This is a genomic window from Gordonia sp. ABSL11-1, assembly GCF_030315685.1.
In the GTDB taxonomy this organism is placed as follows: domain Bacteria; phylum Actinomycetota; class Actinomycetes; order Mycobacteriales; family Mycobacteriaceae; genus Gordonia.
Genome location: NZ_JASXSI010000033.1, coordinates 1 through 44,566, shown reverse-complemented (window position 1 = coordinate 44,566; position 44,566 = coordinate 1). Strand labels below are relative to the sequence as shown.

The window sequence follows — 44,566 nt, the reverse complement described above, 5'->3', positions numbered from 1 at the left end:
GAGGCTTATGAGTCGTACCGCAGATCTCAGCTGCGGCACGGTAGCTTCCGACTTCGCGGTAAGCAGAAATGATGTCCATTCGGTCCCTCGCGGTTTTCAATGAAACTCCCAGGCGGTGATGGTGATCGGTTGGCACCTTCACCGTCACCGTCTGGGCCTTCCATTCCAGGTTCGACACGACGAACACAAGGCGGGGACTTTCATCTGGCCACCACCGGGGACCTCGACCTGGCCACCAGTGGGGACTTTCTCATGGCCATTCACAGCGCAAGGTGAAAGTAGTTGCCTCGATGCTCCTTCTCGCACGCGCAGCGTTCAGTACCGAGCTGCGAACTTGGTACCCGGCCCGCTGAGCGGGTATCAGCCGCGAAGCCTGGCGAGCGCGAGAAGTCTGGCTGAGACTCTGGGAGCGACGGCGACTCGCTGTACCGTCGGTCAGGACAAGCTTTCACTTTCGTCCCTGCCGGAGACGCCTGCCACCGACGCTCGGCCACATATTCACGGCCTCGGCCCGCAATCCGAGGCTCAGACCACCCCCACCGGACCTGGCAGGTCCTCGGTAACCGATCCAGTCAGTTGTAGCCTCGGCCTTTCGTGCGTCCAGCAGAACAGGAGGGTTGTTATTGGTTCTTGTGTTCGTAAGCTCGTCGTCGCTTGCCGGTGTGAGTCCGGTCCGGGTAGCTGCCAGGTGGCCCGGTAGCAGACTGGCGGCCTCGTCTGGAAACGGGTGGGGTCGGAGCCCAGTGTCGAAAGCCCTGTGAGGGGGAGCGAGGATGCGGTCCGCAGCATGAAGCGAAGCCTGCGGCGTCGTTAGAGGTCTCTGCCCGTTGGGTGGGGTGAAGAGAGAGTCGAGCCGCCGAAATCACGGTGAAGGCCTATGGAAGGCACTGAAGACCTGGATGTGCAGGTGCTGAGGAACTCTCCGGCGTATGGGGCGTGGAACGTATCGATAGTGGCGGCGGGAACTGGAGAGGCCCTCCCCGGCCCGGTCATCTGCGAGGTGCTCGTTGCGGTGACGTGGTGGGCATGGTGGTCGGAAGCGGTGGCGCTCTATAACCAGTGATCCTGGGAAGTGAGTGGCCGGTCGGGAGGGAGTCGGAGGCGGCTGTAGTACCGATTGAGCCTGCGGGACAACATAACCCGGGGTGAGGGAAGGGCCGCTACGTGTGTCGATGCGTGGTGATGTGAAGGAGGTGCCCGGTGAGTGCCACGAGTGTGGCTAGTCCCGCCGCTGGCGGTGTTGTGCCGTCTGATTCGGTGCGTGCCTTGCAGCACACGCTGTACCGGGCAGCCAAGGCTGATTCTGGTAGGCGATTTCACTCGTTGGGGGACAAGATCATGCGCAGTGATGTTCTTCGGCGGGCGTGGGTTCAGGTGCACCGTAATCAGGGTGCATCTGGTGTTGACCGCATCACTGTGGACCAGGTCAACGAGTACGGGGTGACCCGGCTACTCGATGAGCTGGCCACCGAACTGCGGGAAGGACGTTATCGTCCGCTACCGGCGCGTCGGGTGTGGATTCCGAAACCGGGAACGAGCGAGCAGCGTCCGTTGTCGATTCCCGCGGTTCGTGACCGTATCGTGCAGGCTGCGACCAAGATCGTGCTCGAGCCGATCTTCGAGGCAGACATGTGCGACTGCTCGTTCGGGTTCCGGCCCAAGAGGTCGGCCCATGACGGGCTGCAGGTCCTCGTCGATGAAGCATGGCGAGGGCGACGGTGGGTGGTGGAGACGGATATCGCGAATTGTTTCGAGGCGATTCCGCATGACCGGTTGATGCAGGTGATCGAGGAACGGGTCTGTGACCAGTCGGTGCTCAAGCTCCTGCGCGTGATGCTCCGTGCCGGGGTGATGACTGATGGCGTGGTGCGCAGACAGGTGACCGGAACGCCGCAGGGCGGTGTCCTTTCTCCGATGCTGGCCAATGTGTATCTGCACCAGGTTGATCGGGTGTGGGACATGCGTCGGTACGGGGTGCTGGTCCGCTACGCCGACGATGTGGTGGTCATGTGCCGGTCTCGGCAACAGGCCGAGGATGCCCTCGCGTATCTGCGGGTTGTGCTTGCCGAGCTCGGTGTGACGCCCAAGGCCAGCAAGACCAGGATCGTGCATCTCGTCGAAGGCGGTGAGGGTTTGGATTTCCTGGGCTTTCACCATCGGTGGGTGCGCAGTCAGCGACGTTCGGTCACCAAAGGTATTACGTTCCTTGCTCGGTGGCCCTCGGACAAGGCGATGGCACATGCCCGGGAGGTGATCCGTGGTGTGACGGTTCGGTCTCGGATGTTGTTGCCGGTGAGCGCGATTGTGGAATCGGTGAACCGATTCCTGCGTGGGTGGGCGGGATATTTCCGTTTTGGGAACTCCTCCGCCCGGTTCGCCACGATCAGGGATTATGCGTTGATGCGGTTGGCAGGTGTGATCGCCAAGCGGCATAAACGTAGCCGAGGTTATGGGCGGTCGGTGGTGTTCTATTCCTCCGACAACCAACTCGGCCTGATCAGCCTTGAGGGAATCATATATGCGCCCAGGCCATTCCGTGCCTGGCAGAAGAAACCGAATGCTGGTGGTGAACGGCCTCGGTGAGCCGTGTGCGGGAGAACCGCACGCACGGTTCGACGGGCGGGGACTGGAAACGGAGCACCTTGATCACGGACGTGAAGAAGAACAACCAGAGGGGAAACCCTCGGGTTCACGTGGCTTCACGACCTACCATCAAGCATTGCCACCGCGCCAGTCCCCGACCCTACACGCTGATTCCGTGTCGCAAATGAAGATTGGTGCTCTGACCTGGGATAATTCGACTTGCGAAGGTCCGAATTTCTCATGGTCGAGGAGCACCAATCTGGTGAGCAAGTCTACGTCGCCCTACCCGTGGTTGTCTGCAGATGGCTCCGGAACCGGGGTGGTGTCGCACGCCGGGGCGACGGTCCTGCTGCGGTGCGCCGAGAAAACCGGTCTGATCAGCGGATTGTCGACGGTGTTGGCGCCGTGGCGCAGGCCGCTGGCCACTCACGATCCGGGCAAGATCCTGCTCGACCTCGCCATCTCGGTCGCCCTGGGCGGCGATTGTTTGGCTGATATCAACCAGGTGTGTGCCGATCCGGCGGTGTTCGGGCCGGTCGCCTCAGATCCGACGGTGTCGCGGCTGATCTCCACGCTGGCCGCCGATGCACCTGCAGCCTTGTCGGCGATCAACATCGCGCGGGCGGCCGCTCGTGCGCAGTGCTGGCAGCGCGCGGGTGACAGCGCGCCGAATCACGACCGTGATGCGGCATCCGTTGATCATCGATCTCGACGCCACCTTGGTGACCGCACACTCCGACAAAGAGCAGGCGACGCCAAACTGGAAGAAGGGCTTCGGGTTTCACCCGCTGTGCGCATTCGTCGATCACCAAGCCGCCGGCACCGGTGAACCACTTGCAATCCAGCTACGGCCCGGCAACGCCGGGTCGAACACCGCCGCCGATCACATCACCGTCGTCGAGCAGGCCCTGGCCCAAGTACCCGGCATCGATGGTTATCGGGTCGGGAAAGCCGTGTTGATCCGTACCGATTCGGCCGGCGGCACCCACGACTTCCTCGACTATCTGACCAGACGGCGGCTGGCCTACTCGGTCGGATTCGGACTCACCGAGGCCATCGCCGAGATCGTCGACCGACTACTACCCGAGGCGTGGACCCCGGCCTACGACGCCGACGGGGTCGAACGTGACGGGGCGTGGGTCGTGGAACTGACGGGCATGCCGGACCTTTCGGGCTGGCCCGAGGGCATGCGGGTGATCGTGCGGAAAGAGAAACCGCATCCGGGGGCGCAGTTGCGGTTCACCGACTCCGACGGGATGCGGCTGACCGCGTTCGCTACCAACACACCCCGCGGCCAGCTGGCCGAGCTCGAACTGCGCCATCGCCGGCGTGCGCGTTGCGAGGACCGCATCCGCACCGCCAAAGACTGCGGATTGACGAACCTTCCCCTGCACGGGTTCGATCAGAACCGTATCTGGTGTGCCATCATCGCGTTGGCGTGTGAGTTGATCGCCTGGACCCAGATACTCGCCTTCGACACCACCCCCGCCCGACAGTGGGAACCCAAAGGCTACGACTACAAGTCTTTTCGATCGCTGCCCGACTCACTCGCCACGCCAGGCGGGCCCGACTCAAACTCGCCGCCACCGCACCCCACCTCCAGTTGCTGCTCGACGGGATCGCCCGACTCGCAGCACTTCCCAACCCCGGCTGATCCTCCGGCCAGCCTGACCCACGACTGAAAGGACAACGCACTTCGGGGCCGTGAACCCCGACGCCCACCGACGCTCGGCCACACACTCACGGCCTCGGTCCGGAATCCGGTCCTCAGACCAACCACCCGGACCAACTCACGCGGCGAGCGTCACCCCGCGAAACATCGAGGGTAGAGCCAGTTCCTTCTTGCGAATGATCAGCTCAGTGTTGGCGCTGTTCGGCAAGTCGGCGCGAAATATATTTCCGAACTCACTCAGAACTCTCGTCGATCTTTACCTTCGCGAAACGAGAGTGGAACCATTTCGCGGCTTGGCGACCCGAGACTTGGCCGGTGACTCATGATCTTCCCGTTGCATCGGACATGCCCGAATCCAGCACGAAGACCCCATGGTACAAATCCATGTTCACGTGGCTGCTGGTCGCCATCGTGGCGGGCATCGTGATAGGTGCCTTGTGGCCATCGTTGGGTGCTGACCTCAAACCGATCGCTGATGGCTTCATCAAGCTGATCAAGATGCTGATCGCGCCGATCATCTTCTGCACCGTCGTCCTGGGCATCGCCCACGTCGGCGATCTGAAATCCGTGGGCCGCATCGGAGTCAAGGCGCTCATCTATTTCGAGGTGGTCACCACTTTCGCGCTTGTCTTCGGACTGGCCGTGGGCAATATCGTCAAGCCAGGCGCAGGGTTCAACATCGACCCACAGACTCTGGCCACCGGGGCCGAAGCCATCGCAGACAAGACCGACAACGGCGAACTGCCTCATACAGTCGACTTTCTCCTCAACATCATCCCGACTTCGGTCATCTCGGCGTTCGCAGAGAACGAGCTGCTGCAGGTGCTCTTCTTCGCCGTGCTGTTCGGTCTTGGTTTGGCCAAAGCGGGGGAGAAGGGGCCGCCGATCATTCTCGAGGTCATCGATCAACTCAGCCATGTCTTGTTCACCGTCATCGGCTGGATCATGAAGCTCGCCCCGCTCGGGGCGCTGGGCGCAATGGCTTACATCGTCGGTGAGTACGGGATCTCCTCATTGGCCAGCTACGGCAAACTGATCGCCTGCTGCTACCTGGCTGCCGTCTTGTTCATCCTGGTGCTTGCGGCGATCGTGCGCGTCTTCGCCGGAGTCAACTTGTGGCGGTTCGTCGTCTACATCAAGGACGAGCTGTTCATCGCGCTCGGAACGGCCTCCACCGAAGTGGTGCTTCCGCGCATCATGACGAAACTGTCGTACGCCGGATGCTCACGTACAACCACCGGCCTGGTCGTCCCCACCGGGTACTCCTTCAACCTCGACGGCGCCACTCTGTATCTGTCGATCTGCGTCCTGTTTCTTGCCCAAGCGCTCGGTGTCGACCTGAGTTTCGGCGAGCAGATCACCGCTGTTCTGGTGCTCATGCTGACGTCGAAGGGCATGGCCGGTGTGCCTGGGTCATCGTTTCTTGCGCTCTCGGCAACGGTGTCGGCGATCGGCCATGGGAGCATTCCCGTCGCCGCCGTGGCGCTCCTGCTGGGCGCCGACCGGCTGATGGACTCCATGCGCGTCTCAGTCAACCTTCTGGGCAACTGTGTCGCCACGTTCGTCGTCGCCAACTGGGAGGGACAACTCGACAAAGACCGAATGCGTATGGTGCTCAGCGGCAAACCCGTACCTCTGGTCGGTGACACCGATCCACTCACCGGACGACCTGAGATCGCCGCCGAACAGATGGGCTTGGCTGTTCAGACGCAGACCGGCGATCCCGACAAACCCTGATCGGGTGGGCCCGTTCGGTGGCACACCCCGATCCGTCCTGTTCTCGACCCGGAGTTCGAGGCCTGGGCGCCAGCGCAACATTTCGGACGTGCCTGGCTTCATCGCCGCTACCGTCTCAACTGCTCGACAATGAGTCGGCCCATGTTCGACGACCCGAGCGGTGTCGGATGCCGGACCTGGGTAGGCCACCGTGGGCTGTTGCCCTCGAACCAGCTGCGGTTGCCGGAGCAGGCGTCGTGTCCGGCGGCGGGGCCGGCGATGTCGACATAACGTGCTCCGAACGTGTCGGCGGATTCCCGTAGAACGCGGTTGAACCGGGTGAAGAACGTCTGGACGAATCCGGCGTCGGCGGGCGAGATGTTGGCTTGGGGGTTGCAGCCCACGGAGCCGTAATACCCACCGTGGCCGACGACGACAACGGTCGCGTCGGGTGAGCGACGCTCCACTTCTGCGACCACCGCATCGATTTTCGGCGGAAGTGTGGAGAAAGCCGCGTTGATCGCCGCAGACACCGATCCGCTGTCGCGACAACGGGTGTCGCGGCCCGGGATCTGCGAAAAGCATGACGAGATCAGCTCCCACCAGCCGATGTCGTTACCGCCGATGGACAAAGTGACGAGTTGGGTACTGCGCGAGAGAGCGTCTACCTGCGGCGGGATGTAGCGCCAGAGCACACGTTTACCGTGCAGCAGTTCAGTCGAGGTGATACCGGTGCATGCGACGGACCGGTAGGTCACCCCGAGTGCGGCGGCAACCTTGCCGGGATAGGCGTCGCGAGTGCGGCCGCAGTTGTCGTCGTACAGCACCGACGTCCAGGTGGGAGCGGTCGCGCGGGAATCGCCGAGTGCGACGTAGTACGGCCCTGAGTCGGCCGACGCGAAAGGCGCACCGACGCCGGTGGCGGCGAGCAGTACGGCGAGGGTGACGACGACGATTCGACGCAGCAGCCGCAGCGATGGACGACGGATCTCTGGGGTGCGCACGCACAACTATCGTTGAGTTCTCGCCGAGCGTGACGCCCCGGACGAGGATTCATCAATTCGGACCAGTCCGCAGGGTACGGAGCGGATCGTGGCCGATGCCGTCGCCCGTGCGGAGAATCGCTTTCGAACGCCGGAAAGTTGTGATCCGCGGACACAGATATCGTCGAATTCGGCCGTTCCGTTACGGCATTTGTCGCATCGTCCGCAATATGGCACAAACGGATCACCACTGCATTCACCCGAAGATATGAATCCGCCCTCTGATCGGTGACCCGTCTTGTGCGCCTGGATATCGAGTGCTTCGATCAGCGCATACATCGTCGAGGCGGTTTCCTCACGAGCGCGATCTTGGGGTATCGCACTCGGTTTCGGCGACTGCTGTTCCAATCGTGTTCCGGTGTCCACTCGTGCAGTAAGAAAGTCGAGCGATGACCTTCCCCGACAATTCCGCTCCGTATCCGACCCTGCCGACTGCGCCCGATTCTGCGGGCGCCAAACGCAACAAGACCTTGATCCTGGGAGCCGTCGTCGCGGTGCTGGCCTTGGTTGTGGCCAGCATCGTCGTGCTGACGGTGAAGTCCGACGGGAATCCGTTGACTCCAGCGCTGCGGCTGCTGGGTATCGGTGACACCCAGCAGGATCCGTTCACGCCATCGGTCGCGCTCACCAACCGCGCACTTCCCGAAGGTATCCAGCTCGCCTCCACCCGAGGCGCGCAGGACCGGGGAGTGCGCGTGGTCAACGGGACGGAGCAGGGATTGTACGGCGCTGGAGGCACTGCGAGTTGCGACGTGGCAGCGTTGGGCAACTCGCTGGCCAATGACCCGTCGTCGGCGCGTGCGTGGGCGAGTGTGTTCGGCATCAATCCGAGCGACATTCCCTACTACCTGAATACGTTGACGCCGGTGGTGTTGACTGCCGACACCTGGGTCACCAATCACACCTACCACGGCGGCAGCGCGAACGCGTTCCAGTCGGTGCTGCAGGCCGGCACACCCGTCCTGGTCGACGGCGCCGGCGTGCCCCGGGCGGTCTGCAGCTGCGGCAACCCTCTCGCGCCGCCGGCAGCGACACCGGTCGGTGGTTATCGCGTCGCCGGTACCACCTGGCCCGGCTACCAGACGAACCGTGTCGTGCGGGTGGCCTACCACACCGAGAACGTCACGGTCGTGAACAACACGACAGTCGTTGCGCCCGCGCCGAATCCGGCGGCGAGCTTGGCTGCGGCCGCGCTGTCGCTGATCAACGTCGACAACGCGCAGCTGTTCACCCGGCAGGTCGGCAATGTCCTCGACCTCGATGGGGTGCCGCCGTTGACGGCTCCGTTGCCCACCCCGGCGGACCTGAACGTCCCGTTCGCCGCCGGCAGTGACGAGGAAGCCGAGCGCAACGGCCTCGCCGGCGCCGGCAGCACCCAGGCCGCCGCAGCGGTCGAAGAACGTGCGGCTGCCGACGGTGACAACCCGCAGATGAGCAGTGCCACCGGAGAATCTGCGCCCGCTGTCGCGACGAGGAGATCGACCTCAGAGGGGACCTCCGCAGCGGCACCGTCCGAGCGTCCGCGTCCCACCGCGTTCACCGGGTCCGGTGGGCAGGTCGGCAGCCTCAGCTTCGACGACGGCGGCACGACCGTCACCTGCACTGTCCCGATCGAACCGAGCACCGACGCATCGCTGACGTTGCGGTGCAGCGATTCCGTCGACCGCGGCGTGTACGCCTTGTCGCTGTTGAGCGCCGCCGTCCGCTCGGCTACCGATTCCGACGGAGTGTGGAGCATTTCGCTGACGCCGGTCGGTCGGACCGCAGCCGACGTGGATGTCGCCAGCGCAGTGTGGCGAGAGTTGCCCGAGACCACCACGTCGACAACCAGTCCGACCCCGGCTGAGACCACCACCGAGACGACCGCGCCGGAGGTGACCGAGACTCCCACGGTCGAGACCACCACACCGGAAGTCGAGACCTCCACAGCGGAGCCGACCGTCGAAGCGACCACCGAGGAGACGACCACCGAGGAGACGACGACCACGACACCGCCGGTCTCATGATGGGTGTCGACACTTGCGTGGCGGAGCAACGATCAGTGAAATCGTCGAGTAGGTAACGGCCGATGCCGCGCACCGATGGCTCAGACACCGATGGCTCAGATACTCCACTGCACGGTCACAGCCTGGATCTCGACTGGATGACGTGGCGGTCGGGCACCCAAAGCGCGACCGCGCGACACACGACGCCCACGGTCGGTGTCGACGACTCTCCGGATGCTGCCCCGACCGCCGCCACGATCGTGGTCGATGACCCAACTACCCGCCATGCCGCGACGACACGATCTTCCTCAGCACCGACCATCGAGCCGCCAGGGTTCGCCCCGACAACCATTATCCCGACAACCGTTTCGGCGCGGCCGACTCTGCCGCCACCGTCACGACAGCTCGGCGAGGGGTCGCATTCGGCAGGCCTGTCGTCGGGCGTGCTGATGGTCATCGGCGCACTGAGCACCATCGCGGTGCTCGCGGTCGGCGTGGCAGCCTGGGGGCTTGCGTCCGGTGCTTTCCGGGGATGGGGACTGCCGGACGCGGCGAACACGGCTGGGGACAACTCGTCGTCGACGACTGTATCTGCTTGTGCTACATCACCGTCGATGACTCCCACCGGTGTGGCGATGACGTCGGCCGGCTTGGCGGTCACAGTGGCGGTGACCGCGTCGTGCTCCAGTGGCGACGTCCTGTCGAACTCGGAGACCCAGATAGTCGTGTCGTCGCCGTCGCTGGTGTTGGCGTCGGGAGTCTTCGATCTGTCGTCGAACCCGATTGCCATACCTGCGGGATCGACCGGCCGGCAGGTCAGCATGATCTACCCGACGGGAAGTTTCTTCGGGTTGCCGGGACTCGTTGCCGGCACCGGCGTGTCGGGCATGTCTGTCAGCGTTCACGATGTGGGAAGCCCCAGTGCACAACAACTTCCGGCGGAATCGACCCCAGCCTCGGTGGTGTCGTCGCGCACGTACCTGCCACCCGGCACCGACATCGGTCAGACGGTCGCCCAGTCGCTGCGTGCACAGGCTGAGTCGGATCGGTCAGAGATACTGTCCTCCAGCAACAATCAGTGGGTCGCTCAGCTGAGTTCCAAGCAACCCGGCCTCGTCGCCGACGGGAAGACGTGGACGAATGAGGATATCCTCGACGAGTTCGCGTCGTTCTATCAACGTTTCTCGGGTACGCGGTTGCTGTGGAGCGACGAGTGGCCGGTGTTCAGCGCATCAGGGTGGTGGGTAACCATCACCTCGCGGACATTCCCATCCCCGCAGGATGCCGTATCATGGTGTGCGCAGCAGGGTTTCGATCGCGACCACTGTCTCGGAAAGCTGATCAGCACGACCGCTGAGCCGGCGGGAACAACGGCTTACCTCCCGTGACCACCCACCGCCTCCGTCGACCAACCCGTACAACCAGAAAGGAATCCGATGACCGCAGCCGCGCCATCAACCGGAATCGTCGCCGGTGAGATCATCCGATACCAGGGACAGTTCACGCCGCATTTCATCCTCACTCACATCAAGTCGACGGTCACGATCACCGACCGCCGAGTCATCGTGCATCATCCGCACCTGTTGTTCGGATTCATTCGACACGGCTACATCCAGCACGAGGCTCCGCTCCGGCATGTCAGCCAGATCTCGACCGGCAACGCCACATCGACCCGGCGCATCGTGTACGGGGTGGCCGCGCTGTTCGTTGCGCTGTGGGCATTGGCCGCCGGTGGGGCCTACAGCCCTGCGCTCGGCGTTCTTGTGGGACTGCTCTTCCTGGGTATTGCCGTCGTCATGTTCCTGACCGCCAACACCACGGGGATCTTCTTTCACAGTACGGGCGGAGGCCGTCTCACGGCCGCCGGAGCCAGATCCGAGCTGCCTGAAATCCAACGGGCCGCCAATGAGATCGGCCAGATCTTGTTCAGCTGATGACTGATCGCGTCGGGTGGTCCCGCCGACGCGCGAGCAGATGACGCGAAACGTATCGCCCACGGTTACGTTCGCCGTCATCTGCGAGTTGGATTGTGGGTGAGCCCGCGATGTTCGATCGATCGACGGATGGTCTGGCCTGTGTCAGGTCTCTACAATGCGTCACAGAACGAGGTCGATCATCGGCGCCGCCGAGCTGAGGGAGTGCTCATGACTGAGGTTCCGGATGCGGGACACCACACGCCCGATGCGAACGCCTTCGTCGCCTTGTTGGAGACGATCAGCAACGACGCGCTGGCGGACGAGTGGATCGGTCTCTACGCGCCCGATGCGACGGTGGAGTGGATCGTCGACGGATCGGTCGCGCGGTATCACGGCATCGACGAGATCGGGCCCGCGGTCGAGGAACTCACCACGTTATGGCGTGCACTACACCTACGTGTGCGTACCACCGTTGCCTGCAGCGACGCGACGACCGTCGCGCTGACCTACACCGGCGGATTCGACGGCAAGGTCAATCAGCGGGGAGCCGAGATCTGGACGTTCCGCGATCAGCGCGTCGTTCGACACCAGATGTTCGCCTATCTCAATGTGTTGCCTGAAGATTCGTTCCTCGGGCGGCTCCGTGTCGCTGCGATGTCGCCCCGTGTTGCCTTCACGGTTCTCACGCAGCGGACGATCTCGTCGTGACCAGCCGCCTCCGGTACACGCTGGGCCGCCACAGCAACGTCGAGGTACAACCCACTCGAAAGGGATCACATGGCACCGACTCGCGACCGGATGGGCCGCGATCAGTTGCACTACGCGGCGCTCGACGGTGATGTTGTACGGGTGGCAGAGCTGCTGGATGCCGGAACCGATCCCGACGTCCGTGACATCGCGGGCTGGGCTCCGCTGCATTTCGCCGCCCAGGACAACCGTTTGGATGCTGCGCAGACGATGCTCCGGGCGGGCGCTGACGTCAATGCGCGAAACGAGCACGGCAACGTTCCGCTGTGGATCGCCGTCATGAAGGGCGCTCGACGCGGAGACGATCATCTGCCGATGATCGAGCTACTGAAGACGTCGGGTACCGACCTCCACGCGCGCAACAATTCAGGAACCTCCATTCTGCGCATGCTCGGCAATGTGGCGTGGTGTAACGGCAGCATCATGTCGTTGTTTGCCGCAGATCTGTCAGCGCAACAAGGGAATTGAAGCAACAAGGGGACTGAACCCACCATTTCCTCTTGCCTGACGGATCCTGGATCGTGCGCAGATCGGACTCCGTCGACCGACTGATCTCTGATTAACACGTACCTTGAATGCGTAATTTGCGGTCGTTATTAGCCCATAGCCCAGCGATCATCAGATTCGACACACTTTCCCGCGGCTGCGAGGACGACGTCCTCAACGCCCCAACCGAATCGGAGTGGGGACCCCTTCGATGCGGGACTCTCGCTGCGGTCGGTCGAGAAACGGCTCGGGGAGATCCTGCCGGAGGCGCCAGTCACGATCACCGACGACAACCTGGGCCGGCGTGTGCTTGCCGCGATCGAGGCTGAAGAGGTCGACCCCCCGCCCTGGCGCGACGTCGACGAGACCTGGTGTCAACTGCTGCAGACCGACGACCCGCGCCCCGCACCGTCGGGCCCGACCGACTGTGTCGGCTGCGGACGACCCTTCACCTCAGCACTGCCCGCCGAGTCCCACCGCGGCAACGTCGTGGTTGACGACGATCCGGCGTCTGCGGACGGGGCCACGCTCGCCGGCAAGCACGTCGTGATCACGGGTGCGACCAGCGGAATCGGAAGATCCGGCGCACGTCGGCTGTCATCCGAAGGTGCGCGCCTGACTCTGACCGGAACCCGAACCGAGCGTCTCGACGCACTCAAGGCCGAGATCTCGGAGGCCACCGTTGTCGCCAACGACGCGTCGTCACGTGTGGCGGGAGCCGAACTGGTGAGTGCTGTCGACGGCGGAATCGACGGACTGTGGCTCAATGCCGGCCGCGCAACGATAGGTCCTGTGGACGCTCTGGACGCCGACGACTTCGCTCGCACTGGTCGCAGTCAATCTGCGCGGGCCCTTCCTGCAACTCGCCGCTCTTGCACCAAGCTCAACCGGGGGCGGCTGTGCCGGTCACATCATCGACGTCCGCTCACGAAGCGGCGGCAGGCACATCGCTCTATGCCGCAACGAAAGCCGCCATCACCGCTGCCGCACAGTGCTGGGCGGCTGAACTCGCCCCGCGGTCCGTACGCGTCAACGCACTGGTATCCGGTGCCACCGACACACGCTTCCGCGACTTCATGACCACCGACGCACGCACCACGTTCGAACACGCCGTCCTCGCCGACGTTCCACTCAGCCGCGCAGCAACCCCCGACGAAGTCGCCTCGCTCGCCGTCTTCCTGCTCTCCGACGACGCGAGCTACATCACCGGGAGCCAACACGTCGTCGACGGTGGACTGCTTCGCGGCTGAACGTCTGTTTCAGCGCGACTGTCGACGGCCTCGCTTGCGAAAGAGCGGTCGTCGAGAACGCTGCTCTGCCTTGGCTTCTCCACTCGCTTTGGTGCGTGCTTCCTCGGTTCGCGCCGCCTTGCGGCCGGCCCACGCGGCCACTGTGGCTTCGACGTCACGCGGCATGGTGATCAGCGGCGGCCCCGACGGCAGTTGGTGACGAGCGTGCATCACCTGCTCGTTGAACTGGGCGATCTCGTGTCGAACCGCCTTCTCGTTCGGTAGCTGATCGAGTTGCTCGTCGAGGGTGGCGTCGTCCTTGCGCAACTGAATGGAGGGCGGCAAGAAGGCCAGTCCCTCACGCTTCATGAATCTCTTGAGCCACCAGTCGGGGTCATGGGCATCGGACAGATCGAGGGGCTTACCGCTGCCGGGAAGGTCATCGAAATCGCCCCGTTCGATCGCCTTACGAATATGCCTGTCGGCGAGCAGCGCAATCGCTGTCTCGGCGTCAAACGCGAAAGCGGAGGGGTTGCAGAATGTGAGGGGCAGCTCGTGCTCCGGCGTCATCAGTACTCCATCTCGCGAACTATTTAGGTCATATGTATTATGTCACTTGTATTGTAAAAGAGGGGTCCAGGTGCCGAAGCAGGTTGATCATCACGAGCGACGTGAGTTGATCGCTCATGCGCTCTGGCGCGTCGTTGACCAGCACGGCTGGGCGCGAGCGACTATGCGCGAAGTTGCCCGCGAGGCGGGAGTCTCGCTGGGGCAGTTGCAGCACTACTTCTCCTCACGCGCAGAGATGTTGGCCTTCGCGATGGAGTTCGCTTCCGAACAGACATCTCGCCGAGTCGCACGAAGCCTGGAGTCACTCGACCAACCTCCGCATCCTCGCGACGTGCTGCGAGTGGTCCTCACAGAGATGCTTCCTCTCCGATCCGATTCCCGCGCCACCAGCCGTATGAACGCGGCGTACGTGCTCGAAGCCATGCACGACCCATCGTTGCGTCAACAGGTTGGCCTCGGACTGCGAGATGGACGCGCGATGGTCGAACGACTCATCCGAGAGGCGATGAGCCAGGGGCATATCCGTCACGACAGCGACCCGGTCATCGAAACGGACCTCGTCCTTGCGCTGACCGGCCTCGGTCCCCTTCTCGACCTCGGCGTCATCGAACCGCCGGCGGCACTCGCAGCCATTGAACAGCATCTCGATCGACTCTTCGGACCCGCGTCATGATCGAGGCATCAATCGGTTGTTCATCGGGGTCGAGGCGAAAGCACCCGCCAACGCCTCGCCGCCACGAAGGGGGTCGTCGTGACGCGGCTGCCAATAGCACGTGTGCCACGGTGGGATCAGCTCGTGGCGATGAGTTTTCCATCCGTGCGCGGTCAGCCCCAATGACAGAACACCAACTCGAGATTGAGGAGATGTCCACTGCCACAGTACTTCTTGACCCTGCCCCATGACACCGCCGAGGAACCGACGATGGACTCGATGCAGGACATGGGCCCCGCCGAACTCGAGAAGGTGATGGCTGCGGTGGGAAGATTCAACGACGATCTCGCTGCGGCTGATGCCTCTGTCACCGCGGGCGGGCTGCATCAATCCTCCCTCCACCGCTATCACCGTCGACGCGACCGGCGACGTTCCCACCCATACTCCGGGACCGTTCGTCGAAGCGACCGAATACGTCGGCGGATTCTGGATCATCAATGCAGACAACGACGCCGCCGCGCTCACCTGGGCCGAACAAGCCTCCGCCGCACTGGGATCACGTATCGAAGTCCGCGCCTTCCAGGAAGAACCCCAGTGACGCGAGTCAAGCCGCGCCAGACTCGCGTCACACCACAGGTCCTTTTGCAGCCGCAACCACGACCTTTCGATCCTCGTTCGACAGGGGCACCTGCGTCCCAGACAGGATCATCTCCTCGAATCCGCGGTCGCGTTCCATCACGGTGATCGCGTACATCTTGTGCGTGGGTGACGTGTTGACGATCTGGTGCACACTACCCGCAGCCATGACGATGACGGTCCCCGACGACAGCAACCGGGTGTGTTCGTCGGAGTGCCCCACGCCCTCGCCGCGAAGAACCACGAATGTCTCGGACGACTCCGGATGGCTGTTCGGCGGCTGCGTGCCGAGCGGATCCCAGATTTCCAGGCAGACAGTGGTTTCCGATCCGGACGTCGCCGGGCCGGACAGTAGGGCGAGCGTGACGGTGTCGTCCGGGCTGATCTTGTAGCCGACGAGATCGTCGACGTCGATCACGAACGGTGGGATGGTCACGTGGCTCCCTCGGGTGCCGGGGGGCGTTGAATCGCGTGTATGCCCGACCGGGCGGCCGACGCGATCATCCGTTCGGTGAGTTCGCGATCGGCGTTCTCGCGCAGTGGATCGGTCGTGTCACGACTCCACACGGGCGCCCCACCGACGAATACCTCCCGCAGGTTGCGCAGACCGCACCCGAGCACGTACGAGGCGACCGGGTCCCAGATCGGTCCGGTGTGCGGTGACCTCGGATCGACGACCACGAGATCGGCGAACTTGCCGACGTCGAGCGAACCGACGCGATCGGCTGCTCCGATCGCCGAGGCCGACCCGATGGTGTGTAAGGCGAGAACGTCCGAGGGCGTCAGGATGGCCGGATCGCTGTGCAGGCCGCGCTGCAGGAACAGCCCGGTCCGCATGTTCTCGAACGGATCGGAGACGTCGGTGCAGGACTGGTCGTCGACACCGATCCCGACGGTGATCGAGTTCCGGAGCAGCCGAGGTACATCTGCGATCCCTGAACCGAGCCGTCCGTTCGACATCGGTTGCCACACCATTGCCGTGTCGGTATCACGCACGCGGTGCACCATCTCGTCGGTCGGATGGACGAAGTGACCGAACGCGAAACCCGGACCGAGCACGCCGGCCGCGTCGTACCAGCCGAACTTCGCCTGCTGGATTTCGATCTGTTCGGCGGTCTCCACGAAGTGAGCCTGGTTGGTGATCGTGTACCGGTCCATCAGTGCCCGTTCGCGTTCGGCGGTCACGGGGGACGACGACCACTGCACTGCCCCGTACACTGAGCCGCCGAGGCTCTGACCAGTCGGCACGGTGTCGAGGTGCGTCATCACCGCATCGAAAGCGGCGAAAGCCTCGTCTTCGGCCAGCTGTTCGTCATCGAGTCGGACACTGGTGACGAATCGGATACCGGAATCGGCGAGTCCGTCCACCTGGCGGGTGACGAACTCGGGTGAATGCACACGGGCGGCCGCGAGGACGGACTTCTCGTAGTCGAACAACGAGATGACCCGGGACTGGGTGAAGTTGTACACGGACGTGATGCCGCACGAGAGGTGATCCAGACCGCCGGCCAACGTCATCCAGTAGAGGTCTTCGGCTTCGGCACCCAGTAGCATCTGTCCGTTGAGCGACACCCACTCGTACAACGGACTGTTCGGTGCCACGCCGCGCATTCCCCCGGTGTAGATGTGACTGTGTGCGGAGACGAAACCCGGTGCGAGAAAACACCCGTCGAGGTCTCGCCAGGGCTGCGGTGCATCCGCCGGCGGGGTGCCTTCGCCGACCCCGGTGATCCGTCCGGACTCATCGACCGACAGCCAGCCCCAGAACCAGGTGCGGTCGCCGGTCACCGGCAACACCAGCGCGTTGACGAAGGTTCCTGCTGTCATCCCGGCAACACCTGTGCCGTCCACCCGTCGTGGGTGCGCCGAAACCGGGACCGCTGAGAGGGGCCCTCGGGGTCACCGCGCCAGAACGTGACCTCGTGGAGTTCGATCGCGAACCCGGTCCACGTGCTCGGCGGGGACAACTCGCCGTGGGCTCTGTCGAACTCGGCCCAGACGCGCCTGCGTTCTGCGGCATCGAGCGCTGCCGTTTCCGCGTCGTTGACCCACGCGAGCAGTTGCAGATAGCGCGACCGCCGAGAATAGGTCCGCCGCAACTCGTCGTCGGAGGCACGCTGCACCTCCCCATGCGCGACAACCTGGCGGCCGACCTCCGGCCAAGCCAGCGCGATCGCGGCGCGCGGATGCCCGGACAGTTCAGCTACCTTCGACGACCGGCTGTCCGTGTGGAAGTACACCGCGGTGGCGTCGACCTCACTGAGCAGAACATGCCGGACACGTGGGTACCCGTCGCGGCCGACGGTGGCCAACGCCATGAGTGGCGGGGGACTCTCGTCGTCCGGCAACCATCGATGCAGAAGCGCAACCGGATCGGAGATCAAGTACTCCTCGACTGGGCAATCAGCGCCGAAGCCGGTGCCGCTGGTGATCACGCCCGAACCCGTCCAGGATCGAAGTCAGCGATCTCGTCCAATGCGGCGACGAGCGTGTCGACCCGCTCGTCGAACAGCTTTTCACCGATGTCCGGGCGGGCGCCGGTGGGATCCCCGATGACTCCTGACTCGGCGAAATCGGTGGAGAGCCAGCCGAATTTGACCGTCTTGGTGAATCCGACGTGGACGGAGTCGGCCACCGCGACGGCAACGGACGACTCGGCCCGGTCCATGTGGACCAGATCCGGGCGCAGATACAGCATCATCGACGTTTCGGCCCACCCGGCGTGGATGCCGAGACCGCGTTCGGTCGGGCCGGGCTGCGCAGGGCCAGAAGCAAAGAAGGTCTGCAGATCGAAGCGTCGCCGGAGTTCTCGGGCGGCGACCTCGATCAGCGCGGAATTGCCGCCATGGGCGTTGAGAAACAGCAGACGTCGCGCCGGGGTCTGGGCGACACACGCGCCGATGTCGACGATGGTCTCGAACAGGGTACTCGCCCGCAGCCACATCGTGCCCGGAAGCTTCGCGTGTTCATCGGATTTGGTGTATCCGAGGGCAGGTAGGAGCCAGACATCGTGCCCGGCGGCCATGCCGCGTTCGGCCACAGCGTTCGACACCGCCTCGGCCACGATGAGGTCGGTGGCGAGCGGCAGATGCGGGCCGTGCGGCTCGATCGCGCCCGTCGGCAGTATCAGTATGGAGTCCTCCGACAGCGCCGCGGCGATCTGCGCCGTGGTGAGCTCGGCGTAGCGGTGCGTGCGAATCGGCACGGTCACATCCACCTCCCCGGATTGAGAAGCCCTTTCGGATCGGTGATTTCGGCCAGTGCCCGCACCCGGTCCGCATCCAGATCGACATACCACTGGTGGGGCGAATGCACACCGACACCGAGTTCTTCCAACGCCGCGACGCCGTCGATCACCTGCTGAGGCGAGTGGTAGATGCCGTTGAGCATCCCGAACATCATCTCGTGGCCGACCTCGAGATGCAGCATGCCGCCCTCGTAGACGGACTCGACCTCGTCGAGCCGGGTCACCAACGCGTCGCCTCGGACTTCCATGTGAAACCACTTGTCGGGCTGCGCCTTCTGCAACCACCACGTCGGGTGGTTGTAGGAGAGCGTGGACAGTTTCACCGTCTCGGCGATGCCTTCGCGTACCGCCTCGATGCGACCACTCGCGGTGGTGAGTATGTCGGCGGCCTGGTCGAGCACGCGAGCGTCGATGATGCCGCGGACGTTGGCGCGGCCGGACACGAACGCAGGGTCGTCGGGCAGGGCGTCGACGATTGCAGGACCGTCCGCCGAGAGCAAGCGGGGTTTCGGCTCGAGTGCCGCAACGTCGTACGCCGCGTCGAAAGCCTCACGGTGGGAAGCGAAACTGGCGTACACGCAGCGCCATTCCTGCCGTGGCTCGACGCGGACCGAGGCGCCCACGATGATGCCGGCGACGCCGTAGGTATGGACGAACGGCTGGGCGTCGTCGCCCTCGAGATGGACGAGCTCGGCGTCGTCGGTCGCGTACACGATGTCGAGAGCCTCGACGTAGCCCTGGTGATTGCGTCCGTGCACGATGGTTCCGGTGCCGGCGGATCCACCTGCGAGGAACCCGCCCAGCGTCGACTGCACGGTCGACGGGTACATCCACAACTGGCTGCCCCGCCCCCACGCGGTCTGCTCCAGAGTGATCATCCGTGCGCCCGCCTGTGCGGTGATGCAACGATCTGTCAGGGAGTGGATCTCGGTCAACGAGGTCATATCGAGGACGAGCCCGCCGAACCGGGGGATCACCTGGCCGTAGTTGCCGGTGCCCTTCCCCCTGGTGGTGATCGGTACGCCGCGCGCGACCGCCGCCCGCACGATCGACGGGACCGCATCCGCGGTGCGCGGGAAGCAGACGAGGTCGGGTGCGCCGAGATCCTGCGCCGAGAGGATGGGACTCATCCCGGAGCCGTCCCGCGCCGCGCGCCGCAATGCGCGGGGGAGCATGCTCACACCACGGGGCCCGAGGATGGCGAGCAGGTCGTCGGCGAGCGCCTCGACGTCGTGGGAGTCGAAGTCGGGCCGTCCGTCGTCGGTGCCGACGGCGACCACCGGGGCGGTCATGACGGCAGTCCCAGCGAGGTGTCGATGAAGCGGTTCGTCGAAACGGCGTCCGGCGTCAGGCCGTCGGCGACGGGCGTGCCCTGCTTGGCAAAGATGGGTGTGGTCACGTCGATGACCCGCTGGACGCGTGTGGTGTCGAAGTCGCCGATCGTTCCGTTCGGCCCGTTGCCGACGAGCTTGCGGTCCCGCATGGTCCGCACGGCGAAGTCGGCGTTGCGCTGGGTGTAGACCCAGCCGGTGTTGTACTGCTGGGCCGCGTCGAGGATGACCGTGTTCGCGGTGCCGGGATCGGCGAGGTAGTCGACCGCGCCTCGCTGGAGGACCGGCACGAGCTGTTGGAGGCACGCGGCGTTCTTCTCGAGCTCGCCGGAACGAATGGCCATGGCCGACTTGTACGTCGGGAAGCCGACGTCGTGCACCAGCTGATAGGCGATGGGCTTCTTCCAGCCCTCGACCTCTTCCTGGTACAGCTGGGGTTCGGAGCTGGCGTAGCCCTGTTGCGCGGAGCGACCCTGGTCGGCGACGAAGTTGGCCGGGCTGCCGTCGTAGCTGCCGTCGACCTGATCGGCCGAGAGGATCCCGGCGCCGGTCAGGTAGCTCATGTAGGTCGAGCCCTCGAAGTACAGTACGCGCGCCTTGGTGGGTTTGAGGTCGGCGATCTGCTTGACCTGTGGATAGGTCGCCGGGTCCCACATGATGATCTGCGGACTGATGTCGAGCGGAGCCATCACCGCGGTCGTCGGATTGGACGCCGAGTTCTGGATCGCCTGATCGGTGTCGACGTAGCCGAGAGTGATCGCGGGATCGGCATACATCTGAGACGTCACCGACTGATTGCCGATCGCGGGACCGCCGGCGCGTATCTCGATGTCGACACCGGTGTACTGGCCGCGGTCGAACAGCGGACCGACGACGCGTTTGTTGCCGGCGTTGATCTTCGGGTCGGGTCCGAGCAGCTGGTAGAGGTGGCCGTGCTCTGCCTCCGGGTTCCAGTCGGTCTGGACGACGATGGTGGAAGGGCAGTTGTCACTGAGGTCGACCGGTCCGACCGCGCCCGTGTAGCCGGACCCTTCGCTGCTGCCGCCGGATCCGCATGCGGCGGTGAACGCGAGTGCTGCGGCCAGTGCGGCGATGCCGGTGGTCGTGTAGAGGCGGCGTCTGGCGTTGGTTCTCATGGGTTCCTTCTCTGTGTGGTGGTGGCGGAGATGGCGAGTCATGTTTCTCGGCAGGGGGTCACCGCTGATACCAGCGCCCGACCATCCGGTCGCCGAGCCAGCCGAAGAACCAGAAGACGGCCACTCCCAACAGCGAGGCCAACACGATCGATGCGAACAACTCGGGTGATTGGAGGCGGGAACGGTAGTTGTCGATCAGGATCCCGATACCGGGATTGCCCTGCTTGAAGAAGAAGTCACCGACGATCGCACCGACCACCGACAGGCCGGCGGAGATCCGCAGGCCGGCGAAGATGGCCGGGGTGGCGGCGGGGAACTCCAGCTTGCGCAGGATGGTGAGCCGCCCCGGATGATGGAGCGCGAAGAGATCACGCATCTGGCGGTCGACAGAGCGCAGGCCGAAGAGCGTGTTGGACACGATCGGGAACAGCGCGATCAGCACACAGACGAATACGCGTGCGCTGAAGCCGAATCCGAACCAGAACCCGACCAGCGGAACCAGCGCGAGTATGGGAATACATTGCAGAACAACCGCATACGGGAAGAGGGCGTTCTCCATCATGCGGGACTGTGACATGATCACCGCCCATGCGATGCCGATGACTGCCGCGATGGCCAGGCCGGTGAGGGCCACCGTGGCAGTCCGGCCGAGAGCTTCCCACATCTCCGGTGCGGCGTCGCCGAGCAGACCATCGGTGATCACCTCGTGCGGCGGCGGCATCAGAAAGCGTCGAGCCGGATCGAGGATGGCGTAGCTGACCATGTACCAGGCGGCGACGACGAGCAACAGTACGACCAGTGGTCCCACGATTGCGCTGACCTTCCGGCGTGGGCGCCTACGGCTCCGAGTGCGTGCAGCGACAGTCATCTCGGTCGTCGATCGTGTGTCGGTGGGGTCGGTCGTCGTCATGAGTGGGCCTCCCTCAGCGCATGCGAGATGCGGCCGGCGATCTCGCCGAACTCCGGCGCGAAGCGCAGGTCGGGTGACCGGGGATGGTCGAACGGGACCTCGATCTCGTCGACGATCGTTCCGGGGCGTCCGGACATGACCAACACCCGAGAGGACAAGAACGTCGCCTCGGCCACCGAGTGGGTGATGAACAGTCCGGCGAACCGCTGGGCCGCGAACAGTTCGCTCAGTTCCACGCCGAGCCGCTCCCGGGTGATCTCGTCGAGCGCGGCGAATGGTTCGTCGAACAGGAACAGGTCGGGGTCGAGGGTGAGTGACCGTGCCAGCGACACCCGCATCCGCATACCGCCGGAGAGCATGTGCGGCAGATGCTTGTCGAAGCCGTCGAGCCCGACCGTGCTCAGTGCGTCCTCGGCACGACGTTTGCGTTCGCCCCGGGAGACGCCGTCGAGCTCGCCGAACAGGGACACGTTGTCCTTGACCGAACGCCATGGCAGCAAGGTGGCATCCTGGAAGACGTATCCGATACGTTCTGCGCCGCACTGCAGGTAACCGCCGGTCACCGTCTCGAGGCCCGCGGACAGCCGAAGCAGTGTGGACTTACCGCAACCGGAAGGGCCTACGACACTGACGAACTCGCCCTCTCGGACACTGAGGCTGACATCGCGCAGCGCGTGGGTGCCGTCCGGATAGGTGAGGTCGATGCGTTCGAACCCGACGAGCGGGTGGCCGAGCGCCGACCGGGTGGTCGAACCAGGTGTACTCATCATCTCTCCATGACGCTGGGAACGGGGGTCGGTTCGGCGGCGATCTCGGTGACCGCGGTCCAGGAGGTGGTCTCGGAGCGAGCGACCGGGACACCGTTCACGATCACCACGCGGTCGGCCGGTGCGCTGGCGATGGTGTCGATGACGTCGGTCGAGCGGACGGCGAGGAAGTCGGCGCGCGCACCGATCTGGGGTCCCGCCGGCTCGAGACCCAAGGCCGCTCGGGCGCTGTTCGTGACGAGTTCTGCAGCCGCGTGGGGTGACTGGTGCGCGGCGGTGACGAGAAGCGAGGCCGTCTCCAGGGGGTCGGCACGTCCGACCGGATTGAAGGGGTCGCGGATGTTGTCGGCGCCGGCGGCCACCAACACCCCGGCGTCGCGGAGCACGTCGATGGTGGTGATGCCGCGATGCCCGCCCGACGGACCGGACCGCCCCTGCAGGTACAGGTTCGTGATGGGGAGGGCGACCACCGACACCGAGGCGCGGGCCAGCATGCGCGCGATACGGGCCAGATCGTCGGCCGGCAGTGTGGCGAGGCGACTGCAGTGTCCGGCCGTGCGGATACGATCGCGCGGCCAGTCGGCAACCCGGCCCGCATATGCCTCGATGGTCAGATGGTCACCGTCGAGGAACTCGTCGATGTGCAGATCGGCTCCGACTCCGCGCTTCTCGGCGATGTCCAGGAGTCTGGTCAGCTCGGTGAGTGGATCGTCGGCGAGATGCGGTGCGCCACCGACCAGGTCCGCACCGGTGTCCAGTGCGTCTTCGACGAGCGCCGCGGGAGTACGGTGATTCGCGAGTACGGCGATCTGGACCGTCATCACCCCGTCCAGCTGCGCCCGGACGTGATCGAGTGCGCGGATCGCCCGTAGCGGATCCTCGTCGCCGAGGATGTCCACATGGGTGCGGACCGCAGTTATCCCGTTGCGCAACATCGACGTTGCCGCGCGGAGTGCGCGACGTCGGAATGACTCCTCGTCGAGGTGGACGCTCCCGGTGCGCCACGAGGTGATCGCGTCGGTGAGGTCGCCCAGTGGCGGTTGGAGCTCGGCCCAGGACAACGCCTTGTCCAGATGGGCATGCGGCTCCGCGGCGGACGCGGTGAGGACGAATCCCCGGAGGTCGAGCCAGTCGGGGCCGCGTTCCTGCGAGCGCGCGGGAGTGACGCGCTCGACGCGGACAACGCCGTCCGCACCGGTGGTCACGTCCAGGTCGACGAGCGAGCCGTCGGGCAACGTCCCGGTGATGCCCCGAACAGGTCGGGGAGATGTGGCCGGCATGGTGGCTCCAGTGGACTGAACTGAGTGGTGCGCATCGTCGCGCAGGGCAGTGGTTTCACCGTGGGCTGGGACGGTGGCGTGAGGCATGTGCTAATTGTTGACCACGTCAACAGGGACGAATATAGGGACGCGGTGTTGCCGACGTGTTAACCACGGGGGCAAGCGTGTAACCAAAGCTGGCCGACTGGAGGTGATGGGAGATGGCGCTCGACGAGCAGGACGAGGCGCAGGCGTCGCTGGGCGCCGAGATTCGCCGACGACGCAAGCAGCGAGGGGTGACGCTGACGAGTCTTGCTGAGCAAGCAGAGATTTCGCACTCGTTTCTGTCCCAGCTCGAGCGTGGATACGCGCGTCCCAGCATGACGACACTGGAACGTATCGCTCGCGCGTTGGAGACCACGCAGGTGAGTCTGATGCTGGCCGCGGATCCGGCGCGTGTCCGCCGCTCCCCGACATCCCCGGCGGGGGCACATGTGGTGCGATCGGATGAGGGCGCACTCTTGCCGCAGGCGGGGGACAGCGCAGGGTATGCCCGGCTCCTGGTCCGCGGTGAGGCCGCGGCGTTCTACCCGCAGGAGCAGGTGATCGCCCGGCGCGACTACCGCGAGTACTTCCAGCACGAACAGGACGAGTGGGTGCACGTGGTCGCCGGAGCGATCGAGATCGACCTGGGTGACAACCACATCATCGAATTGCACACAGGGGACAGTCTTTATTACGCTGGCGGCATCCCTCATCGGTGGCGGCTCGTCGGCCCCGAGGTCGCCCATCTGCTGGTGGTGCAGGCGTCACTGTAGGGGGGTTCCTGTGGCTGGGAAACGCGGCGGCGACGATCGCTCAGGCGAGGAGATCCCGATGTCGTTGTCATCCAACAATGTTCAAAGCCAGATCCGTGTTCGCATATCGTCGCGTCGACGCGTCGCCGACCGGATCGACGAGTTCGAGCTCACTCCGGTCGACGTCGCTTCGTTGCCTGCGTGGTCGGCCGGCGCGCATATCGACCTCACGACGCCGGCCGGACCGACTCGCCAGTACTCGCTGTGCTCCTCGCCGGACGAGGCCGGTACCTACCGGATCGCTGTGGAACGTCGCTCGGACAGCCGTGGGGGTTCGGTGTCCGTCCACGACGACCTTGCCGTCGGTTCGGAGGTCTGGATCAGCGCACCGCGCAATCACTTCGAACTCACGCGTGCTCTGGAGTATGTCTTTGTCGCCGGCGGTATCGGCATCACTCCGATGTTGACGCTGATCGAACAGGCTCGACATTCCGGTAGGCCTTGGCGACTCATCTACATCGGGCGTACACGCGCCGAAATGGCCTTTGCCGATGATCTTCTCGCGTGCCACCCGCGCCACGTCACGGTGCACGAGTCGAGTCACGCCGGTCGTCTGAATCTGGGCGTTGCGCTTGCCGGGCTCGCCCGTGGAACCGCCGTCTACTCGTGTGGGCCGCCGTCGATGATGGATGCGGTCGCCGACGCCTGCGCCGTACAGCCCGCGGTGGACTCGTTCGTCGAACGGTTCACTGTGTCTGTGCATTCCGCAGCCCCGAACGAGGCGTTCGAGTTGTCGTTGGCGTTCTCGGGAGTGACTGTGACTGTCCCGGAGGATCGTACGATAATCGACGTTCTGGCGGACCGGGGAGTGGTAGCGCCCTCGTCGTGTCGCGAGGGGATGTGCGGGACGTGTGAGACCGGGGTGGTCAGCGGCGAGGTGGATCACCGGGACTCGGTCCTGTCGCCAGAGGAGCGGTCGGAGAACGAGTCCATGATGATCTGTGTGTCTCGTTGTACGAGTGGCCGTTTGGTACTCGAGCTATGAGACCTCTCATCCTCACCGGCGCCGATGCCGTGATGGTCGACGGCGACACCATCGGCGCAGGTCCCGTCGTCGTCGATGGCGGTGTGATCTCCGACCGATCGACACCGGCGGACCCCGAGGTCGTCGATGTCTCCGGCTGCGTCATCACGCCCGGTCTGGTGAACGCGCATCATCATCTTCTGCAGACCGCGTTCCGGTCGCGGCAGGACACGCGATTCCGGTCGATGCAGGAATGGCTGGCGGTGATGTCGACGCGGTATTCGACGACGGGTGTCGAGCCCGAACTGACCGCTGCCGCAGCGTCGGTGGGTCTTGCCGAATCGCTGCTGTGCGGTGTCACCACGGTGGCCGACCATCACCTCACCTGGCCGCGTGATCAGGACCCGGTGGCGCTGGCCGGAGCCACGATCACCGCCGCCCGACGCCTCGGTGCGCGTCTGGTGTTCGTCCGTGGGACTGCGCGGGACGATCCGGAGACTGCGGCCCAGTCCGTCGTCGACATCCACGATGCACATCTTCCTGACGCGACGGACGGTGTCTCGGCCGACGGCTTGGTGCAGCTTGCGGTCGGACCGTCCGGGGTCCATGCCGACGGGCCCGAGACGTTCGCGGCGCTGGCCGAGGTCGCCGCCACTCTGGGTCTGCGGCGTCGAACGCAGGCGAATGAGCAGATCGATGTCGCGGTGGCCGCGGAACGCTACGGTCGGCGGCCGCTGGAACTCCTCGCCGACTGGGGATGGTTGGCCGAGGACGTCACTGTCGCGCATCTGTGCGATATCACCGATGCCGAGGTCGATGTGCTCGCGCAGTCCGGTGCGGCCGCAACGCATGCGCCGGGCTGTGATGTGCCGATGGGATGGGGTGTCGCTCGGGTCGCGGCGTTGCGCGCGGTCGGGATCCGGGTGGGGTTGGGTACGAGCGGCGGTGGAAGTAACGACGCCGGGCATTTGCTTGCGGATGCGCGCCTGGCCATGCAGTTGTCCGGCCTCATCGGCGAGCCCGTGTCTGCCCGCGTGTGTCTGGCGATGGCCACCGAGGGGTCGGCCGCCGGGCTCGGCCGTTCCGAGCTCGGCCATCTCCGCGCCGGTGCCGCGGCCGACCTGTGCGTGTGGGACTGCGCCGACGTATTCGACAGCGGGGTACCGGATCCCGTCGACGGCCTGCTGTGGGCGGGGCCCGGTCGCCGGCCGCGGGATGTGATGGTCGGCGGACGGTGGGTGGTGCGGGGTGGAACGCTTGTGACGGCAGACTCCAGGACGCTGGCGGCGGAACTCCGTGCGTTGCTTGTCGGCGACCCGCTGCTCTAGCCGGGCAGCAGAATCGTCAGACCCGCTCACTCTGAGCCCCTGGCACTGCTGGAGAGGAAATCTGTACTGGCTGAACGATCCGGCCATCGCGGTTCAGAGAATGAGACCTGCCGGTGCCACGCTGGATCATGACCGAAAAGCTCGAACTCTACTCGCTATGCCGGGAGCTGGGCATCCGGCCGTCGAGCGGGATCACGAAGTCGGGATCGATCTGAGCAAACGAGTGAGGATCTCGTCCACGAGGTCGACCCGGCCATGCGCCCGGGCGATCGCCATCGCGCGACGATGAGCATCCCGTTCTGCGTCGAGTTGCCTCAGTTCCCGGTGCCAGTCCGAGATTCATCAGTGGCACAACGAGAGGGATGTGGCTGTGCCGAAGCTGCGACGACTTGTCTGTCGGCATCATCCGAACACGCTATGGCTGTAAGGAACTGGCAGCACGCAGGACTCAAAGAGAGGAATGGTCAGGTCTCCATGGCATTCACCTCAAGGAGCAGACCTGCCTCGTTGTGCTCGTCGTAGCTGATGCTCAGGATGTCGCCGCTTCTTGTGGTCGCCTTGTAGACCTGCTCACTTCGCTCGAGGTTCGGTCTGCGTACCACTTCATGGAACGGGCCGTCGTTGACGCTGATCGTCGAACGCTCGACCTCTTCGGTGACGCCCGAACGGTCGAGAAGGGCCTGGCGAGTGGCGGGCGACGCGGTGCGTACCACGACCTTTGCCGACGAGTCGGGAAAAGACGGATAGTTCGTGCAGGAGACGACGTGTTCGTCGTCGGACAGGCGCAACCCCATGTCGGCCGCGTACGGCAGCACGTCATGACACGGATCACGGTGAAGGATGCGCGGTAGGACGAATCCGGCTGCGATCAACAGCACCAGGGCGACCCAGCCCAGGAACCACCAGTGCAGACGCACATGCGGCCTGGTCGATGTCACGTGGTCGCGCATGAATCCACGGTACGGACGACGTCGTGGCCGGGGAGCATCTTCATCACCTTGCGCGCTGTTCGTGTTCGTCACTCCCGACGCACTTCGAGCATCTGAACAATGCCAGTGCCCGTGGGAGTGTCGGCGTCCACGACGCAACCGCACGGTCCGCCACGACTGGCGATACATGGATCTGTTTACGAGCCGTGAATTCGTCCTGTGGAAAGATATGTGAACCGAGGCTGAGGTCGTAGAACGAGACCGGCTCACGCCGGGAGGTGAGTACGCCGTTTGTGGTGGTGGCCATGAGCAAGAGCGATCCGGGCACCCGCTGACCCCGCCCGCCAGGACAACGGGTCCCTCGTCCGGTACTCGTCGGCATTGCGCGACGAGCCCGCAGATGACGACGAACGTCACGGTGGGCGGTACGTTTCGCGTCATCTCTGATTTCGGATCGACGTGGTCGGCGATTCGCTGCGGTCTGCCGCCGCGCTCAGAGTGTGACGGCACCGAACGCCCATCGCGCGGACGCAGGAATGAGCGGCACGCCGCCCTGGAACGCCATGACGGCACCGTCGTGCTCCCCGCGGACGGCGAGGATGAGCCGTCGATACACGGGCAGCCTCAGAAGTTGTCTGGTTCTGATCGCAGTGATTTCAACAGAGCCCGGTATCTGTATTCAGCTGTATACAGATACCCGGGGCCGACGACCGCTCCGGCCTGATCGCGAACCGCCCATGAGGGAGCACCATGACCGAGACCACCACGTTCGACGCAACGACCGTCGAGCGACGATCGTTCGACGACGCGCCTGTCGCTGACACCTTCCGGCGGGTCGCGGCATCCGCCCCTTTCGTCTACGGCCTCACCAACTACATCGCGGCGAACCTGAGCGCCAACGTCCTGCTGGCAGCGGGTGCGGGTCCTGCCATCGGCGCAGGAGTCGACTGGCCCAGCGTCTTCCCGGCCGGCGCCGGGGGCGTGTGGATCAACACCGCGACGGTGATGAGCAATGACGTCGACACCGTGGCCACGGTCGCACGCACCGCCCACGCCGCAGGCACCCCGTGGGTGCTGGACCCGGTGGCCAATGGTGCGGGCGCGACCGGATACGACGCGTTCGTGCGTTCGCTGCTCGATCATCGGCCGTCGATCATCCGCGGGAACGCCAGTGAGCTGATTGCCCTGGCCGGCGGGGATGCACTCGGCAAGGGTGTCGAGACGACGGCCGATTCGGCCGATGCCGTCCCGCACATCACCGATCTCGCCTCGCGCACCGGAGCAGTCGTCGCCGTCAGCGGGCCGGTCGACTACATCACCGACGGCCGGCGCGTCGTCGCGGTCGGGGGCGGTGACGCCCGCCTCACTCAGGTCACCGGTGCCGGCTGCAGTCTCGGCGCGCTCAACGCCGCGGTGGCGGCGGTGGCCGGCGATCCGTTCGATGCGGCGGTCGCGGCTCACGCCGCCTACGCGCGCGCGGCCGAGAACGCCGCCAACCGGCTCGGGCCGCGCGGCGGGAGCGGCTCGTTCGCCACCGCCCTCGTCGATGGACTCTGGGAGCTGGCCAACTGATGCATCTGGCAGCCTTCCTCAACGCCGGCCCTCAGGGCACCGTCGGCTGGCGCCACCCCGAGGCAGGAGACGGATTCCTCGACGCCGATCACTACGTGCGGATCGCGCGCGTCCTCGAGGACGCGTGCTTCGATCTGGCGTTCGTCCCGGATTCTCTCGCGGTACCACGCAGTCTCGGTGACACCTTCGATCCCGCGGTCCGATGGGGCACCGGCACACCGCGTCTCGACCCGTTGCCGGTCATCACGGTGATGGCCGCGGTCACCCGGCATCTGGGGCTGGCAGCGACCGTCTCGACCGGTTACCACGAGCCGTACAACCTCGCACGGACCTTCGCGACGCTCGACCACCTCACCGGTGGTCGCGCCGGGTGGAACGTGGTGACCAGCTTCCAGGACGCCGAGGCGCAGAATTTCGGCCAGGATGCACTGCCAGGACGGGCGGCACGGTACGACCGGGCCGAGGAGTTCCTGGAGGTGACCACCCGTCTGTGGGACAGCTGGTCCGATGACGCCTTGATCCGCGACAAGGAGTCCGGCACATTCGGCCGACCTGACGAGGTATCGGCGATCGACCACGACGGCACGCATTTCCGGGTGCGCGGGCCGCTGGGCGTGCCGCGCCCGCCGCAGGGATATCCGGTGGTCATCCAGGCCGGTGCGTCTCCCTCCGGCCGCGACTTCGCCGCCCGCTGGGCGGACGTCATCTTCTGCAGCCATGAGTCGCTGGAATCTGCAGTCGAATTCGCTCGCGACATCCGTGCACGGGTGGTAGCCCGCGGCCGAGATCCCGAGCAGGTCCGCATCCTGCCCGCCGCGACCACCGTCGTCGGGTCGGATGCGCGCGACGCTCGACGTCGGCACGAGGAGTTCGTCGACCTCGTCGCACCGGAGGCCGGCTTGTCACGGATGGCCTACCACGTGAACGTGGACCTCACCGCGTACGATCTCGACGGCCCGCTTCCCGAGCTCGACGAGGTCGGAGTGGAGGGCCACTACCGCGAGATCCTGGAGTTCGCGCGGCGCGAGAAGCTCACGATCCGGGAGATCGGGAAATGGTACGGAGCCCGCACCGAGGGCAACATGGTCGGCTCGCCGACCGAGATCGCCGACACGATGGAGCAGTGGTTGGATGCGGGTGCAGCCGACGGGTTCATGATCCAGGCGACTCACGTCCCCGCCGCGTTCGAGGATTTCGCCGGCGAGGTCGTCCCGGAACTGCGTCGCCGAGGTCTGGTCCGCACCGCATACAGCGGGACGACCCTGCGCGACCACCTCGGGCTCCGTCGACCGGACCCGGGCGAGTGGCGTGCGCGTGCGGAATCGGCACGCGCCGAGGCGCTCTCGTGACACCATCGGACAGGCACTTCGTCGATGCGGACTGGTTGGCCGAGCACCTGGACGACGTCGTCCTGCTGGACGCGACGGTGCAGCGCAACGACGATGAACCGCGGTACGGCGACGGACGTCCCCTCTTCGAGGCGGGCCATGTTCCCGGTGCACGCTTCGCCGACCTCTTCGCCGTGTTCTCCGACCCGGGCTCGTCGATTCCCTTCGCCCGGCCGACCCGTACACAGATCGTTTCTGCCGCAAGGGCTGTCGGCATCGGTCCGCACGCGACGGTGGTCACCTACGACCAGTCTGGCGGAGCGTGGGCGGCCCGGCTCTGGTGGGTCCTGCGCTCGTGGGGACATCAGGATGTCCGTGTGCTCGACGGCGGGCTCGCGGCATGGGAGGCATCCGGTCGTCACCTCGAGGTAGGACCGGGGCGGCCGACCGTATCCGATGAATCGCTGTTCACGCCGACCGACGTGCCGGACGTCATCGCCGACATCGACGAGACCGCCCGGGCGGCGGCGGGTGACGGTGGGGCGCCGGTGATCTGTGCGTTGCGTGCAGCAGATTTTGCCGGCGACCCGGCGATTCCGGGGACTGGGTCCATTCCGGGGTCGATCAACATCCCATACCCCGACACTCTCGACCCCGACGGTCGGCACGATCCGACCGCCACACGGCAGCTCATCGAGGCTGCCGGTCTGAACCCCGCGCAGTCGCCGATCCTGTACTGCGGTGGTGGAATCAACGCAGCAGGCCTCGCGCTGGCGCTGGCTGAGCACGGCATCGAGTCCGCCCGCGTCTTCGACGGATCGCTCGCCGAGTGGCGCGCCGACGACACGCGACCGTTGACGACCTCTCCCTGGCTCGGGGACGATTCATGAGTGCGCGCGGCACAGGGGGCGGCACGGCCCGTGACCACGTCTACACCGAACTTCGCCGACGCCTCACCACAGGTGTGTACGCCGCCGAGGTGGCACTGGTTCCCGGCGTTCTGAGCGCCGAGTTCGCAGTATCGAGAACACCGGTCCGCGAAGCTCTCGGTCTGTTGGAGCAGGAAGGCCTGCTCCGCGGAACCTCGCGCGGATTCGCACTGCGGATTCGATCGGAGTCGGAACTGTTGGAGATCTTCGAGATACGCGGGGAACTCGACGCCGCGGCGGCGGCCGCTGCGGCCGGTCGTCGAGATGACATCGATCTGCATCGGCTGCAGGACCTCACCGCCAGGGCCCGTGCTACGTCGGACCAGACGGAGGTGCGACAACTGTTCAACGCCTGGCACGATGCCGTCCGGCTCGCCGCTCGCAACGCCACCATCGCCGACCTCCTCCACACCCTCGACGCTCAGGCAAAGGTGTCCGCGCCGTGGCGCCCCGACGCCGTTGCCAGACCCTACGACGACAGAGACGCGGAGCACGAAGCGATCCTCGCGGCCATCGTTGCCCGTGACGCGGAGGCGGCGAGATCGCTGATGCTCGAGCACATGCGACACGATCAGAAGGTGCGGGTGCGAGGAGCGCGGGCACATTCACACGCCTGACCAACGACGCTCCGTGCAACGTCGGACGATCGAAGACTTAACTCGCGGAACACATCTCCACTGCGCTCAGCACTGGTCCGAGCGCACCCGCCGAAGCCTCACAATAGAACATGGCTCGGCGGCAGCGCCCGAAGTCCGGCGTCAGTTGCCTCCATCGATTTTCGCCTGCGCCGCCTGCTCATTCTGCTGCGCGAGTTGGGCATTCCACGGTTTGACTTCGGTCTTGCAACGGATGCCACCGAAATCGGGAAGGCCGAGACGTCGGAAAGTTATTGCAACGATGTATATCTGAGCCACCGACTCTTCGTCGGTCCCGGAGCAGATTGTGTCGACCAGCTGTTGAGCAGCGGCGCTGGCACTTGCCTCACTGGCGTCACTCAGATTGCCGGGGCCCTCACCGAACTGGCAGACCTTTGTGTACTCGGTCACCACGGAACGAACGTAGTCGTCTGACACCTCCGGGCCTCCGGCTGGAGGACGGGCAGTGAGGCCATCAGGTCCCGCAACATCGAAGCTGGTGCATTGTTCTTTCGACACGACAACTGCGGCAGATGTCGAATCCGCAACGTCCGAGGCACTGTTACCACCACTGTCCGATGAACCATCTCCGTCACTCGAGCACGCAACTAGCAGGACACATCCGACGAGCGTCGCCACCGCGGTGAGTGCTCGCTGAACTACACTCCATCGGTTCACGTTTGCGCTCCAAGCTGCCGTCCGAGGTTGCCCTTCGGCGCAGCTTAGCTGCCGCGAGTCCGAGAGCACCGTCCCGGCACATGGGTTCCGTCGTTCGCACTACACCCGGCGACCGGTCCAGCGGGACTCACCGGCGCCGGTGCTCGTGTGTCAGCGACCTGGTCGTACTCCGGCAACAACCCGAACTCCCGCGCCTCCGTCAACCCCGGCGCCGCCGTATCCTTCGCTGACAGAACGTACTCCAACGGCGATTCGTCCCGCGCCGTCGTCGGCCACTCGATCCCCAGCCCCGGTCGCGGCAAGACCTCGTTCGCCGCGGGCGGCAGCCGAGTTCCGTCAGTGGCCAGGGACGACACGCCGGCCTCGGCTCGCCGGGGCCCGTTGACTGTGTCGAGTGGTTGCCACCTTCTCGGTCGGCGTCGACATGAGAGTCACCCAGGAGCGGCGGTAAGTGGATTATCCACTCATCGGTCCGCTCTCGTGACTCTTATGTTGGGCATGCCGCACTGGTGAGGAGTCTGTGGCGCCGGTAGTGTCACGGAACTCCCGGGTCGTCGATGTTCTGTCCTTCGTTCGAAGGATGTTGGGATCGCACCGTAACGGACTCCTATGGCAGAACCGACTGTTCAGGGTGAGGGGGCGTGAAGGACTATCGCCTGAAGGCAGGAGGCGCGTGATGCGCCGAACGATCATCACCATCGGAACAACGTCGGCGGCGGCGTGACCTACCTACGGCACGATACCCCAGGAAATCAATGTGACTTTCGTCACCCACGTCTGCTGGCAAAGCGAACACAACAAGAACTTATGGTCCCGAACCAGCAAAAGAATCCGGGTTTCTGGCACTTGGGCCCCAACCGCACTCCAGGCGCAGCGCGATAGGGTCAGTCGCGCTCGCCGACAACCAGCCCCCAGACGCGCAGCACCTGCTCCGCGAGTTCGTCGGACAGCATGACGTCGTCGTCGGCCGCGAGCGCTGCATCGAACTCCTCGACGACGCCTGCGGACAGTTCGGAGGCAACTCGACTCGCTCGTCGGCCACGCTGGCGATGCTTGTGCCGCAGCAGTTGATACGCGCCGTCGGCCCGACCCGGTATGGGACGTCGAACATCGCCGAACACCACAGTCGGTTCGTGAATGTAGCCGTCCTCGTAGCGAAGTAGTACCGCATCGACCTGGTATCCGTCGGAATCGTCTCCGAGCTGGAACCCGAAGATCGGATACTCCGGTGTCTGCTCGACCTCTCCGGCCATGGCCTCTCGTTCACTCTCCGCCAGATCGTCGGCGACGACAGGTACGAGCAACACTCCTGCCACGTGATCGGGCAGCAGTCCCCATTCGGCGGAGCCGCCGTTCACGCCGGGTACTGGTGCGCGTGGGTGGTCGATCCACACCTGGTGGAGTTCGGCGAGCAGTTCGTCGTCGATGGTGTTCGCGTCGGCCGCGACGTCGATCACGAAGTCGCGGGCATTCTCGACCATGGCCGGATCATCAGTCACGACAACTGCTTCCAGCGATTGAGCGGAGTGCGCAGATGCATTGGCGGAGCCGATCACGGCCATCTCCGCGGTGACCATCACCTTCGCGTGCAATTTGGGCGATGACAGAACCTCGACACCTCGGCCGATGAGCGTTTCAATTGCATGCGGTGAGGTGGAGTGCGAGGCCACAGCCTCCTTGCTGGCATTGACGACGAGCGTGTCACCGTCACGGAGGTGTCGTAACAGATCGGGGCCGTCGGCTCCCAGGAATGCAATTGCTGCGACGCGAGGCCCGCGCGCATACAGCTTCTTGCCGATGACCGGCCATGGATGCGGTCCGATGAACTGTGTGGTCATGGTGTCTACCATCGTGCACCAGTCCCGGACGCGACAGAGTGTGTGACATCGCAGCCCCGAGAGCCGGCCCACCACCGCATCAGCGCGTTGCCCGACTAGAGTGCGCAGTGATGTCGAAGAAGCGATCGAAGCAACAGCAGAAGCGGGAACGACGCAAAGCCAAGCGTGCGCCGTCACGTGGCGACGACAACGTCGTGCCGCTGTTCCCGCAACGACTGGCGGCTGCGGTTCCGGACGGTTTCCGGGAGTGGGTCATCGCTGACGTCTATCCCGGCGACGATGAGGCCGCCGACAGTGTCGCCGATCAACTCCAGATCCTGCTGAGCGCTGTCGTCGCGGTGAGACCTGACTTCGATCCGGTGGCGTGGTCGACCGATGATGTCGACGCGATGGTGAGCTTCCTCGAGTTCATGCGGGACAGGGAGGCGATCGCCACCGATCAGCTGCGCGCGATCGGCTTCGCCGCACTGATGCTGTCTGACTTTCTCGTGTCGACCGGCCGCTGGAGCGGCTCTCCCGACGTACCTGAGCTCGCGCGCGAGCGGATCATGGCCGCGTTGGGGCTGTCGCTGCTCACTACGGAGATCGCATCTGCCGACGAGGAGCTCGAACGCGCCGCGCTGCTGGCCACGGCGCCATTGAGTCAGCTCACTGCCCTACTCGGGTGGCTGGGTGACGGCCGACCCACCACAGCGAGTCGGTGGCTGAAGCCTGCTGCCGCCCGTGAGCTCGCCGCTGTGCTCGGGTGGGACATGCCGTCCAACCACACCAGCATGAGCAGTTTCGCGCCGCTTCGAGACCTGTGGATGTACGCGCAGACGCTGCAGCTCATCGAGGTCAACACGAGCCGAGCCTGGGCTGCGTGCGACGAGAACTCGTGGCAGCAGGCACCGGTCGAAGTGCTGCGCGCGGCCCTGACCTTCTGGATCGCGAGCGCATTCCTGAACGGCGACGGCGAGGTGGCCGACGAGTACACCGAAGCGGTGGCCGGCGTGGTGTTCCTCGGATGCACCGACGGACCGAACACGGTCGAGGACATCGATGGTTGGGTGGACACGGTGGGCTTCAGCCCGCAGTTCGTGCAGGCGATCCATGGGCGACTGGCTCTGTTCGTCGACGAGGGGTGGCTCACCGTGGAGGGCAACGCCTACGTCGTGCCGGAAGCCTTGCGTATGGCTGTCGTGGCGGCCATGCCCCGGCCGGTGGGACCGGGCAGGGGAGGAGTCGACGCTTCGGTGGAGGGTGAACTGCTCCTGCGGGTGGAGCTGGAGGAAGTGACGCCACCGGTGTGGCGGATCATCGCCGTCGACGCCTCTGTCTCGCTGGCTGACGTCCATGACATCCTGCAGATCGCGTTCGACTGGGAAGACAGTCACCTGCATCAGTTCCGCGCCGACGGAGAGCGGTGGATGCCTGCGCAGGCTCTGGAACTGGGTGATTGGGAGGACGTCGACGACGAACGCCACACCACGATTGGCGAAGTGCTCACCCGTGTGGGGGCGCAGCTCACCTATGAGTACGACTTCGGGGACGGTTGGACGCACGTCATCACGGTCGTCGACATCGCTGATGACCCGGCCGACCTCGTTGCCGAGGTACGTGACGGAGGCGGGATGTCCCCGCTCGATGACGTCGGCGGACCGCCCGGATGGGAAGACTTCACCATGGCCGTCTCCGACCCCTCTCATCCGCGTCACACCGAGCTCCGAGAGTGGGCCGGATACCCGCGGGATCGGCTTTTCGACGCCACACGATTCGATGTCGCGTCGGTGAATCGTCAACTCAGGCGGGTATTTGTGCGCTGACCGTGTACGCCCCTGCCGATGCGCGCATTCACGCCGATCGGCGACGGTTCGGCCCGGTGGATGACCGGACGGGATCGTCGGCCGTGAACGGCTCTCCATCGTGATGTCGACGTTCGCGTTTGCCGGGACGGCCCTCGTCTATGGTGTGCTGATGGTGGAGTCGTGGCGACGGATTCGTGCGCTGAATTATGGGACTGCTGGACGTTCGGTGCGTGCTTCGGTACGGCGTCTCGACACCGGTGCGATCGAACGGTTCTGGGCGGATCCGCCGTGTCGGTGGCGCGATGAGGACCGGCGCGGTGTGCGGCTCATCACCAACGAGGAGGGGGAGTACCGCAACACGCCGGAGGGCATGGTCCACACCTCGCGCGCGGCTCGCGTGATGGCGATGTACAGCGGGTTTCATTCGCGGATGCTGCTGAATGGCCCGACGTACTGGCCTTTTCCGGGCTCGTCGGATGCGGTGAACGGCTACACGGTGGGAGATCCGGTGTCGATCGCCGAGATTGTGATCGCTGGCCGTGCCGGCTGGGAGGTGCAGTTCGACGCTCATCAGCACTATCCGGCGCAGACCTTCGTCATCGACGCCGAGACCGGATTCATCATCGGCTGGCACTCGCCCACCGATCCGGGACTCGAAGTCCTCGAACACCACCTTGACGAGGAGTTCGACAGCGAGCTGTTCTCGTGGCACGGCGACTGCATCGAGCATGAAGACGAGACCGCCCGACACATCGCCGAACATGAAGAGAAGCAACGGTTGTTGGCCGACCTGCCGCGACCGGAACCGACGTGGTTCCCGACCACGCTGAACACGCAGGTCATGGACGGAGACCCCGAGACCGGGGCCATGGCCATGATGATCCATGCGGTGGGGCCGCAGATAGTGTTCCGCCAGTGGCTGGCGGGCACCGAAGATCCGCTCACCGATTACAGTTCGCATCTACAGGGTGTGGTGAGCATGTCCGATGACACCTGGGTGCGGGAACTGCGCTTCACACCCGGCCAGATCGACGACGACGATGCTCGTCGTGTCCTTGAATCCATCCCCGCGGTCACGCCGCCCCGCGATCCCGCCGAGGTCATCGCTGAGACCACCGCCGCCACAGCAGCTCGCGAACATCAGTTGTCGAGCCCAGGAACGATCGGCGCCAGCGGCGAGCTGTACTCCGGTCCGGTGCCGGTGGCCTACATGCAGTTCTATCTGTCGTCGCCGGCCGACTACACCGACGACATCCCGGCACTGGCCGCCGGCCTGGACCCCGGCAACGGTCTGGTCGACACCAGTGTCGCACCGATCAAGTTCACCACCGGCCTGCACACCGGCACTGTTGCTGTCACGGTCGAAACCGCTGGAGACAGGCCGGATGTCGACACGTCGTGGGAGGAGATTGTCGAAGCTCCGCTGGCTGTTGACACGCCACTGACGTTGACCGGGTGGGGCACGAGTGAGCCCGACATCGAGCTGCCCCTGTCGCCGGGCACCTATCGGCTGCGCTACAGCGCCACCCACATGACCGCCGCGCGCGAGGCCGATACCGGCGCCATGATCGACAGCTACCTCATCACCATCTGGCCCAGCCCACTCTCACCGGGAGAAGTCCTCAAACAGACCAGCGACATCGCTGCCTACTGGCACGACCACGCGCAGACCTGATGCACGCAACGATGCTTCCGCCGGCCGGTCACGGTGGCACCAGCGTTATCCGGATCCTGTTGTGCTGACCTGGGTGAGTGTGTCTTGCTGTCGGTACTTTCGCCGCCACACCACCCAGATCGCGTAGCCGTTGAGAACCACCATGCCGACGAACGGGGCAGCGAACACCGCCAGCTCACCTGTGGTGAGCGTTGCCGCCCAACTGAACTCGTCGTAGGACTGTGGATCAAAGGTCATGCGGGCGGTCTCAGCGAGCGCGAACAGCCACAGAAGCTCGTCGGTCTGCGGATGGCCGCACCCCCAGGGCTCGGTGACCATATCGAACGGGTCGAGCGTGACGATTGTCCCTGGCTGACCTCCGCCGGTGTAGTTGCCTTCAGCATCGAAACAGGTGCTGACTGCGAACTGTCGAGCGCGCCAGTCGAAAGCGAAAACATCAGCGCGCACGCCGATCCCACCGAAAGCGCCGTCGACAAAGCGCTGGGCAATAGGTCCGGATTGATCGTCATGAAAACGTAGAAGTCCCGAGTTTCCAGACACTCCGGACAGTCCGCGATCGGCGAAGTACGAGCCGACCAGACCAGGCTGCCACAGGCCGCTGGACAGCCGTTCGAACGTCCACTCCATTTCGCCGGGCCCTTCGATAGTGTGACTGTGCTCGTCATGCCGGACGCTTCCTTGCCCGGCCCGACTGCCATTACACTCTCACGTGCTGTAGGACACGTCGTCGACGACGCGACAGCATGCCGAACCTCCCGCGGCGGTCGCGGGGATGGCCGAGGGGTACCGACGTAGCGCGGGAGTTGCCCGTGACGAGGATGGACTTGATCTAGGTATGGCCGTGACTCCGGAGTGGACCAGGTCGCATGAGCTGATAGGGAAGGACATTGCCAAAGCGGCCAAGAAGGACGGCCTGCAGTTCAGCAGCATCACCGACCTCGTCAACACCACTCAGCGCTACCCGAGCGTCGTCCCGGTGCTCATTGATTGGCTCCAACATCTCGACGAGCGAGTGCCGCTGACCGATCCGAAGGACCTGGGGCGCTTCCGAAGTGGAATTATTCGGGCGCTGACCACCATCGACGCGATGGGCACCGAGGCCGTGCCGCTGCTGATGGACGAGTACTACCGACAACCTCAGATGAGCCCAGGAACCCTGTTCGCGATCGGCAACGCTCTCCGCTACCTGGCCGTGCCGACTGACCACGATCGCATCGCGACGCTGGCAGCCGACCGAACCCTCGGATCCGGACGGGCGGCGCTGCTGGAATGGCTCATCGAGCAAGGTACCGACGACGGCCTGCGCATCGTGCTGGACCAGATCGACGACCCGAGCGTGCGCGCATTGGGCATCAAGTACATTCGGCAGTTCACACCACTGCCTACCGGCCTGCGCCCCGCGATCGAGCGTTACGTCGGCGATTCGGACAGAGAGGTCCGCAAGCAGGCAAAGGCAACGTTGAAGAAGCTGCCGCAGTAGGTGGCACGGCAGCAGCCGGTCAGCGAGGCGACAGCGCGTCACCTAGTCCGCGCCGACAGAGGCTTATCTCGAGACTCTTGCTCAGCTCGTTGCTCCGAAGCCAATTCCGGACACCCTCGACCTGTTCATCCCGCGGTGCATCGAGTAGGTGAAGTGCCGACAGTAGCTGACCTGCGAGTGCGGGGGGCGCCGTGTCCTCGTCGGCAGACAGGAAGAGCTTGTCGTCCCACAGGCGATGCGCAATACCCACGGTGCCGTTCCAACCACTCGTCGAAGTAACCGGGAGATCCGGCCGGACGCGGTCCGGCCGCGTCCATGAGTCTCCACGGTAATCTGCGAAGCGCAACTTTGCGACATAGGGTTTCGAAACGCCGAGGTCACGGCGTCGAAATTGTTGCGCGGATGGTCGGAATGACGCTATTGAGATCTACGTCAGTCACCGTGGCCACGACTCGGGACGGCAGCAGCAGTTCGCCCTGGTACGCAAGCTCACGTGCGCCCGCCGCGGCGACCCAGAGCGCCCTCGTTCCGCTCAGGATCGTCACTTCGAGCAGGGCAGCGCCACCGCCTATCGGTGGCCGCGTGAACTGCTCGACAGCGACTGCCCGGAACACCGAGGTGGCAAAGAACCCTCGCAGTGAGAACCGCCGTCCTCGCAGCGAGTCGATGTCGGCGCTCAGTGTCCCGAAGACGTCGGATGTGTTCCGGATTCCGCGGTAGGCGGTGACGGTATGGTCCAACAGATGCCGCTCGACTACCTGGTCGAGCACGTCGGCCATCTCAATCGCGACGGGATCGTCGGATCTTCCGCGTGCGGCGGCTTGGAACCTCTCGTACGTGCGGTCATCCCGCTGCCAGGCGTCCACGACGTCGAGTTGCTCAGAGCCCAGCGAGTTCACGACGGATTCGTACTCGGAGTTCAGCACATATGCCGCGGCATGTGCGTCCGCGAGGTCTGGACCCCCGATACCCCCTCTATCGGTAGGTGGATTCACCGTGTGGGCCTCCCGCGGTGTGGTGGGACATCGGCGAGAAGTGCTCAGTCTCGCAAGTGTTCACTCAAGTGTGCGATCTGCAGCGTAATGGGCGCGCGACCTATTGCGGTCGTAAATGCATTTCACCGGAAAGGTTCTCGAAGCCAGAGGTACGATTGCGCTGGCTCGTGGAAGCGCCGGTGTGCATGACGGTCATCCGATCTCCCGACCGAGCGGGATGAGCCCATGGGTGTCGACCTTGTTCGATGAGGCGAGACGTATTCCTCATCGCGACGCTGGCAGCCGACCGAACCCTCGGATCTGGACGGGCGGCGCTGCTGGAATGGCTCATCGAGCAAGGTACCGACGACGGCCTGCACATCGTGGTGGACCAGATCGACGACCCGAGCGTGCGCGCATTGGGCATCAAGTACATTCGGCAGTTCACACCACTGCCTACCGGCCTGCGCCCCGCGATCGAGCGTTACGTTGGCGATTCGGACAGCGAGGTCCGCAAGCAGGCAAAGGCAACGTTGAAGAAGCTGCCGCAGTAGGTGGCACCGCCGCACTCGACGACGCCGTCGATCGTGACACGCCCGACATCACCCGAGCTGACATCGGTGTGCTGGTCGACCTGGTCCCAGAAGTAGGCTCCGAGGACCTCAGGTGATTGTGCCCGCAGTCTTTCCGGGGCGCGACTGCTAGTCGACTGGTTGTCCGTCGACTCGGGTGCGGGGCAGCCAGGTCGACAGGGTATGGCCGAGTGTCTCAACCAGTCTCGGACCGAACACGCACAGAGTGCGTTCCCACGGATGGCCGAAGGTTCCCTCGCTGAAATCGGGTCGCGCGAACGTGTAGTAGTCGCCATTCGGGTACACGCTGACTCGCCACTCGGTGTCCTCGGTGGCTGCGTGCACTGCCGCATCCAACTGGTAGCTGGGGTGTTGCCAATCCAGCACTACCCATTCCGGATCGTCGAAGGCGGTCAGAAAACACCGCAGGGCCTCGGCGTTGATCGCATCACCGCGGGCCGCCCACAGACCGGGCGTCGCCGTAGCCACGCTCAGGTCGAACGTCACCGATGGTGTCGGCTCGCGAATTGCCGGCCACTCCACGGGGCCGATGCTGGGCCGTAACCCCCCGAATCGCTCGGCGAACCGCGACCATGCGCGAGAACTGTCCTCCGGCGATAGTTCACTCCACCCCGCAGGCAGCGGGCGACTGAAATCGAGCGTTCTGCGCATCACACCCCACATCGTCGCAGCCCGCTACGGTGGATGTCTGTGGGACTTGTCGATATCGAATTCCGGGTGCTTGACGGCCTGGTCATGCGGGGCGGACTGACCGTGTGGCAGGCCGACGGTCTGCGCCGTCGCTCACCGTTTCACCGCGACGCCTTCGACTCGTTCATCCACCGCGCCACCTGCTTCGCCTTCGACGAAGGCAGCTGGGACACCTTTGCCTATGGCGCCACCACCTACCTCGCGCTGACCCGGGAGAGTCGTGATCTGACACCTGCGCTCATCCCGCCCGAGGTACACGCCGCAGTCGATACTGCACTCGGACAGTGGGCCGAGATCGACGACGAACCCGCCCGGACACGCTCGTATCGGCTTCCCGAGCGCAGGCAGCACCTCGCCCACGACCTGCTTATCACACTCGGTGGCGAACCAGGCGATCCCACCGAACGGCGCATTGCAGTCAGCCACGCCGCGCATCGAGCATTCAGCCGGATGATGTCAGCGCGCATCAGCGACGGATTCGTCCACCCCGTGATCGGAGCCCACATCTGGAGTGGAAACCCCGCTGACACAACATCATTACCAGGCAAAGGGCCAGGACCGGCCGCGCTACGCACCCTGGTCGAGCAGTGGCGAACCGCTCCGGACGACCGCCCTCACGTGGAACGAAGACTGCTCGATCACGCCCGCACGGTCGGCTGGGCCAATGTCAGGTCCGCTTCGTGAGTACGGACGACGACGTCGTGACCCTGATCGTCGATGGCGAGACGTTCACCGTCACCTGCCGACCCGCCGAAGGGCAGTACGCCTACGACTGGATCTCAGGCCCGAACCCCGACTACGGGTTCAGCACCACCCTGAACCAGGCCAGTGGACTCCGCCCACATCCGCCTCCACCGATCCTGACCCGCACCCAACACGAGCAGTCCATCCGCGACTTCCTGTCGCAGATCAACTCCGACACCGGCTACCTCGATTAATCACCGACTCAGCAAGCTTCACCTCGACGTCGTGGCCACCCTTCGGCGGCGCCGACAACCACGCATGAGTCGCTGTGTCGATGAGGCATAGTCGTTCTCATGACGCGCGCACGGATAGCTCGGTGGTCCCGTACCGTCGGCCACGGCGGGTGGTGGGTCTTCGTCGTCGCCACTCTGTTCGCCGGCGGAATCAACTGGTGGAACACCCACCAGAGCATCGCGGCGTCATTCGGCCCCGACTGCGGATGGACCATGTTTGCCCCGCTGACCCGCGTCGGCGGCGCCGGATATGTCGATGTGGCATGGCAGCCCGCCTACACGCAGTGGTGGCACGACCCCGGCGTCTATGCGTTGATCGCGTTCATCGTCGTGGTGGTCACCGCCCTGATCGACGCGTGCGCGTCGGGACGGATGATCACCGGTGTGGTGACGGTGCTGGTGCCGTTCGCCGCGCTGGGACTGTTCGTGGTGGCCACGCCCGACTCCGTCATGGCTCAACCGCACACCGTGATCTCGATGCTGCTCGTACTCGCCGCTGTCGCGCTGCGTGAGGTATGGATGCGTGCGTGCCTTCCCCGGTGGTCGCCCTCACCGGCGATCCAGTAGGCGCCGACAGTTCTCACCTGTCGGTGCCATTCACGTCACATAGGCGGAGGTATCGTATCGAGGGGGTGTCCGGCGGGCCGTGCGGGAACCTGGCTGAGGACCGCGGTCGCCGCCGACTTCGACGGCGTGCACCTTACCGGTGTGGGGCTCCCTGCGCACCGCCGGCATCGCCACTGCCGTCGACGAACACGACGGGGCCAGCGTGCTGGCCGGCTGGGACCCTGATGCGACGTGGTGGCTCAACCTCGACACCATCCACATCGACGACGGCCCCACCCAGTGGTGTCGCACCGACGATTACCGCTGGACACCGACATCGCGTACGTCATAGAGTATTCCGCTCAGCAACGGCGCGGAGTATCAACCGCGGCGGCGTGTGACTGGCTCCGGCACACCTCACAGAGCCATACTGCCGCCACGGAAACGAGAATCAGAGGAGGTCGGACGTTGGCTGCGGGCGAATTCTTCCACGTGTCCTCGGTGGTTAACCGTGACTCGATCGCCGCTCATGGGCTCGATGTTCGCCGGATGGGCGCTGCTCCCGGTATCGCCGGCAGCCGCAAGCCTGAACTGGAGGGGTGCTTCATCGCGTGCGGTGCATTCGAACGCGACTTCTTTATCAGGATGAACAACACCGGCGGCCCGGTCGATGTCTGGCAAGTACACGGAATCGACCCAGATCGTTTGGTGACCTCACCGGAGTACTTCAACTACCTGCCAGGCGCTATCGATGCCCAGCACCTCAGCCTCGTCGCCACCGACATCGCACCATACGACTACTAACCTCGAACTTTCGTGTGGTACCGGTGGGCTGGTGAACTGATCGGAATTGTGGTTTGAGGATCGAGTTCTGTGGTCGGGGCGTGTTGTGGTGTCCGAG

General features: G+C 64.8%; 45 protein-coding genes and 3 pseudogenes. 29 read left to right on the top strand and 19 right to left on the bottom strand.

Features of this window, described 5'->3' with window-relative positions:
- The first annotated feature begins 877 nt into the window (after positions 1–877).
- From QSJ19_RS24420 to dctA, 4 genes and pseudogenes are all read left to right on the top strand, one after another.
- Positions 878–1,063, top strand: a complete 186-nt coding sequence (locus QSJ19_RS24420) for a hypothetical protein (RefSeq protein WP_286323640.1) — start codon at positions 878–880, stop codon at positions 1,061–1,063.
- 137 nt (positions 1,064–1,200) lie between these two features.
- Complete coding sequence (ltrA, locus tag QSJ19_RS24415; RefSeq protein WP_286323639.1) at positions 1,201–2,583, top strand: group II intron reverse transcriptase/maturase; 1,383 nt, start codon at positions 1,201–1,203, stop codon at positions 2,581–2,583.
- Between the two features lie 262 nt (positions 2,584–2,845).
- A pseudogene (locus QSJ19_RS24410) lies at positions 2,846–4,237 on the top strand (IS1380 family transposase).
- Between the two features lie 363 nt (positions 4,238–4,600).
- Positions 4,601–5,992: a C4-dicarboxylate transporter DctA gene (dctA, locus tag QSJ19_RS24405; RefSeq protein WP_286323642.1), complete on the top strand. Its 1,392-nt coding sequence runs from the start codon at positions 4,601–4,603 to the stop codon at positions 5,990–5,992.
- 107 nt (positions 5,993–6,099) lie between these two features.
- On the opposite strand, the gene QSJ19_RS24400 is transcribed toward dctA, so the two are convergent.
- Positions 6,100–6,975 (bottom strand): SGNH/GDSL hydrolase family protein, encoded by an 876-nt coding sequence (locus QSJ19_RS24400; RefSeq protein ID WP_286323638.1) that lies wholly within the window; start codon positions 6,973–6,975, stop codon positions 6,100–6,102.
- A 428-nt stretch (positions 6,976–7,403) separates the two neighbouring features.
- Between QSJ19_RS24400 and QSJ19_RS24395 the strand changes: the two genes are divergently transcribed.
- Positions 7,404–9,020, top strand: a complete 1,617-nt coding sequence (locus QSJ19_RS24395) for a DUF6777 domain-containing protein (protein WP_286323637.1) — start codon at positions 7,404–7,406, stop codon at positions 9,018–9,020.
- 115 nt (positions 9,021–9,135) lie between these two features.
- Here QSJ19_RS24395 and QSJ19_RS24390 read toward each other — a convergent pair whose 3' ends face one another.
- Positions 9,136–9,456: a hypothetical protein gene (locus tag QSJ19_RS24390; RefSeq protein ID WP_286323636.1), complete on the bottom strand. Its 321-nt coding sequence runs from the start codon at positions 9,454–9,456 to the stop codon at positions 9,136–9,138.
- A gap of 157 nt (positions 9,457–9,613) precedes the next feature.
- Between QSJ19_RS24390 and QSJ19_RS24385 the strand changes: the two genes are divergently transcribed.
- The 6 genes and pseudogenes from QSJ19_RS24385 (at position 9,614) to QSJ19_RS24365 (ending at position 13,398) form a co-directional block, all read left to right on the top strand.
- Positions 9,614–10,387 carry a hypothetical protein gene (locus QSJ19_RS24385; RefSeq protein WP_286323635.1) on the top strand — a complete coding sequence of 258 codons (774 nt, stop codon included), beginning with the start codon at positions 9,614–9,616 and terminating at the stop codon, positions 10,385–10,387.
- Between the two features lie 48 nt (positions 10,388–10,435).
- Positions 10,436–10,933 carry a hypothetical protein gene (locus tag QSJ19_RS24380; protein WP_286323634.1) on the top strand — a complete coding sequence of 166 codons (498 nt, stop codon included), beginning with the start codon at positions 10,436–10,438 and terminating at the stop codon, positions 10,931–10,933.
- 210 nt (positions 10,934–11,143) lie between these two features.
- Positions 11,144–11,623 (top strand): nuclear transport factor 2 family protein, encoded by a 480-nt coding sequence (locus QSJ19_RS24375; protein ID WP_286323633.1) that lies wholly within the window; start codon positions 11,144–11,146, stop codon positions 11,621–11,623.
- 90 nt (positions 11,624–11,713) lie between these two features.
- Positions 11,714–12,130: an ankyrin repeat domain-containing protein gene (locus QSJ19_RS24370; RefSeq protein WP_286323632.1), complete on the top strand. Its 417-nt coding sequence runs from the start codon at positions 11,714–11,716 to the stop codon at positions 12,128–12,130.
- A 324-nt stretch (positions 12,131–12,454) separates the two neighbouring features.
- Positions 12,455–12,964 (top strand): annotated as a pseudogene (locus QSJ19_RS26885) (SDR family NAD(P)-dependent oxidoreductase); the annotation flags it as partial.
- Positions 12,907–13,398 carry an SDR family NAD(P)-dependent oxidoreductase gene (locus QSJ19_RS24365; protein WP_286323631.1) on the top strand — a complete coding sequence of 164 codons (492 nt, stop codon included), beginning with the start codon at positions 12,907–12,909 and terminating at the stop codon, positions 13,396–13,398. The pseudogene QSJ19_RS26885 and the gene QSJ19_RS24365, both read left to right, overlap by 58 nt.
- A gap of 9 nt (positions 13,399–13,407) precedes the next feature.
- Here QSJ19_RS24365 and QSJ19_RS24360 read toward each other — a convergent pair whose 3' ends face one another.
- Positions 13,408–13,947 carry a DnaJ family domain-containing protein gene (locus QSJ19_RS24360; RefSeq protein ID WP_286323630.1) on the bottom strand — a complete coding sequence of 180 codons (540 nt, stop codon included), beginning with the start codon at positions 13,945–13,947 and terminating at the stop codon, positions 13,408–13,410.
- Between QSJ19_RS24360 and QSJ19_RS24355 the strand changes: the two genes are divergently transcribed.
- Both QSJ19_RS24355 and QSJ19_RS24350 read left to right on the top strand, forming a co-directional pair.
- Positions 13,919–14,620, top strand: a complete 702-nt coding sequence (locus QSJ19_RS24355) for a TetR/AcrR family transcriptional regulator (protein WP_286323629.1) — start codon at positions 13,919–13,921, stop codon at positions 14,618–14,620. The genes QSJ19_RS24360 and QSJ19_RS24355 overlap by 29 nt on opposite strands.
- 337 nt (positions 14,621–14,957) lie before the next feature.
- The gene (locus tag QSJ19_RS24350; protein ID WP_286323628.1) at positions 14,958–15,197 is read left to right on the top strand and encodes a YciI family protein; all 240 of its coding nucleotides are present in this window, start codon (positions 14,958–14,960) and stop codon (positions 15,195–15,197) included.
- A gap of 27 nt (positions 15,198–15,224) precedes the next feature.
- On the opposite strand, the gene QSJ19_RS24345 is transcribed toward QSJ19_RS24350, so the two are convergent.
- From QSJ19_RS24345 to QSJ19_RS24305, 9 genes are read right to left on the bottom strand one after another with little or no spacing between them, the layout of a single operon-like run.
- Positions 15,225–15,671 carry a cupin domain-containing protein gene (locus QSJ19_RS24345; RefSeq protein WP_286323627.1) on the bottom strand — a complete coding sequence of 149 codons (447 nt, stop codon included), beginning with the start codon at positions 15,669–15,671 and terminating at the stop codon, positions 15,225–15,227.
- Entirely contained in the window at positions 15,668–17,062 is a 1,395-nt protein-coding gene (locus QSJ19_RS24340) for an amidohydrolase family protein (protein WP_286323626.1), read from the bottom strand. The genes QSJ19_RS24345 and QSJ19_RS24340 overlap by 4 nt, the downstream gene beginning before the upstream one ends.
- Positions 17,059–17,670: a pyridoxine/pyridoxamine 5'-phosphate oxidase gene (locus QSJ19_RS24335; RefSeq protein ID WP_286323624.1), complete on the bottom strand. Its 612-nt coding sequence runs from the start codon at positions 17,668–17,670 to the stop codon at positions 17,059–17,061. The genes QSJ19_RS24340 and QSJ19_RS24335 overlap by 4 nt, the downstream gene beginning before the upstream one ends.
- Positions 17,667–18,440, bottom strand: a complete 774-nt coding sequence (locus tag QSJ19_RS24330; RefSeq protein WP_286323641.1) for a creatininase family protein — start codon at positions 18,438–18,440, stop codon at positions 17,667–17,669. The genes QSJ19_RS24335 and QSJ19_RS24330 overlap by 4 nt, the downstream gene beginning before the upstream one ends.
- Before the next feature lie 2 nt (positions 18,441–18,442).
- Positions 18,443–19,774, bottom strand: coding sequence for an FAD-binding oxidoreductase (locus tag QSJ19_RS24325; protein ID WP_286323623.1), 1,332 nt, complete (start codon positions 19,772–19,774; stop codon positions 18,443–18,445).
- A complete protein-coding gene (locus QSJ19_RS24320; RefSeq protein ID WP_286323622.1) occupies positions 19,771–20,949 on the bottom strand; it encodes a substrate-binding domain-containing protein in 1,179 nt (392 codons plus the stop codon). Before QSJ19_RS24320 ends, QSJ19_RS24325 begins: the two co-directional genes overlap by 4 nt.
- A gap of 58 nt (positions 20,950–21,007) precedes the next feature.
- A complete protein-coding gene (locus QSJ19_RS24315; RefSeq protein ID WP_502876339.1) occupies positions 21,008–21,817 on the bottom strand; it encodes an ABC transporter permease in 810 nt (269 codons plus the stop codon).
- A gap of 38 nt (positions 21,818–21,855) precedes the next feature.
- Positions 21,856–22,626 (bottom strand): ABC transporter ATP-binding protein, encoded by a 771-nt coding sequence (locus tag QSJ19_RS24310; RefSeq protein ID WP_286323620.1) that lies wholly within the window; start codon positions 22,624–22,626, stop codon positions 21,856–21,858.
- Positions 22,626–23,906, bottom strand: a complete 1,281-nt coding sequence (locus QSJ19_RS24305) for an amidohydrolase family protein (RefSeq protein WP_286323619.1) — start codon at positions 23,904–23,906, stop codon at positions 22,626–22,628. The genes QSJ19_RS24310 and QSJ19_RS24305 overlap by 1 nt, the downstream gene beginning before the upstream one ends.
- A gap of 200 nt (positions 23,907–24,106) precedes the next feature.
- Here QSJ19_RS24305 and QSJ19_RS24300 point away from each other — a divergent pair, with 200 nt between their 5' ends.
- From QSJ19_RS24300 to QSJ19_RS24290, 3 genes are read left to right on the top strand one after another with little or no spacing between them, the layout of a single operon-like run.
- Positions 24,107–24,703, top strand: coding sequence for a helix-turn-helix domain-containing protein (locus QSJ19_RS24300; RefSeq protein WP_286323618.1), 597 nt, complete (start codon positions 24,107–24,109; stop codon positions 24,701–24,703).
- A gap of 58 nt (positions 24,704–24,761) precedes the next feature.
- Positions 24,762–25,727 (top strand): PDR/VanB family oxidoreductase, encoded by a 966-nt coding sequence (locus tag QSJ19_RS24295; RefSeq protein WP_286323617.1) that lies wholly within the window; start codon positions 24,762–24,764, stop codon positions 25,725–25,727.
- On the top strand, positions 25,724–27,034 hold the full coding sequence (locus QSJ19_RS24290; protein WP_286323616.1) for an amidohydrolase family protein: 1,311 nt from the start codon (positions 25,724–25,726) through the stop codon (positions 27,032–27,034). The genes QSJ19_RS24295 and QSJ19_RS24290 overlap by 4 nt, the downstream gene beginning before the upstream one ends.
- A gap of 464 nt (positions 27,035–27,498) precedes the next feature.
- Here QSJ19_RS24290 and QSJ19_RS24285 read toward each other — a convergent pair whose 3' ends face one another.
- On the bottom strand, positions 27,499–27,984 hold the full coding sequence (locus QSJ19_RS24285; RefSeq protein ID WP_286323615.1) for a hypothetical protein: 486 nt from the start codon (positions 27,982–27,984) through the stop codon (positions 27,499–27,501).
- Positions 27,985–28,713: 729 nt separating this feature from the next.
- Between QSJ19_RS24285 and thiM the strand changes: the two genes are divergently transcribed.
- The 4 genes from thiM to QSJ19_RS24265 are packed head-to-tail and all read left to right on the top strand — an operon-like array spanning position 28,714 to position 32,409.
- Complete coding sequence (thiM, locus tag QSJ19_RS24280) at positions 28,714–29,535, top strand: hydroxyethylthiazole kinase (RefSeq protein ID WP_286323613.1); 822 nt, start codon at positions 28,714–28,716, stop codon at positions 29,533–29,535.
- Positions 29,535–30,884 carry an LLM class flavin-dependent oxidoreductase gene (locus QSJ19_RS24275; protein WP_286323612.1) on the top strand — a complete coding sequence of 450 codons (1,350 nt, stop codon included), beginning with the start codon at positions 29,535–29,537 and terminating at the stop codon, positions 30,882–30,884. Before thiM ends, QSJ19_RS24275 begins: the two co-directional genes overlap by 1 nt.
- Positions 30,881–31,753 carry a sulfurtransferase gene (locus tag QSJ19_RS24270; protein WP_286323609.1) on the top strand — a complete coding sequence of 291 codons (873 nt, stop codon included), beginning with the start codon at positions 30,881–30,883 and terminating at the stop codon, positions 31,751–31,753. Before QSJ19_RS24275 ends, QSJ19_RS24270 begins: the two co-directional genes overlap by 4 nt.
- Positions 31,750–32,409 carry a GntR family transcriptional regulator gene (locus QSJ19_RS24265; RefSeq protein WP_286323607.1) on the top strand — a complete coding sequence of 220 codons (660 nt, stop codon included), beginning with the start codon at positions 31,750–31,752 and terminating at the stop codon, positions 32,407–32,409. The genes QSJ19_RS24270 and QSJ19_RS24265 overlap by 4 nt, the downstream gene beginning before the upstream one ends.
- A gap of 141 nt (positions 32,410–32,550) precedes the next feature.
- On the opposite strand, the gene QSJ19_RS24260 is transcribed toward QSJ19_RS24265, so the two are convergent.
- The 3 genes and pseudogenes from QSJ19_RS24260 to QSJ19_RS24250 all read right to left on the bottom strand — a co-directional run bounded on the left by QSJ19_RS24260 (position 32,551) and on the right by QSJ19_RS24250 (position 34,943).
- A complete protein-coding gene (locus QSJ19_RS24260) occupies positions 32,551–32,841 on the bottom strand; it encodes a hypothetical protein (RefSeq protein WP_286323606.1) in 291 nt (96 codons plus the stop codon).
- 419 nt (positions 32,842–33,260) lie between these two features.
- A pseudogene (locus tag QSJ19_RS24255) lies at positions 33,261–33,398 on the bottom strand (dTDP-4-dehydrorhamnose 3,5-epimerase); the annotation flags it as partial.
- A 591-nt stretch (positions 33,399–33,989) separates the two neighbouring features.
- Positions 33,990–34,943 carry a phospholipase D-like domain-containing protein gene (locus QSJ19_RS24250; RefSeq protein ID WP_286323605.1) on the bottom strand — a complete coding sequence of 318 codons (954 nt, stop codon included), beginning with the start codon at positions 34,941–34,943 and terminating at the stop codon, positions 33,990–33,992.
- Positions 34,944–35,053: 110 nt separating this feature from the next.
- Here QSJ19_RS24250 and QSJ19_RS24245 point away from each other — a divergent pair, with 110 nt between their 5' ends.
- Positions 35,054–36,748, top strand: coding sequence for an IS1096 element passenger TnpR family protein (locus QSJ19_RS24245; protein WP_286323604.1), 1,695 nt, complete (start codon positions 35,054–35,056; stop codon positions 36,746–36,748).
- A 100-nt stretch (positions 36,749–36,848) separates the two neighbouring features.
- A complete protein-coding gene (locus tag QSJ19_RS24240) occupies positions 36,849–38,405 on the top strand; it encodes a hypothetical protein (RefSeq protein ID WP_286323602.1) in 1,557 nt (518 codons plus the stop codon).
- Positions 38,406–38,450: 45 nt separating this feature from the next.
- Here QSJ19_RS24240 and QSJ19_RS24235 read toward each other — a convergent pair whose 3' ends face one another.
- The gene (locus tag QSJ19_RS24235) at positions 38,451–39,032 is read right to left on the bottom strand and encodes a hypothetical protein (protein WP_286323600.1); all 582 of its coding nucleotides are present in this window, start codon (positions 39,030–39,032) and stop codon (positions 38,451–38,453) included.
- 208 nt (positions 39,033–39,240) lie between these two features.
- Here QSJ19_RS24235 and QSJ19_RS24230 point away from each other — a divergent pair, with 208 nt between their 5' ends.
- Positions 39,241–39,885 (top strand): hypothetical protein, encoded by a 645-nt coding sequence (locus QSJ19_RS24230; protein WP_286323599.1) that lies wholly within the window; start codon positions 39,241–39,243, stop codon positions 39,883–39,885.
- Positions 39,886–40,262: 377 nt separating this feature from the next.
- Here QSJ19_RS24230 and QSJ19_RS24225 read toward each other — a convergent pair whose 3' ends face one another.
- Complete coding sequence (locus tag QSJ19_RS24225) at positions 40,263–40,751, bottom strand: ADP-ribosyltransferase (protein WP_286323595.1); 489 nt, start codon at positions 40,749–40,751, stop codon at positions 40,263–40,265.
- Between the two features lie 374 nt (positions 40,752–41,125).
- On the opposite strand from QSJ19_RS24225, the gene QSJ19_RS24220 reads away from it, so the two are divergent.
- Positions 41,126–41,413, top strand: a complete 288-nt coding sequence (locus tag QSJ19_RS24220) for a hypothetical protein (protein ID WP_286323594.1) — start codon at positions 41,126–41,128, stop codon at positions 41,411–41,413.
- A gap of 147 nt (positions 41,414–41,560) precedes the next feature.
- Here the strand turns inward: QSJ19_RS24220 and QSJ19_RS24215 are convergent, their stop codons facing one another.
- Positions 41,561–42,103 carry a DUF2716 domain-containing protein gene (locus QSJ19_RS24215; protein ID WP_286323592.1) on the bottom strand — a complete coding sequence of 181 codons (543 nt, stop codon included), beginning with the start codon at positions 42,101–42,103 and terminating at the stop codon, positions 41,561–41,563.
- Positions 42,104–42,142: 39 nt separating this feature from the next.
- Here QSJ19_RS24215 and QSJ19_RS24210 point away from each other — a divergent pair, with 39 nt between their 5' ends.
- From QSJ19_RS24210 to QSJ19_RS24190, 5 genes are all read left to right on the top strand, one after another.
- Positions 42,143–42,826: a hypothetical protein gene (locus QSJ19_RS24210; RefSeq protein WP_286323591.1), complete on the top strand. Its 684-nt coding sequence runs from the start codon at positions 42,143–42,145 to the stop codon at positions 42,824–42,826.
- On the top strand, positions 42,823–43,080 hold the full coding sequence (locus QSJ19_RS24205) for a hypothetical protein (RefSeq protein ID WP_286323590.1): 258 nt from the start codon (positions 42,823–42,825) through the stop codon (positions 43,078–43,080). The genes QSJ19_RS24210 and QSJ19_RS24205 overlap by 4 nt, the downstream gene beginning before the upstream one ends.
- Positions 43,081–43,179: 99 nt before the next feature.
- A complete protein-coding gene (locus QSJ19_RS24200; RefSeq protein ID WP_286323589.1) occupies positions 43,180–43,686 on the top strand; it encodes a hypothetical protein in 507 nt (168 codons plus the stop codon).
- A gap of 139 nt (positions 43,687–43,825) precedes the next feature.
- On the top strand, positions 43,826–44,017 hold the full coding sequence (locus tag QSJ19_RS24195) for a hypothetical protein (RefSeq protein WP_286323588.1): 192 nt from the start codon (positions 43,826–43,828) through the stop codon (positions 44,015–44,017).
- Positions 44,018–44,133: 116 nt separating this feature from the next.
- Entirely contained in the window at positions 44,134–44,469 is a 336-nt protein-coding gene (locus QSJ19_RS24190; protein WP_286323587.1) for a hypothetical protein, read from the top strand.
- Positions 44,470–44,566: the final 97 nt, after the last annotated feature.

Bases quoted from the DNA above. Each gene is read 5' to 3' on its own strand.
- QSJ19_RS24420 (WP_286323640.1), top strand. From the start codon at position 878: ATGGAAGGCACTGAAGACCTGGATGTGCAGGTGCTGAGGAACTCTCCG.
- QSJ19_RS24230 (WP_286323599.1), top strand. From the start codon at position 39,241: ATGGCCGTGACTCCGGAGTGGACCAGGTCGCATGAGCTGATAGGGAAG.
- QSJ19_RS24320 (WP_286323622.1), bottom strand. From the start codon at position 20,949: ATGAGAACCAACGCCAGACGCCGCCTCTACACGACCACCGGCATCGCC.
- QSJ19_RS24395 (WP_286323637.1), top strand. From the start codon at position 7,404: ATGACCTTCCCCGACAATTCCGCTCCGTATCCGACCCTGCCGACTGCG.
- QSJ19_RS24370 (WP_286323632.1), top strand. From the start codon at position 11,714: ATGGGCCGCGATCAGTTGCACTACGCGGCGCTCGACGGTGATGTTGTA.
- QSJ19_RS24290 (WP_286323616.1), top strand. From the start codon at position 25,724: ATGAGACCTCTCATCCTCACCGGCGCCGATGCCGTGATGGTCGACGGC.
- QSJ19_RS24235 (WP_286323600.1), bottom strand. From the start codon at position 39,032: ATGGAGTGGACGTTCGAACGGCTGTCCAGCGGCCTGTGGCAGCCTGGT.
- QSJ19_RS24250 (WP_286323605.1), bottom strand. From the start codon at position 34,943: ATGACCACACAGTTCATCGGACCGCATCCATGGCCGGTCATCGGCAAG.
- QSJ19_RS24245 (WP_286323604.1), top strand. From the start codon at position 35,054: ATGTCGAAGAAGCGATCGAAGCAACAGCAGAAGCGGGAACGACGCAAA.
- QSJ19_RS24325 (WP_286323623.1), bottom strand. From the start codon at position 19,774: ATGACCGCCCCGGTGGTCGCCGTCGGCACCGACGACGGACGGCCCGAC.
- QSJ19_RS24265 (WP_286323607.1), top strand. From the start codon at position 31,750: ATGAGTGCGCGCGGCACAGGGGGCGGCACGGCCCGTGACCACGTCTAC.
- QSJ19_RS24375 (WP_286323633.1), top strand. From the start codon at position 11,144: ATGACTGAGGTTCCGGATGCGGGACACCACACGCCCGATGCGAACGCC.
- QSJ19_RS24380 (WP_286323634.1), top strand. From the start codon at position 10,436: ATGACCGCAGCCGCGCCATCAACCGGAATCGTCGCCGGTGAGATCATC.
- QSJ19_RS24350 (WP_286323628.1), top strand. From the start codon at position 14,958: ATGCCTCTGTCACCGCGGGCGGGCTGCATCAATCCTCCCTCCACCGCT.
- QSJ19_RS24200 (WP_286323589.1), top strand. From the start codon at position 43,180: ATGACGCGCGCACGGATAGCTCGGTGGTCCCGTACCGTCGGCCACGGC.
- QSJ19_RS24315 (WP_502876339.1), bottom strand. From the start codon at position 21,817: ATGACTGTCGCTGCACGCACTCGGAGCCGTAGGCGCCCACGCCGGAAG.
- QSJ19_RS24295 (WP_286323617.1), top strand. From the start codon at position 24,762: ATGTCGTTGTCATCCAACAATGTTCAAAGCCAGATCCGTGTTCGCATA.
- QSJ19_RS24390 (WP_286323636.1), bottom strand. From the start codon at position 9,456: ATGACCATCAGCACGCCCGACGACAGGCCTGCCGAATGCGACCCCTCG.
- QSJ19_RS24310 (WP_286323620.1), bottom strand. From the start codon at position 22,626: ATGAGTACACCTGGTTCGACCACCCGGTCGGCGCTCGGCCACCCGCTC.
- QSJ19_RS24360 (WP_286323630.1), bottom strand. From the start codon at position 13,947: ATGACGCCGGAGCACGAGCTGCCCCTCACATTCTGCAACCCCTCCGCT.
- thiM (WP_286323613.1), top strand. From the start codon at position 28,714: ATGACCGAGACCACCACGTTCGACGCAACGACCGTCGAGCGACGATCG.
- QSJ19_RS24220 (WP_286323594.1), top strand. From the start codon at position 41,126: ATGAGGCGAGACGTATTCCTCATCGCGACGCTGGCAGCCGACCGAACC.
- QSJ19_RS24305 (WP_286323619.1), bottom strand. From the start codon at position 23,906: ATGCCGGCCACATCTCCCCGACCTGTTCGGGGCATCACCGGGACGTTG.
- dctA (WP_286323642.1), top strand. From the start codon at position 4,601: ATGCCCGAATCCAGCACGAAGACCCCATGGTACAAATCCATGTTCACG.
- QSJ19_RS24300 (WP_286323618.1), top strand. From the start codon at position 24,107: ATGGCGCTCGACGAGCAGGACGAGGCGCAGGCGTCGCTGGGCGCCGAG.
- QSJ19_RS24340 (WP_286323626.1), bottom strand. From the start codon at position 17,062: ATGACAGCAGGAACCTTCGTCAACGCGCTGGTGTTGCCGGTGACCGGC.
- QSJ19_RS24215 (WP_286323592.1), bottom strand. From the start codon at position 42,103: ATGCGCAGAACGCTCGATTTCAGTCGCCCGCTGCCTGCGGGGTGGAGT.
- QSJ19_RS24275 (WP_286323612.1), top strand. From the start codon at position 29,535: ATGCATCTGGCAGCCTTCCTCAACGCCGGCCCTCAGGGCACCGTCGGC.
- QSJ19_RS24385 (WP_286323635.1), top strand. From the start codon at position 9,614: ATGACTCCCACCGGTGTGGCGATGACGTCGGCCGGCTTGGCGGTCACA.
- QSJ19_RS24285 (WP_286323615.1), bottom strand. From the start codon at position 27,984: ATGCGCGACCACGTGACATCGACCAGGCCGCATGTGCGTCTGCACTGG.